Consider the following 55,284-nt stretch of genomic DNA (forward strand, 5'->3'; position numbering starts at 1 on the left):
CGGCTTGCCCATAGTCCACTATGGGCTGCGCCGCGCTTCGCGCATCCATCCGCATGCCGGGGCCAGCGCGGGGGTGAAATGAACGATGACACGCCCTAGGAAACCCGCCTGCGCCGAAATCCGGCGGGGAGTCTGGGGTACAACCGGGGCTGCCCCCACCCCACAGACCACCCCATGATCCTGGAAATCGCCCAACTCACCATCCGAGCCGGCCAAGCCAGCGCCTTCGAGCAGGCCTTTGCAAAGGCACAGCGCATCATTGCCTCGATGCCCGGCTACCAGTCGCACGAACTGCAGCACTGCATCGAGCGCCCGGACGACTATGTGCTGCTGGTGCGCTGGGACACCCTGAAGGACCATGAGGTGGGCTTTCGCCAGTCCGCGCAGTACCAGGAGTGGAAGGCGCTGCTGCACCATTTCTATGACCCTTTCCCCACCGTGCTGCACTACGGCCCGGTGGCGGGCCTGTAGCACAATGACCGGGCACAAGGAGCCCGCGCGCACCGCCCCTGCCAATTTGTAACAGCGGCGCCAGCAGTGTCTCGGCGCCGCGACGTTGGGGGGCGGGCAGACCCCATTCGGGTACGCCCTGACAATTTATCGTGCTGCGCACACCGTTCTGATCCTAGAATTTGTAAACGCGCGTATCTGCGCAAAGGACACTTCCATGAAAGCAGTGCAGCAGGACATCGACGAGCGGACCAACCTCACCAGCACCAACAAGTTCGAGTTGCTGCTGTTCCGCCTGGGCACAGACACCGCCTTGAACAAGTCCGAGCTTTTCGGCATCAACGTGTTCAAGATCCGCGAGATCGTGGCCATGCCCAGCATCACGCCCATCGCGGGCACCACGCCGCATTCGCTGGGCGTGGTCAACCTGCGCGGCCAGGTGATCCCGGTGCTGGACCTGCCCTCCATCGTGGGCTGCAAACCCCAGACGGGCCTGAACATCATGCTGGTCACGGAGTACGCGCGCACCACGCAGGCGTTCGCCGTGGAGTCTGTGGAAGACATCGTGCGCCTGGACTGGAAGCAGGTGCTCTCGGCCGAAACCAGCGGTGCCAAGGGCAAGCTCGTCACCAGCATCGCCCGCCTGGACGGCAACACCGACGAATCGCGCCTGGCCCAGGTGTTGGACGTGGAAGCCATTTTGCAGATGGTGTCCCCCTCCGACGGGCACGAAGTCACCGAAGAGAAGGTGGGCGCCAAGCTCAAGCTGCGCCCCGGCTCCATCATCCTGGCGGCCGACGACTCCTTCGTGGCGCGCTCGCTGATCGAGCAGGAGCTCAAGGCCCTCAATGCACCGTTCGAGATGGTCAAGTCGGGCAAGGAAGCCTGGGACCGGCTGAACGCCATTGCCAAAAGCGCCGAAGCCGAAGGCAAGACCGTGCTGGACCGCGTGTCCATGGTGCTGACCGACCTGGAAATGCCCGAGATGGACGGCTTCACGTTGACCCGCAACATCAAGCAGGATGCGCGCTTCCACGGCCTGCCGGTGGTCATCCACTCCTCGCTGTCGGGCTCGGCCAACGAAGACCATGTGCGCAGCGTGGGCGCCGACGGCTACGTGGCCAAGTTCGTGGCAGAAGACCTGGCGGAAACCATCCGCCGCGTGCTGCCCAAATAAAAAAGCCCTTTGCCGGGGCCGGCGCGCTGCCGTGGCGGCGCAGCCAGCGGCAACGCGACCTTTGGGGCGTGAACGATGTCACGCACCTACCCGGCCAATGGCATTTGGCCTACCCGCAAGGGCTATCGTCGCACGCCTGTCTGCGGCAAACTGGTGTCCCCGTCAACCAAATGCGGTGCTCAAACGTCAAGTTGCAAGCGGCCCAGCCGATGCAACACCATGGCGGTGTTGTTTTCCTGGCCTTTACCTGCAACGCGGAACGCGCCCCATGCGCCGGGAGTCTGAATCCATATGACCAATACCTTCGCCCGCGTTCTCTCTGCCACGGTCCTGGGCGCCGTGCTGACGGGCTGTGCCACGGTACCGGGTGACCCGTACTACGCACCCGCCCCCACCTACTACCCGCCGAGCAGCTCGACGATCATCTACGACGCGCCACCGGTCTACCGTTCGCCACCGCCCCCCGTGTATGTGGCACCGCCCCCACCGGTGTACTACGGCAACCGCCGCGACGAACGCGACTGGGCGCGCGAACGGGAACGCGAACGCGCGCAGCAGCAATGGCGCGAACAGGCCGAGCGCGAGCGCCGCGACCGGGAGCGTGACCGCGACCGCGACAACGCCCGCCGTGACCAGGAACGCCGAAACCAGGCCGAGCGCGAGCAGCAGGCCCGCCGCGACCAGGTCGAACGCGACCGCCGGGCTGCGGAAGAGCGCCGCAACCGCGAATCACGCCCAGGGCAGATGGCTCCGGGAAGTTACACGCCCGCTCCGAATGACTGGCGCGCACGCCAGCAATCCAACAGCTCCGACAAGCCCTGAGCACCGGGTGGCAGCACCGCGGGACGCGGCATGATCCTGGCTCGCCATCTTGTCGTCGGCCTTTGCACGGCCTGGTTGTGCCTGGGGGCGCAGGCCCAGGTGACGCGCTGTACCGATGCCCGCACCGGCAAGGTCGCCTACACCGACGGTCTGTGCAGCAGCGGCGAGGCCGCACACGAGGTCAAGATACGCCCCGCGCATGAAGAGTTGCTGCGGCTCCAGCAGGCCCACGCCGAGGCACTGGAGCGCAGCCGGCAGCGGCTGCAGGCGGACCATGGCGCCGCGCAAGCTGATGCGCGGCGCGCAGCGCACCTCCAACGCGCCCTCACCGAGTACGCCCCGCGGCAGTACGACTATGCCCGCTCACCCGGTTGCGCTGACTCCCGGGGTGCCTACGATCTGCTGCGCATCCAGCAGAACCACCGTTCCACGCGGGAATATGCCCCCCTGAAGGAATCCGCCCAGCAGCGCATGGACATGGATTGCATGGGCCCGGAGGCCTATGCCGAACGCGAGCGCCAGCGTGAGCAGGACCGGCGCGAGAAGGAGTACCGCGAAGCCGCCCTGCGCCGGGAGAACGACCTGCGCGACCAGTTGGAACGCGATCACCGCCTCCACCAGGAACGCGAGCGCGAACGGGACAGGGAACGGCAGCGCGAACGAGAGCGGGAGCAAGCCCAGCGCGAGCAGGCGGACCGCGAACGCCGTGACCGCGAACGTGACCACGCCCGGCGCGAGCAGGAGCAGCGGGTGCAGCAGGCGCAGCGGGAACGCGAGCAGGCGCGGCGCGACCAGATCGAGCGTGATCGCCGTGCAGCCGCAGACCGCGAGCGCAACGAGCGCCGGTCGGTCCAGTCCGGACTCAGCCCGGCGCCGACCGGCTGGCGCGGCAGCATACGATCCAGTCCCTGAGTGGCCACAGATTGCAAAACACCCACCATGGCCTGCCTCTTGCGCCCCACCCTCTACGGCCTGCTCCTGGCAGGCCTGTGCCTGGGTGTGCAGGCCCAGGTCATCCGCTGCACCGATGCGCGCACCGGCAAGGTGACCTATACCGACGGGACCTGCAGCAGCGGTGAGGCGGCCCGCGAGGTGGAACCCCGCCGCACACCCGAGGAAATACTGCTGGACCGGCAACTGTCCGCCGAAGCGCTGGAGCGCAAGCAACAGCGGCTGCAAGCCGAGAGTGAGGCCGCACAGGCCGATGCACAGCGCGCGGCAGACCTCCAGCGCGCACGCGCCGCCAATGCCCCCCTGCCCCAGGACTATGCGCGCTCACCCGAGTGCGCGCGTTCGCGCCGCAGCTACGACATGCTGGCCAACGAAGGCCCCCGCTCCACGCAGGAACACGGGCAACGCCTGGAAGCGGCCCAGCGCCAGATGGACCTCGACTGCCTGGGCCCCCAGGGCTATGCCGAAGTGGAGCGCGCCCGTGCTGCGCAGCCACGTGTGGTGGTCGTGCCACCACGCTACGGCGCAGGCTACCCGGCCCCCTACCCTCCGGTGGTGTTTCCACAGCAGCCCCAGAAGCCACCGCCACGGCTCACCCAGTGCTCGGATTACCGGTGCACCGACAACCAGGGCAATACCTACCCGCGCAATGGCCCTGGGCGCTTCCCTGGCCCAGGCGGGGTGTGCCGCTCGAATGGCGGCCAGGCGCCCTGCTGAGCACCGCCCACGGTCGTTGCCGCGCCGCGACCCCAACCTACCAAAAAGCGGATGTCGCTGGCCTGCACCCGCAGCGTCAACCAGATTCCCCCACCGCGCGTCAAAGTCGGACACGGTCACACGACCGGTTGTCCAAGGAGCTACATGACCCCTGCGCTTTTCCGCCTGGCATCTCTTTGCGTGCTGGGTGCCACGATCGCCGGTTGCAGTGCCGGCAGGTACCCACCCCGCCCGCTGGGCCTGCCGTATGTCAACCTGGCAAGCTACCCATCGCCCATCCAGCCCACAGCAGCGGCTGCCCCGCCCCCGGTCGCCATGCCTGCACCGCCGCCGGCCCCCGTGGTGCCTGCGGACCCGGTGGTGCGCCAGGAAACGAATCCCACTGCATCGGCATACCGCCCCTCGGGCCTGCCCGGGCTCCAGCATGTGGACCTGGCGAGCTACCCGTCGCCCATTCCAGCGCAACCTGCAAGGGCGCATGGCGCGCCGAAAACAGCGGCGGGGACCACGCGCACAACCCCATCGCGCCCCGCCGCAGCCACGCCCCCTGAGGCCCCGGCGGCGCGATCGCAGCCGTGGACCCCACCTGCGGCCACGCGCAGCAGCAGCTATGCGCAGGACATGGAGCGCATGCGCCGCATCGAAGAAGACGCCCGGCGCGACAGCGAACTGCGCATGGAAGCCATGGCACGCGAGATGGAGCGCGACCGCCAGGAACGCGAGCGCCAGCGTGAACAGGACCGGCGCGACCAGGAGTACCGCGAGGCCGCCCTGCGCGACCAGATCGAGCGCGACCGCCGCTACCACGAACAACGCGAGCAGGAGCGCGAGCGCGAGCGTGAACGGGACAGGGAACGAGAACGGGAGCGCGACCGGGAGCGCGAGCAATCGCGCAGGGACCAGGAGCGGCGTGACCAGGCCAACCGGGACCAGGCCCGACGCGAGCAGGCCGAACGTGACCGCCGCGCGGAGGAGGAACGCCGCAACAGGGAGACACGCCCAGCGCAGATGGCCCCTGGAAGCTACACGCCCGACCCCAAGGACTGGCGCGCACGCCAGCAGTCGAACAGCTCCGACAGGCCCTGAACGACCTGCTGCGGCAGAACCGCAAGAAGCGCCATGGCAGGGCACGGCCTCCTTGCCGGGTGCTGCATGGGGACGCTGGCAGGGGCAGGGGCAGGGCGCAAGCTCAGGCGCGAAGCCCTTCAGCCACGCTGGGGTAGCGCAGCCGCAGCCCCAGTTCGTGCAGCATGCGCCCGTTGTCGAGAAGGCGCGACTCGCTCATGAAGCTCAGCAGCACCAGCGGCAGCTCGGTCTGTGCCGTGCTGCGCGGCAGCCGCGGCGGGCGCGGCAGGCCGTAGAGGTCGGCCGCCAGGTCGAAGTAGTCGCCCATCTTCAGGTGGCTGTGGTCGCTCACGTTGTAGATGCGCTGGGCGCGGCCCTGCCACAGCGCGCGCAGGCAGGCGCGGGCCAGATCGTCGGCATGGATGTGGTTGGTGTACACGTCGTCCTCGGCCACCAGCACCGGCGTGCCCTTGCGCAGCCGTGCCTCGGGCGTGCCGCCCTCGCGGTCGGGTGCATAGATGCCGGGGATGCGCAGGATGCTCGCGCGCACACCCGAGCGCCCCAGATGGCGCACCGCGCGCTCGGCATTCACACGGCGCTGGGCGCGGGGCGTGGCGGGGGCCAGGGTGCGGGTCTCGGGCACCAGGGCACCCTGGCAGTCGCCATACACGCCGCTGGTCGAGGCGTACACCAGCGAGGCCGGCTGGCTGCGCAGGCGCAGCGCGCGTGCCAGCGCCACGGTGCGCGGGTCGCGCCACCAGGCCTCGCCACCGTCGCCCGGGGGCGGTGCCAGGTGCATCACCCGGGTGGCCAGGCCAGCCAGGCGCCGCAGGCTGGCGGCATGGTCCAGGTTGCCTGCCAGGGGCGTGATGCCCCGCACCCGCAGGTCCGCCACCCGGCCCGGGCTGGAAGTGAGCGCCATCACCCGCAGGCGCGGGGTCGCGCGGTCGGGCACCTGCAACTGGCGCACCACGCGCTGGCCGACGTCGCCGCAGCCCACGATCAGCAGGCGTTCACGGCGAAAACGCGCCGGCAGGGCGCCGAGGGGGTTTTGGTTTGAAGGCAAAATCGGGTCCGCGAAGAAGATAGTAGATCGTCCCAAGGATACCCACAACATGACCAGCGCCGAGGCGGCCCCCACTTCCACGTTCCAGATTTCCGTGCAGCCCAGCGGCCGCGCCTTTGCCGCCCAGGGCGACGAGTCCATCCTGGCTGCGGCCATCCGCAGCGGCGTGGGCCTGCCCTATGGCTGCAAGGACGGCGCCTGCGGCTCCTGCAAGTGCAAGAAGCTCAGTGGCGCGGTGTTCCACGCCAACCACCAGTCCAAGGCCCTGAGCGCCGACGAAGAGGCCGCCGGCTACGTGCTGACCTGCTGCGCCAAGCCCCTGTCGGACGTGGTGCTCGAATCGCGCCAGGTGACGGACGAAAGCGCCTACCCGGTCAAGAAGATGCCGGTGCGCGTCTCCACCCTCACGAAGCAGTCGCACGACGTGATGCAGGTGCGCCTGCAGCTGCCCGCGGCCGACACCTTCCGCTACCACGCGGGGCAGTACATCGAGTTCATCCTGCGCGACGGTGCACGCCGCGCGTACTCCATGGCCAATGCGCCGCACACCCAGGGCGATGCGCCGGGGGTGGAGCTGCATATCCGCCACATGGCGGGCGGGCGCTTCACCGACCATGTGTTCGGCGCCATGAAGGAAAAGGAGATCCTGCGCGTGGAGGGGCCGTTCGGCAGCTTCTTCCTGCGCGAGGATTCGGACAAGCCCATCGTGCTGCTGGCCTCGGGCACGGGCTTTGCCCCCACCAAGGCGCTGATCGAGCACATCCAGTTCAAGGGCATCACGCGCCCCACCGTGCTCTACTGGGGCGGCCGCCGCCCGGGTGACCTGTACATGGCCGACTGGGTGCAGGCGCGCGTGGCCGAGATGCCCAACCTCCGCTACGTGCCCGTGGTCTCCGACGCCCTGCCTGAAGACGGCTGGACCGGCCGCACGGGCTTTGTGCACCAGGCGGTGCTGGACGATTTTGCCGACCTCTCGGGCCACCAGGTGTATGCCTGCGGCGCGCCCATCGTGGTCGAGTCGGCGCGCGACGCCTACAGCGCCCAGCGCGGCCTGCCCCCCGAGGAATTCTTCGCCGATGCCTTCACTTCCGAGGCGGACAAGCACGGCTGAGGCGAAGGGCCCCAGCCTTGGCGATGGGGGTATTTCCCGATGCCGGCCCCTCTTTTTTGTAGTGGCCGCTCCATTTTTTGCACAATGGCACCATGAACCGCAGAAACCTCACCACCCTCCTCGCCGGCGCCGCCCTCGTGGCCGCAGCCCTTCCCCATGCAGCGATGGCCCAGGATTCGGGGCAGCCGATCCGCCTGATCGTGCCCTACGCGCCGGGCGGCCCCATCGACGTGACGGCGCGTGCGCTGGCCGAGCGCGTGCGCGACTCGCTGGGCACGGTGATCATCGACAACAAGGGCGGCGCGGGCGGCAACATCGGTGCCGACGCCATCGCCAAGGCCGCGCCGGACGGCCTGACCATCGGCATCTCGGCCACGGCCACGCACGCCGTGAACCCCTGGCTCTACACCCGCATGCCCTATGACGCAGGCAAGGACTTCGCCGGCATCACGCAGATGGTGCGCGTGCCCAATGTGCTGGTGATCAACGCCGCCAAGGCCGAGCAGCTCAAGATCAACACCCTGGCCGACCTGATCGCCTATGCCAAAGCCAACCCCGCCAAGCTCAACTACGGCAGCGGCGGCAATGGCAGCGCCGGCCACCTGGCGGGCGAGATGTTCAAGCAGCGCGCCGGCATCTTCGCGCTGCATATCCCTTACCGCGGCGCCAACCCGGCGCAACTGGCCCTGCTGGCCGGCGAGGTGGACTTCAACATCGACAACCTGGCCGCCGCCGCGCCCAACATCCGCGCCGGCAAGCTCAAGGCCCTGGCCGTGACCTCGCTGGCCGCCAGCCCCAACCTGCCGGGCGTGCCCCCGCTGTCGGCCACGTTCAAGGACTTCTCCATCGACACCTGGTGGGGCCTGGTGGCCCCTGCGGCCACGCCCAAGCCGGTGATCGACAAGCTCAACAAGGCGTTCGTGGCAGCGCTGAACGCGCCCGAGACCAAGACCCGCTTCGGCCTGCTGCTGGCCGAACCGGTGGCGACCACGCCTGCGCAGTTCGACAGCTTCATGGCCAGCGAACGCGCCAAGTACCAGCAGGTCGTGAAGGCGTCTGGTGCAAAGGTCGACTGAGCGCCAACCGCACTGAGCAAGGGCCCCTTCCGGGGCCCTTTTTCATGCCCGTGCCGGCAACACGGCGTGGTGGCGCGCCACCACGGCATCGAGCGCGGCCACCAGGGCGTCGCATTCGGCATCGCCCACGGGCAGCGAGAGCGCGATCAGCCCGCGCCGCGCCATGAACACGCCCTCTTCGAGCAGGGCGAAGAACAGCAGGTCCTTGGCCCGGCCGTCCGTGCCCTGCAGGTCGGCGGGCGAGCGCACCGGTCCTGCGGTGGCGTGCAGGGTCATGAGCGAGCCGATGCCGGTGAAGCCCATGTCCACGCCATGCTGCGCGAAGACGGCATTGAAGCGCGCGCGCAGCGCCTCACCACGTGCATTGAGGGCCTGCACCACCTCGGCCGTGAGCACTTGGCTCAGCCCCGCATGGCCCGCGGCCATGGAGAGCACGTTGTTGTTGAAGGTGCCGGCATGGGCCAGCGCATCGGGGCGGCGCGGGTCGAAGCGCTCCATCACTTCGCGCCGGCCACCGAACACGCCGAAGGACATGCCGCCCCCCAGGTACTTGCCGGCCGTGGTGAGGTCCGGGCGGATGGACAGCAGTGCCTGGCGCCCGCCGAAGGACAGGCGCGAGGTCATCACCTCGTCGAACACCAGCATCGCGCCGCAGCCGTCGGCCAGATCGCGCAGCGCCTGCAGAAAGGCCGGCTCGCCGGGGATACAGCCCCCGGCGCCCAGCATGGGCTCCACCAGGATGGCGGCGATGTCCGGGCCATGCTCCGCCACCAGGGCGCGCACGCTGTCCACATCGTTGTAGCGCGCCAGCACAAAGGCGTGCGGCACGTTCATGGGCGAACCGCCACCCGCGAAGGTGAGCACGCCGCCGTGGTAGGCCCCGTCAAACACGACGACCTTGCTGCGCCCGGTGTGGGCCTTGGCGGCGGCCAGGGCCAGCAGGTTGGCCTCGGTGCCCGAATTGGCAAAGCGCAGCAGCTCCATGGACGGGAAACGCCGCCGGATCTCCTCTGCCAGCCTTGCCTCGCGCGCCGTATGGGAGGACAGATTGATGCCGCCGGCGAGCGCCTCCTGGAGGGCGGCCAGGATCACCGGGTGCGAGTGGCCGTAGAGCCCCGCCGTGAACTCACCGAGGGCGTCGATGTAGGCGTGCCCGTCGGCATCCCACACGCGGCAGCCTTCGCCACGCGCCATGCTCAACGGGAAGGGGCCGTGGAACAGCACGCTGCGCGTGTTGCCGCCGGGCAGCGATTGCTCGGCCTCGGCCAACAGAGCAGCGCTGCGCGGGTTGCGTGCGCGGTAGTTCTCCACGGCTTGGAAAAGGGCCTGGTCCAGGTGGGTTGGGGTGGCGTTCATGGGATTTCCTGTACGGTGTACAAGAAATTATGGACCGAGGCTTGCAGGCTGGCAAGAGGGGCCTGTGCGGCAATGCCCGACAATCCGCGCTGACCGCCGTCCTGCCCTCCCCTCTTTTCACCCATGCCACGCGCCGCCAAGCCCTCCCCTGTTGCCAAGCCCTCCCCGGACACCCCGGCGCCCCAGCTGTCGCGGGACAGCGTGCTGGCGGCCGCGCTGGCGCTGATCGACCAGCGCGGGGTGGAGGCTTTCAGCGTGCGCGACCTGGCGCGCACCCTGGGCGTCTACCCCACGGCGCTGTACTGGCATGTGCCCGGGGGCCGCAACGCGCTGATCGCCGGCGCGGTGACGGCAGCAGTGGGCGAGCTGGCGCCGCCCGACCCGGCCGGCGACTGGCAGGCCGAACTGCGCGCGCTCTTTGCGCGCTACCGCCGCGCGGTGCAGCAGCACCCGCGCATCGCACCGGTGCTGGGGGCGCAGCTGGTGTCCAACACCAGCCTGAACCCGCTGTTGCTGGACCGCATCCTGGCGCTGCTCGAGTCGGCCGGCTTCGCGGAACAGGGCCTGTTCGATGCCTACAACGTGGTGATTGCCGCCATGGTCAGCTTCGTGACGATGGAGCTGGCGCCCCAGCCCGAAGACGACCCCGCGGGCTGGGCCACGGGCCACCAGGAGCGGCTGGCACAGATCGACGCCACGGCCTGCCCCACACTGGCGCGCCACCTGCCGCAGATGGCCAACCGGGCCTTTGTGGTGCGCTGGAGCAGTGGCAGCACGCACCCGCTGGATGCGGGATTCCAGGCCTGGAGCGAGGTCGTGGTGCAGGGCCTTGCGGCCCGCCTGCCGGGCAAGCCGCAGAGCGGCTGATCAGTTGCTGGCCACCACGGGCCAGAGGGGCGAATCCATGCGCTCGATGCGCTGCGCAGCGACCGCATCGAGCTGGCCGGGTGCGACGCACGCAGGCGCGATCTCCGACAGGGGCAGCAGCACGAAGGCGCGCTCGCCCAAGCGCGGGTGCGGCACGGTCAGGTCGGGGGTGGCGATGCTTGCATCGCCATAGAGCAGGATATCGAGGTCCAGCGTGCGCGGGGCGTTGCGGTACGAGCGCTCCCGGCCCGCCGCCGCCTCGATGGCCTGCAGGGACTGCAGCAGTTCTTCGGGCGGCAGCCCGGTGGCCAGTTCGGCCACGGCGTTCAGGTAGTCAGGGCCGTCGGCATCCACCGGCGCGCTGCGGTAGAGCGAGGAGACCCGGCGCACCTGGGTCTGCGGCAGGGCCGCCAGGGAGGCCAGCGCCTGCTGCAGGGCCGCCCCCCGGTCACCCAGGTTGGCCCCCAGGCCGATGAAGGCCGTGACGACCATGCCAGAGCCTGTGCTCACTGGGCCGCAGGCGCAGCCGAGCCTTCGCCCCCGCCGCCACCGCCCGTGGGCTTGCGGCGACGGCGGCGGCGTTTCTTGGGAGCGCTGCCGTCCGGCGGCACGGCATCGCTGCCCTCGTGTTCGGGGGCGAAGTCCTCCCCTTCCGCGTCCGCAGGCACGGCGCGGGGAGCTGCTGCTCGGGGCTTGGGCTGGGCGGCCTGGGCCTGGCCCTCGCCGGCGGGCGCCGCCTTGGGCACGCGGCGCGCCGTGGGCTGGCTTACGCGCTGGCGTGCCTTCTGTTCCTCGCGCGCCTGGTCCATCAGGTCCTCGCGGCGGTCGTCGTCGGCGGCCTGGAAGTCCTGCCACCATTCGGCCAGGGCCTCGCCGACCTCGCCCACATCGGCGCGCAGGCGCAGGAAGTCGAAGCCGGCGCGAAAGCGCGGCTGCATGACCATGCCGAAGGGCGTGCTGCCCACGCGCTTTTCAAAGCGCGGCTGCATGACCCAGATCTCGCGCATGTCGGCGGCCAGCTTGCCGCGGCCCGAGACATCGCCGATGCGCTTGTCGAACACCTCGTCGATGGCCTCTTGCAGCGCAGGCAGCGGGTGCTGGCGGGGGTTCTTCAGGCGGTCTTCCCAGCCGGTGCGCACGTCTTCCCAGAGCACGCAGGCCAGCAGGAAGCTGGGCGCCACGGGCTTGCCCTCGCCCACGCGGCGGTCGGTGTCGGCCAGGGCGGCGCTCACGAAAGGCGAGTCGGCGCGCTCCACCGCCACATCGAGCAGCGGGTAGATGCCCTTGGCCATGCCCAGCTTCTTGAGCTGAGCGATGGTGGCGATGGCGTGGCCGGTCTGCAAGAGCTTGAGCATCTCGTCGAACATGCGGCTTTGCGGCACGTCGGCCAGCAGGGCCTGCGATTGCACCAGCGGCTCGGCCGTCTTGGCCTCGATGGTGAAGCCCAGGGCGCTGAGCTTGGCGGCAAAGCGCACGGCGCGGATGATGCGCACCGGGTCTTCGCGGTAGCGCGTGGCCGGGTCGCCGATCATGCGCAGCGTTTTCTTCTTCGCGTCCTGGATGCCCTTGTGGTAATCCACCACGACCTGGCTCACCGGGTCGTAGTACATGGCGTTGACGGTGAAGTCGCGGCGCGTGGCGTCCTCGTCCTGCGGTCCCCAGACGTTGTCGCGCAAAACGCGGCCGCTCGCGTCCACCGCATGCTGCATGTTGGACAGCTGCTGCTTGCTGGTCTTCTCGTTGCCACTGACCTGGCCCGCGGCGGCGTTGTCCAGGTAGGCGCGGAAGGTGGAGACCTCGATCACCTCGTGCTCGCGGCCCCGGCCATGCACCACGTGCACGATGCGAAAGCGCTTGCCGATGATGAAGGCGCGGCGGAACAGGCCCTTGACCTGCTCGGGCGTGGCGTTGGTGGCCACGTCGAAGTCCTTGGGGCGCAGGCCCAGCAGCAGGTCGCGCACGGCGCCGCCGACGATGTAGGCCTCGAAGCCGGCCTGCTTGAGCGTGGCCACGACCTCGGCTGCCCGGCGGTCCACCAGCTCGGGGTTGATGCCATGCACAGTGGCGGGCACCTCCTCGCGCTTGCCGAAGCGCGGCTTGCCGCGCGTGCTGCCGGGGACGGCCTTGGCCAGCAGTTTGTCGATGAACTTCTTGATCATGGATGTGCAGTAAACAGGTCCAGTATGCGCCATCCGCGTTCCTGGGCCAGCGCCCGCAGGCGCGGGTCGGGGTTGGTGGCGACGGGGTGGTCGACCTTTTCGAGCAGGGGCACGTCGTTCATCGAGTCGCTGTAGAAGGTGCTCTCGACGTCGCCCCAGGTGAGCTTGCGCTCGGCCAGCCACTGCTCCATGCGCGTGACCTTGCCCTCGCGCATGGTGGGCACGCCGTCGATCTCGCCGGTGTACCAGCCGCCGGCATCGCGCACCAACTGCACGGAGAGCAGTTGCGGCACGCCCAGGGCCCGGGCGATGGGCGTGGTGACGAACTCGTTGGTGGCCGTGACGATCAGCACCTCGTCGCCGGCCTCCTGGTGCTGGCGCAGCAGCGCCACGGCCTGGGGCTGGATGGCCGGGCCGATGACCTCGCGCATGAACTGCTCGTGCGCGGCAGCGGCCGCCTCGGGGCCGCGCAGGCGCACCGCCTCGGTGGCAAAGCGCACGTAGTCGTGCACATTGAGCGTGCCGGCCTGGTAGTGGGCATAGAACTCGCCGTTGCGGCGCGCGAACTCGACCGGGTCGTTCCAGCCGATGCGGATGGTGAACTCCCCCCACTCGTAGTCGGAGTCGAGCGGCAGCAGCGTGTGGTCCAGATCGAACAGCGCGAGCCGGGGGCGGGTCGCCGGGGTAACAGGAGTGGTCATTCGGTCAGTCAGGCGCCGGCGGCTGCCGGCAGAGGAAGGCGCGGGCTCATTCGGACTCGAGCATCGCCTTGAGCAGCGGAATGGTGATGGCGCGCTGGGCGCGCAGCGCATAGGCGTCGAGCTGGTCGAGCAGCTGCATGAGGCTGCCCAGGTCGCGCGAGAAGCGGTTGAGCATGTAGTCCATGACGTCATCGCTCAGGAACACGCCGCGCGCGTCGGCCTCCTGGCGCAGCACGGCGCGGCGCTCGGGCTCGCCCAGGAGCTGCAGCTGGAACACATGGCCCCAGCCCAGGCGGCTGCGCAGGTCGTCGCGCAGCGGCAGGTCGGCGGGCGGCAGCTCGCCCGCGGCCAGCACCCAGCGCTGGCTGCCGCTGGCCGGGCTGATGGCGTTCACGAACCAGTTGAAGGCCATGGCCTGCTGGGCCGTGCTGTACAGGTGCACATCGTCCATGAGCACGGCGGACCAGGCTTCGTCGAACTCGGGCGGCTCGGCCATGGACGGGTCGAGCCAGCCCACGTGGCCGCCTTCGTCGCGCAGTGCCTGGCGCACGGCATGGAGCAGGTGCGACTTGCCGCTGCCCGACTCGCCCCAGAGGTAGGTCGGCACGGGCGAGCGGGTGGCCGGATTGCTGCCGACACCGGCGGCAAGGCGCACGTGTTGCAGGGCCGCCTCGTTCGGGCCGGCAAAGAAGCGGGAAAGCGTAGGCCCCGTGGCCAGGCCGATGTCGAGCGCCAGTTGCTTCATGCGCGGCACCCGGGCAGCAGGGGCCGGCCCGTGGCGGTGGGTGCAGGAGCGGCGGGCAGGGAAAGGATCAGCAGCGGCATCACAGGTGGCATTGAAAGGGGTCCGGCCGTAGGTGACTGCGGCGGGACGCGGCGAAAAGGGATGGCAAAGGGCCTGTCGCGCAGTGCCACAGGGCAGGTTGCGGAAAGTCCCGGCAGCGACAATATGGCCGATTTTAGTCTCCTGTCGGCACCCTGCCGGCACATCCACCGCACCGCAGAGTCCAGGGTCCCGCCATGCCCCCTTCGCCACCCCACCCGCCACGCCTGCCCGCCAGCATCTGGGCCCTGGGATTCGTGAGCCTGCTCATGGACATTTCCTCGGAAATGATCCACAGCCTGCTGCCCGTCTTCATGGTCGCGGCCCTGGGGGTGAGCATGCTCACGGTGGGCATCATCGAGGGGATTGCCGAGGCCACGGCCCAGATCCTCAAGGTGTTTTCGGGGGCGCTGAGCGACTGGTGGGGCAAGCGCAAGCCCCTGGCCGTCTTCGGCTACGGGCTGGGGGCAGTCTCCAAGCCGCTGTTTGCCATCGCCAGCACGGTGGAATGGGTGGTGTCAGCTCGGCTCCTGGACCGCATCGGCAAGGGCATCCGCGGTGCGCCACGCGACGCTCTGGTGGCAGACCTGGCGCCGCCCGGCATGCGCGGCGCCGCTTTCGGGCTGCGCCAGTCGCTCGATACCGTGGGGGCCTTCCTGGGGCCGCTGCTGGCCATGGGCCTGATGTTGCTCTGGGCCAACGACTTCCGGGCCGTGTTCTGGGTGGCCGTGCTGCCCGCCATGCTCTGTATGGTGGTGCTGCTAGCGGGCGTGCGCGAACCCGAACGCCCCCCCGGGGCGCCGCGCACCAACCCCATCCGCCGCGAGAACCTGCGCCGCCTGGGGCCGAACTACTGGGGCGTGGTGGCCCTGGGCGCGGTGTTCACGCTGGCGCGCTTCAGCGAGGCCTTCTTGCTGCTGCGCATGCAGCAGGACGGGCTGCCGCTGGCCTTCACGCCCTTGGTGCTGGTCCTCATGAACCTGGTGTTCGCACTGGGCGCCTACCCCCTGGGCAAGCTGTCGGACCGGGTGAGCCACCGCGCGCTGCTGGCCGGGGGGCTGGTGGTGCTGATTGCGGCGGACGCCTTGCTGGCCTGTAGCGGCCGGGGCGCCGTGGCCTGGCTGGGAGTGGCCCTGTGGGGCCTGCACATGGCCATGACCCAGGGGCTGCTGGCCACCATGGTGGCCGATACGGCCCCCGAAGACCTGCGCGGCACGGCCTTCGGCATGTTCAACCTGGTCAGCGGCGTGGCCCTGCTGCTGGCCAGCGCGCTGGCCGGCCTGCTGTGGGACCAGTGGGGTGCAGGCGCCACCTTCGTGGCCGGAATGCTGTTTGCCGGCCTGGCGCTTGCGGGCGTGCTGCTGCAGCCCCGCCCGGGCCCGCTCGCCACAAAGCCCCCGTCGCAGCAAGGCTGAGGGGCGCACGCGGGGATGCCCCTTAAAATCCCGGGATTCCAGCCCGCCCTGCGGGCCTACCTGCACACACCCTCCATGAGCTCTTCCGCGACCCCCACCCCCCTTTCCTACAAAGACGCCGGCGTTGACATCGACGCGGGCGACGCGCTGGTCGAACGCATCAAGCCCCTGGCCAGGAAGACCATGCGCGAAGGCGTGCTGGCGGGCATCGGCGGCTTTGGCGCCCTGTTCGAGGTGCCCAAGCGCTACCAGGAACCCGTGCTGGTCTCGGGCACCGATGGCGTGGGCACCAAGCTCAAGCTGGCGTTCGAATGGAACATGCACGACACCGTGGGCATCGACCTGGTGGCCATGAGCGTCAACGACGTGCTGGTGCAGGGCGCCGAGCCGCTGTTCTTCCTCGACTACTTCGCCTGCGGCAAGCTCGACGTGGACACGGCCGCGGCCGTGGTCGGCGGCATTGCCCGGGGCTGCGAATTGAGCGGCTGCGCCCTGATCGGCGGCGAAACGGCCGAGATGCCCGGCATGTACCCCGCGGGTGAGTACGACCTGGCCGGCTTTGCCGTGGGCGCGGTCGAGAAGTCCAAGATCCTCACGGGCCAGAACGTGCGGGCCGGCGACGTGGTGCTGGGCCTGGCCAGCCACGGCGTGCACTCCAACGGTTTCAGCCTGGTGCGCAAGTGCATCGAGCGCGCCGGCGCCGACACCCCCGCAACGCTGGACGGCAAGCCCTTCAAGCAGGCCATCATGGAGCCCACGCGCCTGTACGTGAAAAACGTGCTGGCCGCGCTGGCGGCCCACCCCATCAAGGCCCTGGCCCACATCACCGGCGGCGGCCTGCTGGAGAACATTCCGCGCGTGCTGCCCGAAGGCACGGCGGCCCACCTGCAAAAGGGCAGCTGGCCCCAGACCGAGCTGTTCGCCTGGCTGCAGAAGACGGCGGGCATCGACGACATCGAGATGAACCGCACCTTCAATAACGGCATTGGCATGGTGGTGGTGGTGGATGCCGCCAACGCTGCCGCCACGGCCGCCACGCTGGCCGCTGCCGGCGAAAAGGTCTACACCATCGGCGCGATCGCACCACGCGGTGACGGCGCGGCCGTGGTCGTGGCCTGAGGCCGCCCAGCGCCATGGCGCAGCCACCGCTGGAACCACCGGAAGCGGGATCGAACATCGTCCCGGCCTCCTTGACCGAGACCCCCGTCGTTGCGGCCCCCTTGTCCGGGGCCGATGGTCCGTTGCCCTTCGGCCCGCTGCCACGCGGCGTGGCGCTGGCCAGCTACCTGCTGATGGCCGGCGCGCTGCTGCTGGTGATGTGGCGCAACCTGCTGCCCGGCCTGCTCTGCGTGTGCCTGGGTTTTCTGGCCACGCGCGCGCTGGCACGCTGGCTGGCGCGGCTGGTGCAGCGCCGCGGAGGGCTGCAGCCCACGGTGCTACCACGCATGGCCGAGCTGGCGGCCGCGGCCGTGGTGATGCTCTCGCCCCTGGTGTTGCTGGCCATCGGCGTCACCCATTCACGCGGCTACCTGGTCGAAGCCCCCCAGCAGTACCGCGAGCTGCTCGACTACATGGCGCGCACGGTGCTAGAGCTGCGCCTGAAGCTGCCGGCCGACATGGCCAGCCACCTGCCTGAAGGTGCGGCCGAGATCCAGCGCATCATCGCCAACTACCTCGGTGCCAAGGCCGGTGCCCTGGCCATGGCCGGCCGTGCCTGGCTGGCCGGCCTGCTGTTCGCCTATGTGGGCCTGCTGATCGGTGCACTCGCAGCCGTACGGCCACCGGCACCGCCGCGTGGGCCACTGGCCGTGGCGCTGCAGCAGCGCATCACACTGATGGGCGAGGCCTTTCGCCAGATCGTGGCAGCGCAGTTCTGGATCGCCAGCTTCAACACTTTGCTCACGGCGCTGTTCCTGCTGTTCGTGCTGCCCATCTGGAAGCTGGAGCTGCCCTACACCCCCGTGCTGATCACCCTGACCTTCGTGGCCGGCCTGGTACCCATTGTGGGCAACCTGCTGTGCAATGCGGTGATCACCATCGTGGGCCTGTCGGTGTCACCGCTGGCGGCCGCGGCCTGCCTGGGCTTTCTGATCCTGATCCACAAGGCCGAGTACGTGATCAACGCCAAGGTCGTGGGCCGGCGCACGCACATGGGCGTGTGGGAGCTGCTCAGCGTGATGTTCGTGGCCGAGGCGGTGTTCGGCCCCGCTGGCTTGGTGGCCGCGCCGCTGTTCTATGCCTACCTCAAGAAGGAACTGGCCGCCGCCCGGCTGGTGTAGGGGCTGGGCCTGCGCTCCTCATCTGCGCAGGAATTGCCGCGAGACGAAGGCCCACACCAGGGCCGAGGCATCCGGCCCGGCCGGATCGCTGTAGGGCAGGCCGGCCATGCCCCCACTCCAGGCATGGCCCAGGCCCAGGATCTCGCGCACCACCACCACCGGGCGTGAGCGCAGCCGGTATTCCGTCACCCGCATCGCATGGCGCTTGCCGCGCTGCAGCGTGCGTGCCATGCCCTCGCGCGCGCCCAGCGAGCCGGCCCACAGGGCGGCCGTGGCCGTGGCATTGCGCAGGGAGACCACGTGGTCCACATCGCCGTGCAGGATCATCAGCGGGGGCAGGGGCGGCAGCGGCGTGCCGTCGATGCGCAGGCCCGGCACCAGGGCGCTAGCGCCCGGCGGCTCGGGCAGGTGGGCCTCGCGCTTGCCGTGCATGGCGGCCATGGCCGTGGCGGCCGATTCGGCCGTGCCGGGCGCCACGCCGGAATGCATGACCACGGCGCAAAAGCGTTCCGGATAGGTGGCGCCCAGCAGGGCCGCCATGCTGGCCCCGGCCGACAGGCCAGCCACCGCCACGCGGTCCAGGTCCACCGGGTGGCGGCGCGCCACCTGGTCCACCGCGGCGAGCAGGGTGGCAGCCTCGGCCTGGGCCTTGCCGCTGCGCCGGTCGAACCAGTTCCAGCAGCCATGGGCGTTGGCCACGCGCTCCTGCTCAGGGTAGAGCACCAGAAAGCGCCTGCGCGCGGCCAGCCGGTTCATGCGCGAGCTGGCCGCCAGGTCGCGCCCGGTCTGGCCGCAGCCATGCAACATGACCAGCAGGGGCAGGGTCTCACCCCTGCCGAGTGCCAGGCCGGGGGGAATGTAGAGGTGAAAGCGCCGCGCACCGGCAGGCCCGGGTGCAATGCCGGCCAGCCACTCACCGGCCACCGGCCGGGGCTTGCGCGGGCGGGGCGCCACTGTGCGCAGGCGCGGCAGTGGCTGGGCCGCAGTGGCCAGCCTGGGCACGGCCCGGAGGGCCTTGGCGGCCTGCTTGCGCATGGGCTTGGCCGCCTTCTCGAAGGCCTTGAGGTTGCGCTGGTAGGCGCGGGTGAGCGCAGACAGCGAGAAGAGGCGAGAGCGGCGGGCCATGGGCAGATGTGCGGGTGCTATCCATATACAGGGAAAACCCTATGCACCATAGCAGCTTATGGCTTCACCCGCCTGATGCTATTCAATCAATAGCAAGCAGGCCTTTAACCTGAAGGCGTTTGCCCAAAAAATCGGGGTATTCGGCAAATGGACGCCCTCCACCATCTCCGTTGGCCCCTGTTTCATGGCGGAAATTGATCGATACATGTCCCTACCTGCAGGGACGGGATCGGCCTTCAGACGGAAGATATGCGCATTGCAACCCGAAGCCAAGAGCCACATCCATGAAAACCTGTCTGATTGTGATCGATGTCCAGGAATCCTTTCGCCAGCGCCCCTATTTCACGGAGCACGATCTGCCCGCCTACCTGGCGGCACAGAACGCGCTGATCGAAGGCTGCGTGGCGCAGGGCGTGCCTGTGGTGCGCATCTTCCACAGCGAGGGTCCGGCCGAGGCCGGCAATGCCTTCGCGATCGAATCCGGCCATGTGCGGCCGCTCGACGGGCTGACCGCCTTCGACGCGGCCGCCAGCTTCACCAAGTCGCGCCACAGCGCGCTGGTGGGCACGGGCCTGGATGTCTGGCTGACCCGCCAGGGCATCCAGCGCCTGATCGTGAGCGGCATCCGCACCGAGCAGTGCTGCGAGACCACCACGCGCCACGCGTCCGACCTGGGCTGGGAGGTGGACTATGTGGTGGACGCCACGCTGACCTGGGACATGGTGCAGCCCGATGGCCGCGCCCTGCCCGCCGCCGACATCAAGGCCCGCACCGCCACGGTGCTGGCAGGCCGCTTTGCCACGCTGCGCACCGTGGACGAGGCCCTGGCGGCCGCCGCGGCCGCGCGCTGAACGGGAAAACGCCATGCGCGCCACCGTCTGCGAACTGCCCTACCAACCCGCCTTGCTCGAACCGGCCTGGGAGGCCCTGGCCGCACATGTGCTCCGCGAACACTCCGAGCTGGTGCTTCTGCCCGAATTCGCCTTCGTGGAGCCGGTCTGGGAATCCACACCGTTCGACCCGGCGCGCTGGGCCGCCGCCGTCGCTCGGAGCGACGCCTGGACCGCGCGGCTGCACGAATTGGGCGCCGCGCGGGTGGTGGGCGCCCGCCCGGTCTCCGTGGGCGGGCGGCACTTCAACGAGGGCTTTGCCTGGACCGCGCAGGGCGGCTACCAGCCGCTTCGGCGCAAGTTCCACCTGCCCGAGGAGCCGGGTGGCTGGGAGGCCCACTGGTTCGAGCGCGGCGACGCCGAATTCGCGCGCTTTGCCGCCGGCGCCCTGGGCTTCGGCCTGAGCATCTGCACCGAGCTCTGGGCACTCGAAACCTATGCCGGGTACGCGGCCCTGGGCGTGGAGGCCATCCTCACGCCGCGCGCCACCGCCGCGGCCACCACCGCCAAGTGGCTGGCCATGGGCACCGTGGCCGCCGTGCGCACCGGCGCCTACAGCCTCTCGTCGAACCGGGTCGACAGCGCTGCCGGCACCTACGGCGGCGCGGGCTGGGTGATCAGCCCCGACGGCGCCCTGCTCGCGCGCACCACCACCGACCAGCCTTTCTGCACGGTGGATGTGGACCCGGCGCTGGCTGCAGCCGCCCGGAGCACCTACCCCCGCTATGTCTTCGCCCCGGCAGCGCCACCGCGCTGAGGCCCCCTTCTTTCGGTTGACCGCCACTACACAAGCCATGAGCACCTCTTCCCCCGACCCGCGCCCTTTGCAGGTTGCCATCCTGGTCTTCGACGATGTCGAAGCCCTGGACCTGGGCGGCCCCTACGAAGTCTTCACCACCGCCTGCCGCATGCAGCAGCGCCTGCAGCCCGGCGCGCCCGCGCCCTTTGCCGTGCAGTGCGTGGCGCGCAGCATGGCACCCGTGCGCGCCCGGGCGGGCCTGCGCCTGCTGCCCGATGCCGACTTCGCCACGGCCGCCGCACCGGACCTGCTGGTCGTGCCCGGCGGCGTGGTCGATGCGGCCGCCGCCTGCGCCGAGACACGCGCCTGGGTGGCGCAAGCCGCCGCGGGCGCGCAGATCACGGCCTCGGTCTGCACAGGGGCCTTCATCCTTGCGGCGGCCGGGGTGCTGACCGAGGGACCCGCCACCACGCACTGGGAGGACATCACCGACCTGCGCGCGCAGTTCCCGGCACTCGACGTGCAGGAGAATGTGCGCTGGGTGGACCGCGGTGCGCTGGTCACGTCGGCCGGCATCAGTGCCGGCATCGACATGTCCCTGCACCTGGTCACGCGCCTGGCGGGCCGGGCGCTGTCGGAGCGCACCGCCCGCCAGATGGACACGCCATGGAACCCCGAGCCCTGAACGCACCCGCCTCTCCCATCCACGTCTACTTCGCCCTGCTGCCCGGCAGCCTCGTGCTGGACTGGGCGGGCCCGGCCGAGGCGCTGCGCATCGCCAACCAGTTGCTGCGCGCCCAGGGCCTGCCCGAGCGCTTCGTGCAGCACTTCACGGCGCCCACGCCGCAGGCGGTGACGTCGGTGGGGGCCATGCTGACAGGCCTGGAGCCCCTGCCCACCCCCCTGCCCCAACCGGCCTGGGTGGTGCTGGTGGGCCTGCCGGGCAAGACCATCGCGGTGGACAACAGCGAGGCGCGCGACCTGCTGCACTGGCTGCGCGGCATGCGCCTGGCTGCAGGCCGGCTGGAGCTGGTCACGATCTGCGCGGGCGCCGTGCTGGCGGCCCATGCCGGCCTGCTGGCCGGCCGTCGCGCCACCACCCACCACCAGCACCTGAACGAGCTGGCCCAGGCGGACCCGCACTGCGATGTGGTGGCCAACCGCGTCTTCGTGCACGACGGGGCCCTGCACAGCAGCGCGGGCGTGACCACCGGCATCGACCTGATGCTTTACCGCATTGCCGATGCCTGCGGCCCGGCCATCGCCGCCCAGGTGGCCCAGACCATGGTGGTGGCGCTGCGCCGCGGCCCGCAGGACCCGGAGCTGTCGCCCTTTCTGCACCACCGCAACCACCTGCACGGGGCCCTGCACCGCGTGCAGGATGCCGTAGGCCAGCAGCCCCAGGCGCCCTGGAACGTGGGCGCCATGGCCGAGGTGGCGCACACCTCGCCGCGCCACCTGAACCGGCTGTTTCTGGAGCATGCGGGCATCGCGCCGCTGGAGTACCTGCGCCGCATCCGCCTGGCCGCCGCCGAGGCGGCGCTGCAATCGGGCCACAACGTGACGCAGGCGGCGGCGCTGGCAGGCTTCAGCTCGGACACCCAGCTGCGCCGCGCCTGGCACCAGTTCGGCCGCCCCGGAACACCGGCAAGGGAGGCGGCCGTCCGGCATTGAGCACGGGCCTGGCAATTTCCTTGTCGCGCCAGGCCGCAGTCCGTCCCATAATGCCTTTTCGTGCGTTTTGGAATGCCCCGACCGACATGCAAGAACCTGCTCTCCCCGCCAATGAAGACGAGCGCCTGCAGGCCCTGCGCCAGCTGCTGATCCTGGACACCCCGCCCGAGGAGCGCTTCGACCGCATCGTGGCCTTTGCCGCCCAGGAGTTCGACATGCCCATCGCGTTGATCTCGCTGGTCGATGCGCAGCGCCAGTGGTTCAAGGCGCGCGTGGGCCTGGATGCCAAGGAGACGGGGCGCGATGTGTCGTTCTGTGCGCACGCCATCCTCACGGACGAGACCATGGTGGTGCCCGACACCGCGCACGACCAGCGCTTTGCCGACAACCCGCTGGTGACCGGCGGCCCGGGCATCCAGTTCTATGCGGGCGCCCCGCTCAAGCTGCCCGACGGCCAGAACATCGGCACCCTGTGCATCATCGACCAGCAGCCGCGCAACCTGGACCGGGTGGACCTGGCCATCCTGGCCTCGCTGCGCGACCTGGCGGTGGAAGAGCTGGTGCGGCGCGAAAGTGCCGAAACACCCGCCGAAGACACGAAAGGAGACACCGCATGAGCGCGCGCGACATCCTGCTGGTGGAACCCAGCATGCTCACGGGCAGCATCATCGTCTCGACCGCACGCCAGCTGTCCCTGCCCGAGGTGCGCCAGGTGGCCAGCGTGCGCACGGCGGAGCAGCATCTGGCCCAGCGCGACTATGCGGGCGTGATCGTCTCGCTCGAAGAGCAAAAGGAGGCCATGGAGCTGCTCGAGCAGGTGCGCAGTTCGCGCCTGGCGGTCGCCGCCTCGGTGCCCGTGGCGGTCACCACCGCGCAGGTCGACGCCCAGACCGCCGACCAGATGAAAGCCCTGCGCGTGCGCCGCGTCCTGCTCAAGCCCTTCAAGGTCAAGGACGTGATCACCACCATCGAACTTTTGAAGAACACCTGAGCGACAGCGCTCAAACGCGAGCGCAGCCGTCGATCGCGCGCAGCCCAAGCCAGTGCTCCCGTGCAAGGGCCGCCCCGCCGCACTGGGAGCGTCCCCCTCCCAGATTGCGAAGCAATATGAGAGAGGGGTGAAGACGCGCAGCGTCTCAGGGGGTGCTCAATATCTATCAGGGACGTACATGCTGGCCGGCACGGGCTGGCGCAGGTACTCGGGGTTGCGCACGCGGTCCGGCAGCACCACGGGGGGGTGGGGCACATCCTGGTAGGGAAACTGCGACAGCAGGTGCGCAATGCAGTTCAGCCGGGCTTTTTTCTTGTCCACGGCCTGCACCACCCACCAGGGGGCTTCGGGGATATGGGTGCGCTCGAGCATGGTTTCCTTGGCCTTGGTGTAGGCCTCCCAGCGGATGCGGCTTTGCAGGTCCATGGGGCTGAGCTTCCACTGCTTGAGCGGATCGTGGATGCGGCCCAGAAAGCGCAGGTGCTGCTCTTCGTCGGTGATGGAAAACCAGTACTTGACCAGCGTGATGCCCGAGCGCACGAGCATCTTCTCGAACTCGGGCACGGTGCGGAAGAACTCCTCGTACTCGTCGTCGGAGCAAAAGCCCATGACGCGCTCGACCCCGGCGCGGTTGTACCAGCTGCGATCGAACAGCACGATCTCGCCCGCGGCCGGCAGGTGCGCCACATAGCGCTGGAAGTACCACTGCGTGCGCTCACGGTCGTTGGGCGCAGGCAACGCGGCCACGCGGGCCACGCGCGGGTTCAGGCGCTGGGTGATGCGCTTGATCACGCCGCCCTTGCCGGCTGCATCACGCCCCTCGAACAGGATCACCACCTTCTGGCGGCTGTGCTGCACCCAGTCCTGCAGCTTGACCAGTTCGCCCTGCAGGCGGAACAGCTCCTTGAAATACTGCTGGCGCGCATGGCGGTCGGTGGGCATGGGATCGCCGATCTCGTCCACGTTGCGGTCCTCGATCTCTAGCTCCAGTTCTTCGTCGTAGCTGTCGATCAGGTCGTTGGCGATGCGCTGCATCAGATCCTGTGCATCGATGGGGGCGTTCTGGAACATGGGTTCTAAGGGGCAGATGAGGGGTTTCCCATGATGCGCCCACCCAGTGACAAATGCATGACATGCACATGAAGTGTCACACCGTTGTCATGCGGTAACAGCAACATCGGCAGCCATGCGCTGGCACGTCCCGCCGCTGTGGCGGCCTTTCCGTTCCTTTTTCCGTCGTCCATGAATGCACCCGCCGCCAGTACCGCAGGCCAGAACTATGGGGGCGATGCCGCTGGCCTGATCTGTGGCTACCGCATGGGCTCCCCGGGTGCGCCGCAGGCCATCGACTCGGTGGAAGCCGCCCGGTGGCTGCAGTCGCTCGGCCAGCCACCCGCCACCCCTGCCGAGGACGGCGACGCCCTGCCCTTCGTCTGGCTGCACTTCAACCTCAGCCACACCCAGGCGGTGCGCTGGATGGAACGCCATGCCGGGCTGCCTGACGCCTTTTTCGAGGCGCTCAAGGATGGCTCGCACTCCACCCGCATCGAGCGCGACGACGACACCCTGATCGCCGTGCTCAACGACGCGCATTTCGACTTCGCCTTCGAGCCCTTCGACATCGCCACGCTGTGGATCAGCGTGGCGCCGCAACTGGTGGTGACCGCCCGGGCCCACCCGCTGCGCTCGGTGGACGCGCTGCGCACCGCCGTGCGCAACGGCCATTCGCCCCGCTCCAGCGTAGCGCTGCTCGAGCAGCTCATGCGCACCCAGGCCGGGGGGCTGGTGGACATCGTGCGCGGCGTCACGCAGCGCATCGACCGCATCGAGGACGAACTGCTGGCCGGGCGCCTGGACCACAAGCGCGCCCGCCTGGGGGTGCTGCGCCGGCTGCTGGTGCGGCTGCAGCGCCTGCTGGCACCCGAGCCAGCGGCCCTGTTCCGCCTGCTGCAGAACCCGCCCGCCTGGATGGGTGCCGAGGATGCGCAGGAGCTGCGCGACTCGACCGAGGAGTTCTCGGTGGTGCTGCGCGACATGCAGGGCCTGCAGGAGCGCATCAAGCTGCTGCAGGAAGAAGTGGCCGCCAACGTACAGGAGGCCAACAGCCGCAGCCTGTTCGTGCTGACCGTGGTGACGGTGCTGGCCCTGCCGATCAACATCCTGACCGGCCTGCTGGGCATGAACGTGGGAGGCGTGCCGCTGGCGGACAGCCCGCACGGCTTCTGGATCATCGTGGGCCTGCTCGTGGTGTTCATGCCCGTGGCGGCCTGGATCGCCCTGCGCGGCCCCAGGGACCGGTAAGAACCTGCAGGAGGCGGCCCATTACAATGCCGCCCCTTGTCCTGCCGCTCCCGTTTTCCCGCGCCACCATGAACATCGTCGTCAACGAAGAACTCAAAGCCTATATCGATCCCCTGACCCGCGACGAGCACGACGCCCTGGAGCGCAGCCTGCTGGCCGAGGGCTGCCGCGATGCCCTGGTGCTGTGGGGCGATGTGCTGGTGGACGGCCACAACCGCTACGGCATCTGCCAGAAGCACGGCCTGCCCTTCCAGACGGTGCAGAACACGCATTTCCAGAGCATGGAAGACGTGCACCTGTGGATGATCGACCAGCACCTGGGCCGGCGCAGCGTCTCGGACTTCCAGCGCGGCGTGCTGGCGCTGCGCAAGCGCGAGATCGTGGCCGCGCGCAAGGCCCGCGCCGCGGCCACGCCGCCGGAACCCGTGGACGAGGCCGACCTGCCCTGGTCGTCGGACGGCCCCGTGGCCGCACCACCGCCGCCCGCCCCGGCGCCGGACGTGCCCTCCGAATCCCTGAGCAGCCGCGAGGCGATTGCCCGCGCCGCCCGCCTGAGCAGCAGCCAGGTGGTGGCGATCGAGAGGATCCAGAAACAGGCCGCCCCCGAGCTGGTGGCAGCCGTCAAGTCCGGCACCATCTCGCTGGCCACAGCGGCCACCGTGGCCACCCTGCCCGCCGAGGAACAGGTGGCCGCCGCCAAGGGTGGCAAGGACGAACTCAAGCAGGCCGCCAAGCGTGTGCGCGACGCCAAGCAGCGCAAGCCGCGCGAGGACAAGGAAGCCGCGGACGAAGCCTCCGTGCAGGAATCGACGGAGGCAGGCGGCGAACTGCAGGCCCTGCGCCTGCGTGTGGCCGAGTTGACGGCCGAGAACGAGGCGCTGCGCGCTGAACTGGCCCGGCTGCAGGGCTGAGCCCGGCAGCCAGCCCGGCGCGAAAAACGTTTCGCGCCTATTCGTTCGCGCTGCGCAGGGCGCCGAGCCGTTCCGTGACGTGGTCGATGTCCAGGCCGTCCTCCACGTGGTGGAGGTAGGTCTCCAGATCGAAGATGGCCTCGGTGAGGTTGCCGCGCTCGGCGTGCGCGAGCCCGCGATCGCGCCACTCGCCCCAGGCCTCGGGCTGCAGCACGATCAGGCGGTCGAGCACGGCGATCAGGCGCTGCCAGTCCTGCTGGGTGCGGTGCACCTCCTTGAGGTTGCGCAGCATGCGCGCGATGATGTCGCGCGGCGTGGCGGCCTGCAGGTACAGGCCCAGCGGCACGTCGTAGTCGTCGATGAGGCCGTTGCGGCGCTTGTAGGGCTCCAGCCGCTCGCCCAGCTCTTCGCGGCTCAGCGACTGGCCGGTGATCGGGTCCAGCACCACCTGCCCCTTGGGCAACAGCACCTTGACCATGAAATGCCCCGGGAAGGCGATGCCACGCGCATGCAGGCCCAGGCCCTGGGCCAGCTCCATCCAGAGCACGGCCAGGCTGATGGGAATGCCCCGGCGCGTGCGCAGCACGGCATTGAGGTAGCTGTTCTCGGGGTCGTAGTAGTTGTTGACGTTGCCGCCAAAACCCATGTCGGCAAAGAAGAACTGGTTGAGCGTGCGCAGGCGCTGCAGCGCGGGGGCATCGGCCGGCAGCCGGCGCTTGATGCGCGCCTGCAGCTGGTCCATGTCGCCCAGCAGCAACTGCACGTCGAATTCGGGGTACTCGTCCTGCGCCAGGCTTGCGGCCGCCTCCAGCAGGGGAAAATGGTCGTCGCTCTGGACCAGCGATGCAAAGTACTCCAGCGAGGTGGGTACGGTCAGACTCAGTGGCATGCCATGGTTGTACGGTTCTGCCCCCGCCGCGTCAAGCGGCAAAAGTCACGATGTACGGGCTTGTTCGGCGGACCGCCTCAGCGCCTGAGCATTTTGCGCAGCTTGAGCCCTGCGGCCCACAGGGCGCCGAAGTACAGCGCGGCCGAGGCCGCCATGAGCCCTGCCAGCAGGCCGATGCGCTGCCATTTGGCACTGCGCATGGCCACCCAGTCGAAATGGTGCGAGGCCCAGACCAGCAGCAATGCCAGCAGGGCCGTGGCCGCCACCACCTGCAGGATGAAGCGGCCCCAGCCCGGTTGCGGCTGGTAACTGCCGCGGCGCAGCAGGCCGATGAGCAGCCACAGGGCGTTGATCAAGGCCCCGAGGCCGATGGACAGGGCCAGCCCGGCATGGGCGATGAAGGGCACGAGCGCGATATTGAGCAGTTGCGTGATGACCAGCACCGCAATGGCGATCTTCACGGGCGTGCGCACGTCCTGGCTGGCGTAGTAGCCCGGCGCCAGCACCTTGATGGCCACCAGGCCCAGCAGGCCCGCGCCATAGCCCGACAGGGCCAGCGCGATCTGGCCCACGTCGCTGTCGGCCAGCTTGCCGTAGTGGAACAGCGTGGCCACCAGGGGCTGGGAGAAAGTCAACAGGGCCACGGCGCAGGGCACGGCCAGCAGCACCACGATGCGCAGGCCCCAGTCGAGCATGGCCGAATACTTTTCGGCGTCGCCCGCGGCCTTGGCGGCCGTGAGCTGCGGCGTGAGCACCACGCCCAGGGCCACGCCCAGCAGCGCAGTCGGGAACTCCATCAGCCGGTCGGCATAGAACAGCCAGGTCACGCTGCCGGGCGCCAGGTAGGAAGCGATCTGGGTGTTGATCATCAGCGAGATCTGCGCCACACCCACGCCCAGCAAGATGGGCCCCATGAGCGACAGCACCTTGCGCACGCCCGGGTCGGCCCAGGCCGTGCGGATGGCGCGCCAGCCCAGGCCGATGCGCGGCAAGAGGCCCATGCGCGCCAGCACCGGGATCTGCACCGCCAGTTGCAGCACACCGCCCAGCAGCACGCCGCCGGCCATGGAGTAGATGGGCTCGATGCCGCGCGCCTCCAGCTGCGGCGCACCCAGCAGGGCCGCGCCGATCATGGACAGGTTGAGCAGCACCGGCGAGGCCGCGGGCACGGTGAAGTGCTTCCAGGTGTTGAGGATGCCGGCCGACAGCGCCACCAGCGACATGAAGCCGATGTAGGGGAACATCCAGCGCGTCATGAGCACGGCCGCGTCGTAGGCCTCGGGGCTCTGGCGCATGCCGCTGGCCAGGGCCCAGACCAGCACCGGGGCGCCGACCACGCCCAGCACGCAGGTGAGCAGCAGCACCCAGGCCAGCGCCGTGGCCACATGGGCGATGAGCACACGCGTGGCGTCTTCTCCCTGCTGGGCCTTGCTGGTGGCCAGCACCGGGATGAAGGCCTGGCTGAACGCCCCCTCGGCAAAGAAGCGGCGGAACAGGTTGGGAATGCGGAAGGCGACGTTGAAGGCGTCCGTCAGGGCGTTGGCCCCGAAGAAGGAGGCCATCAGAAGGTCGCGCGCCAGGCCCGTCACGCGGGAGGCCAGGGTCAGCAGGGAGACGGTGGAAGCGGCTTTGAGCAATGACACCGCCGGGAGTGTATGCGCTGGCGGGCGCGGGCCGCGGGCGGCTGCAGCGAGCCGACTGAACCAGGGGGACATCGAGACCATCCTTCACGCGAAACAGGGTGCCGGGCAGTCTGGGACGGACCTGTGAGGCGAAGATGAAGTCCGTACAGCGAGGCCCGACTGGCCGGGATCCTTCAACTGGGCTATAATCGCGGGCTTTGCTGGCATCATCCACAGACTCCAAGGAATACACACATGGCATCCGCTAAACCCAAGAAGAAGAACCCGCGCCTGGCGTCGGGCCGCAAGCGCGTCCGTCAGGACACGAAACTCAACGCTGCGAACACCTCGCTGCGCTCCAAATACCGTACCGCCGTGAAGAATGTCGAAAAGGCCGTCGTGGCCGGCGACAAGACCAAGGCGACCGAACTGTTCGCCAAGATGCAAGCCGTGGTTGACTCCGTGGCCGACAAGGGCATCTTCCACAAGAACAAGGCTGCTCGCGACAAGAGCCGTCTGTCTGCCAAGGTGAAAGCCCTGGCCCTGGCCGCCTGACCCTCTTCAGGCAAACAGCCCGGACGGCCCGCGCCGTTCGCCGTTTGTAACGGGTGCGCTGCCAGCAAAAAAAGCAAAAAACCGCCTCCGGGCGGTTTTTTCGTTTCTGCGGATTTGGCTTCGACCGGCTGGCGTCGTTGGGTCGCCTTGCCGTGCTACAGCACTGTCTGCGGCTCCCCGCCTAGCCATCCGGCCGAAGACAAATCCGCGCCGCCCCTATTCTTCAGACAGAAAAAAAGCCCCGAGGGGCCTTCATGCATATGGGACAAGGCCCGTTCAGGGCTTGGCAGGCGGCGGCAGCACCGGCGCATCCGGCACCAGGCAGGCTTCGGCCACCTGCAGGTTGTTGTCGCGCGCGAAGTTGACGACAAAATCCCAGGCCATGGGCTCGTGGTCGCGCAGGTCGCGGTGCACCACCACGCATTTGATGCCATTGAGGGTGGTGGGAATGCACCAGGGGGAGTAGCTCAAATGGCTGCCCGGGCGTGCTCCGCCAGGGCGAAAGCTGCTCATCACCCCCGCCAGACGCTCGGCCCAGTCGCTGGGACGGAAGGTTTTCCCGTCCTGGGTGACGCCTTGGATGAAGATCTCTTTGGAGGTGGGGGAAACCATCGGGTCGAAGTGTAATGGACAGTCCGCAACCGCAGGATCACTGCATGCTGCACTGCAACCATGGATTCTAACTCTTATATAAGAGCTGCCCCTCTAAACCTGACTGGAGGACATGGCATCCGGCCGGCATTGCAGTGATGCGCAATCGTCAATAGCGGGTCATCGCATGGCCCCTAGAATCGTGCTTCGTTTTTCGGGTGGACACTCCACCCACCTTTCACCGCACCGCCAGGAGATTTCTGCATGACCGCTTTCATTGAGGCCGCCTCGCCCCACGTGATGAACACCTATGGCCGCGTACCCATCGCGCTGGCCCGCGGTCAGGGCTGCCGAGTGTGGGACGTGAATGGCAAGGAATACCTCGATGGCCTGGGCGGCATTGCCGTGAACACGCTGGGCCACAACCACCCCGAGCTGGCGCCCGCGCTGCAGCACCAGATCAGCCAGATCATGCACTCGTCCAACTACTACCACGTGCCCGGCCAGGAAGCCCTGGCCGCCAAGCTGGTGGAGCTGTCGAGCATGACCAACGTGTTCTTCTGCAACTCGGGCCTGGAAGCCAACGAGGCAGCGCTCAAGATCGCGCGCAAGTTCGGCGTGGACAAGGGCATCGCCAAGCCCGAGATCGTGGTCTACGAAAAGGCCTTCCATGGCCGCTCCATCGCCACCATGTCGGCCACCGGCAACCCCAAGATCCACAACGGCTTCGGGCCGCTGGTGGAGGGCTTCATCCGCGTGCCGCTCAACGACATCGAGGCGATCAAGCAGGCCACCGAGGGCAATCCCAACGTGGTGGCCGTGTTCTTCGAGACCATCCAGGGCGAAGGCGGCATCAACCCGATGCGCATCGAGTACCTGCAGCAGTTGCGCAAGCTGTGCGACGAGCGCGGCTGGCTCATGATGATCGACGAGGTGCAGTGCGGCATGGGCCGCACCGGCAAGTGGTTTGCCCACCAGTGGGCCGGCATCGTGCCGGACGTGATGCCCCTGGCCAAGGGCCTGGGCTCGGGCGTGCCGATCGGCGCCGTGGTGGCGGGCCCCAAGGCCGCCAACGTGCTGCAGCCGGGCAACCATGGCACGACCTTTGGCGGCAACCCGCTGGCCATGCGCGCCGGGGTGGAAACCATCCGCATCATGGAGAAGGACGGACTGCTGCACAATGCAGCCACCGTGGGGGACCACCTGAAGGCGGCACTCGTGCGCGAACTGGGCAGCCTGCCTGGCGTGAAGGAAGTGCGGGGCCAGGGCCTGATGCTGGGCGTGGAGCTGGACAAGCCCTGCGGCGTGCTGGTGGCCCAGGCGGCCGAGGCCGGCCTGCTGCTGAGCGTGACGGCCGACAAGGTGATCCGCCTGGTGCCCGCGCTGATCCTGTCCACCGCCGAGGCCGACGAGATCGTCGCCAAGCTGGTCCCGCTGGTCAAAGCCCTGCTGGCCGAATGAAACCCAAGGCGCGCTGCGAGCGCGCCGCCGCAATGCCATGAAACACTACCTGCAGTTCAACGATCTCAGTGCCGACGAGTACAGCTACCTGTTCGAGCGTGCCGCGCTCATCAAGAAGAAGTTCAAGGCCTACGAAAAGCACCACCCCCTGGTGGACCGCACGCTGGCCATGATCTTCGAGAAGGCGAGCACCCGAACACGCGTGAGCTTCGAAGCCGGCATGTACCAGTTGGGCGGCAGCGTCGTGCACCTGACCACGGGTGACAGCCAGCTCGGCCGTGCCGAGCCCATCGAGGACAGCGCCAAGGTCATCAGCCGCATGGTGGACCTGGTGATGATCCGCACCTACGAGCAGAGCAAGATCGAGAGCTTTGCCGCCAACTCGCGCGTGCCGGTGATCAACGGCCTGACCAACGAGTACCACCCCTGCCAGATCCTGGCGGACATCTTCACCTTCATCGAGCACCGCGGCTCGATCGCCGGCAAGACGGTGGCCTGGGTGGGCGATGGCAACAACATGGCCAACACCTGGCTGCAGGCGGCGGCGCTGCTGGGCTTCAAGGTGCATGTGAGCACGCCGCGCGGCTACGAAGTCGACCAGAAGCTAGCCGCCAGTGCCGACGGCAGCTACCAGTTCTTCAGCGACCCGCTGGAAGCCTGCAAGGGCGCCGACCTGGTGACCACCGACGTGTGGACCAGCATGGGCTACGAGGCCGAGAACGAAGCGCGCAAGAAGGCCTTTGCCGACTGGTGCGTGGATGCCGAGATGATGGCTGCCGCCAAGCCCGATGCGCTGTTCATGCACTGCCTGCCAGCGCACCGGGGTGAGGAAGTCGAGGCGGATGTCATCGACGGTCCTCAGTCGGTGGTCTGGGACGAAGCAGAAAACAGAATGCACGTGCAAAAGGCACTCATGGAGTACCTGCTTCTGGGCAAGATCGCCTGAGTCTCTTGCCCATGCCCTGGCGCCGCCAGCCCGTCCATTGCGCCGAACTGCTGGCGCACTGGCAGGCCTTGGGCCAGGCACTGGGCCGCGATACGCCTGCCTGGCGCAGCGAAGGGCGGCGCCTGGTGCTGGCCTGGGCGCGCTGGCCGCGCGCCTACCACGACACCACGCACCTGTGGGCCTGCCTGCGCCACCTGCAGCAGCTGCAGGCCCAACAGCCCGGTGCGCTGCAGCAGCCGCATGCGGTGGCGCTGGCCCTGTGGTTCCACGACGCGGTCTACCGGCCCTGGGGCCGCATGAACGAGGAAAAGAGCGCCGACTGGGCCAGCCGCTTCCTGGGTGCACAGGATCTCCCCCCCTCGCTGGTGCAGGCCGTGCACCAGTTCATCCTGGACACGCGCCACAACCCCGGCCCCCTCGCTGGCGATGCGCAATGGGTCGTCGATATCGACCTGGCGGTGCTGGGGCAAAGCGATGCGGTGTACCGCCTGTTCGAGCGCAATGTGCGGCGCGAGTATTTCTTCGTGCGCTGGCCGCGCTATGTGGCAGGCCGCAGCGCGGTGCTGCGGGGCTTTCTGGAACGGCCACGCATCTATGGCACCGAATGGTTCCATGGGCGGTTCGAGGCCCAGGCACGCAGCAATCTGGGGCACGCGCTGCAAGCGCTGGCCCAAGGCAGGATCTACGGCTGAATGCCCTCGCGGGCCGGGTGTGCCTTACCATTCGAGCCCCCCGATCCGTCTCCCAAGCCGAAAAAGGCGCGCCTTCGTATGTCCAACTCCGCCCACCCCTGTCTGACCTGTGGCGCCTGCTGTGCCAGTTTTCGCGTGGACTTCGCCGTCTACGAGATGCAGGAGATGGGCGGCACCGTGCCCAATGGTCTTGCCATGGAGGTCAATGGCAGCACCTGCCGCATGCGCGGCACCGACCACGTGCCCATCCGCTGCGCGGCGCTGACCGGCAAGGTGGGCGAGAAGGTGGCCTGCGGCATCTACGAGTGGCGGCCCTCGCCCTGCCGCGAGTTCGAGGCCGGCGACTACGCCTGCAACAAGGCGCGCACGCGCCATGGGCTGCCGCCGCTCCCGGAAGGCCTGGTGTTCTGAAATTAGTTTAGGCTTCAACAAAAAATCCACAAACTGTTGGAAATAACCGACACCACGGGTTTTTCGGGACATGCAAACTTTGTCCCATGCAAGCCAACCCCACCCCTGCCGCGCGCCCGCTCTGGGACATTTCACCGCCCGTGCATGCGGGCAGCCCCGTGTTCCCCGGCGACACGGCCTACAGCCAGCAGTGGTGCGCCACCATCGGGCCCGGCTGCCCGGTGAACGTGAGCGCCATCACCCTCTCGCCCCATGTGGGCGCGCATGCCGATGCGCCGCTGCACTACGACGCACAGGGCGCCACCATCGGTGACGTCTCGCTGGAGGCCTTCCTGGGCCCCTGCCGCGTCATCCACGCCATCGGGCGCGGCCCGCTGATCGAGTGGGAGCACATTGCCCACGCGGTCGATGCCACCCTGCCCCAGCGCGTGCTGGTGCGCACCTACGAAACCATGCCGGTGGACCGCTGGGATGGGGCGCTGGCCGCCTACGCGCCGGCCACCGTCGCGCGCCTGGCCGACCTGGGCGTGCTGCTGGTGGGCATCGACACCGCCAGCATCGACCCGGCCGACAGCAAGACGCTGGACAGCCACCAGGTGATCCGCCAGCGCGGCCTGCGCGTGCTCGAGAACCTGGTGCTCGACGGCGTGCCCGAGGGCGACTACGAGCTGATCGCCCTGCCGCTCAAGCTCACCACGGCCGATGCCTCCCCGGTCCGGGCGGTATTGCGCGCCCTGTCCTGATTCCCAAGATTTTCCCCGCGACTCCCATGACCACACTGCAAGACTGCCGCGCGCTCGACGCGCAAGACCCCCTGGCCCCGCTGCGCGGGCACTTCAGCCTGCCCGAGGGCGTGATCTACCTGGACGGCAATTCCCTGGGCGTGCTGCCCAAGGCCGCCGCGGCCCGTGTGGCCAACGTGGTCACGCGCGAATGGGGCACCGACCTCATCCGCTCGTGGAACACGGCCAGCTGGTTCGACCTGCCCCAGCGCCTGGGCAACCAGCTCGCGCCCTTCATCGGCGCGGGCAAGGACGAGGTGGTCTGCACCGACAGCACCTCGGTCAACCTCTACAAGGTGCTGAGCGCTGCGCTCAACATCGCGCGCGAAGACAGCCCGGCGCGCAAGCGCGTGGTGAGCGAGCGCAGCAACTTCCCGACCGACCTGTACATCGCCGAGGGCCTGTGCAAGGAACGCGGGCTGGAACTGCTGCTGGTGGAGCCCGAGGAGATCGCCAGCGCGCTGACGGCCGATGTCGCCGTGCTCATGCTCACCCACGTGAACTACCGCACCGGCGCCATGCACGACATGGCCGGCATCACGGCGGCCGCGCACGCGGCAGGCATCCTCACCGTGTGGGACCTGGCGCACAGCGCGGGCGCGGTGCCGGTGGACCTGCATGGCGCGGGCGCCGATTTCTCCATCGGCTGCGGCTACAAGTATTTGAACGGCGGCCCCGGTGCCCCGGCCTTCGCCTGGGTGCATCCGCGCCATGCCAACCGCTTCTGGCAACCCCTGTCGGGCTGGTGGGGCCACGCCGCGCCCTTCCAGTTCACGCCGGACTACCGGCCTGCCCCCGGCATCACGCGCTACCTGTGCGGCACGCAGCCCATCATCAGCCTGTCGGCCCTGCAGTGCGGTCTCGATGTGTTCGACGCGGCCCAGCCGCTGGGCGGCATGGCCGCGCTGCGTGCCAAGTCGCTGGCGCTGACCGATCTGTTCATCGCGCTGGTGGAAGAGCGCTGCGCGGGCCACGGCCTGGGCCTGGCCACACCGCGTGCGCATGCCCAGCGTGGCTCGCAGGTGTGCCTGACGCGCGACGAGGGCCAGGGCCTGAACGGCCAGGGCAGCGGCGCCTATGCCATCGTGCAGGCGCTGATCGCGCGCGGCGTGATCGGCGACTTCCGCAAGGGCGATGGCGGCCAGGGCCCGCACAAGGACATCCTGCGCTTCGGCTTCACGCCGCTGTACCTCGGCTACGAGGACGTATGGAACGCCGTCGAGCACCTGCGCGAGGTGCTGGACACCGGCGAGTGGCGACGCCCCGAGTTCAACCAGATCCACGCGGTGACCTGAGCCATGTGCCCCTTCTCCCACACCCCCGCCGAACCCGGTGCGGCCGCCCCCGCCGCCAGCGGCAAGTCTGAATCCATCGTGCACGAGGAGCGCGCCCAGCTCGACTTCAGCAAGTCCATGAGCTATGGCGACTACCTGCAGCTCGACGCCATCCTCACGGCGCAGAAGCCGCTGTCGCCCGCGCACGACGAGATGCTGTTCATCGTGCAGCACCAGACCAGCGAGCTGTGGATGAAGCTCATGCTGCACGAACTGCGCGCGGCCATCGGCCACATCGCGCAGGACGAGCTGCAGATGGCCTTCAAGATGCTGGCGCGGGTCTCCAAGATCATGGAGCAACTGGTGCACGCCTGGGATGTGCTGGCCACCATGACGCCGCCCGAGTACAGCGCCATGCGGCCCTACCTGGGCCAGTCGAGCGGCTTCCAGAGCTACCAGTACCGCAGCATCGAGTTCGCGCTGGGCAACAAGAACCGCGCCATGCTCAAGCCGCACGAGCACCGCGCCGACCTGCTGGCCCAGGTGCAGGCGGCCTACGAAGCGCCTTCGCTGTACGACGAGGCCCTGCGCCTGCTGGCACGCCGCGGCATCCCGGTGCCGGCCAGCCACACCGAACGCGACTGGAGAGAGCCTTACGTGGAAAGCGAGGGCGTGGAGCAGGCCTGGCTCACCGTGTACCGCGCGCCCGACAAGCACTGGGACCTGTACCAGCTGGGTGAGGAGCTGACCGACCTGGAAGACGCCTTCCGCCTGTGGCGCTTTCGCCATGTGACCACGGTGGAGCGCGTGATCGGTTTCAAGCGCGGCACCGGCGGCACGGGCGGCGTGAGCTACCTGCGCAAGATGCTGGACGTGGTGCTGTTCCCGGAGATCTGGAAGCTGCGCACGGACCTCTGAGACATCCTCCGCATGGGGGACAGCCAGTGGTCCGCGCACCGTGTACGCTCGACGGCGGCGGCGCACCGTGCTCGCCCTTCCGGAGACACCCCTTGCCGCCCCAGCCCGCAGAGTCCGCCCACCCCACCCCTCCCCCGCCCCTGCTCGCACCGCGCGCCGCCTGGGTGATGCTGCTGGCCCTGATCTCGGGCTTTGCGCTGAGCCAGGCCTTTCGCACCATCACGGCCATCATCGCCACCGGGCTGCGCGCGGAGTTCGGGCTGTCGGCCCAGGCACTGGGCGCTTTTGCCGGGGCCTTTGCCTTCGCCTTCGGCGGCATGCAGCTGTTCATGGGCGTGGGCATCGACCTGTATGGCGTGCGGCGCACGCTGCTGGTGGCGTTTCCGCTCACCATCGTGGGCGCGCTGCTGTCGGCCCTGGCGCCGGGCTATGGCACGGTGCTGCTCGGGCAGGTGCTGATTGGCGTGGGCTGCGCGCCGGCCTTCCTGGTGTGCACGGTGTTCATCGCGCGCTACTTTCCGCCCGGGCGCTTTGCCATGGTGTCGGGCGTGGCCATGGGCATCGGCGGGCTGGGCATGCTGTTCACGGGCACGCCGCTGGCCTGGCTGGTGCAGCATTCGTCCTGGCGTGCCGGCTTCGGCCTGCTGGCAGGGCTGGCCACGACTGCCTGGCTGCTGATCTGGTGGCAGGTGCACGAGCCGGCCCAGGCCCCGCATGCCGCCCATGCCCCGCGCGAGTCCTGGGGCACCGCCGTGCGCGGCTTTGGCGCGCTGTTCCTGCTGCCCCACACGGCCGGCATCATGCTGCTGGCGCTGACCACCTATGCCGCCTTCCTCACGCTGCGCGGGCTGTGGCTCGGACCGCTCTTGATCGAGCGGCACGGCTATTCGCTGGTGGCCAGCGGCAATGTGGCCTTTCTCACCTCGCTGGTGTCGCTGTTCACCCCCGCATGGTTTGGCCGCCTGGACCCCGGGCCCGCGCACCGCAGGCGCTGGATCATCGGCTTCACGGTGCTGCTGTGCGGCCTGTTCCTGGCCATCGGCGCGCTGCACCAGGAATGGCTGGACGTGGGCGGCGCCATCGCCGTGGGCCTGCTCTCGGGCTACATGGTGCTGCAGTACGCGGACGTGCGCTCGTCCTACCCTGCGGCGATGACCGGGCGCGCCATGGCGGTGTTCACCATGGCGCTGTTCCTGGGCGTGGCGCTGATGCAGTGGATCACGGGGCTGGCCGCCTCGCTGGCCACGGCGCGCGGTGCCGACCCCTACACCGCCGTCATGCTGACCATTGCCGGGCTGCTGGCCGTCGGCGTGGCTTCGTTCAGGCTGTTGCCGGCGCCCGCGCAGTGAGCTTGGCTGGACAGGCGCCAGAGCCCTCGCCCGCCACGCGCCACCACTGCAGCACGCCAAAGAGCAGCTCGAAGGCGGTGAACCCGAGCACGATGGCGCTGGCCCCCTGGGCCACCGCATAGACCTGCCAGGTGGCGAACAGCACGCGCGCCACCCCGTCGAGCCGGCCCAGCAATACGCTGGGCGCCGCGATGCGCGCGATGGACCAGACCACCACCACCGAGCCGAGCAGGTTGGCCAGCAGCATGTGGGTGCCGTCCAGCGGGTGCAGGGTGCCGGGCAGGCCCAGCGTGGCGGAGAGCCAGGCCAGTGCGCCATAGAGCCAGGCAAAGGTCCAGGGCAGGGCAAAAGGCCAGGTGACGAGGAGGTCGTACCAGCCGCTGGCGCGCACGATGGCAAGGTAGCGGGGTGTGGAAAAGGCGGAGAGGGCCATGGCGTGAAAAAGACCGGAGTGAAGAAGTCCCCGAGCTTCCACCTTGAAGTACGCTTCAGGGTCAAGCACTTTTTTTGTGCGCCTCGCCACCAAGGAGCCCTTCGCGCATGCACCTGATCCAACTGGGCGACCTGCTGCCCGCCGACATACGCCACATCTGGTCCCTGGTGGACGCCCCGGTGCCGCGCCTGGCGGGCACGGTGGCCTGGTCGTTCGAAGGCAACGGCATCCGCACGCGCACCACCTTCATCGAGGCCTTCCGGCGCCTGGGGCTGGCGTTCACCGAGCTGCCCCACCTGCTCAAGACCAGCGAGCGCGTGGAGGACCTGGCCGGCTACCTGGACCCGTTCTACCAGCTGTACGTGGTGCGCGAGTCCGACCATGCGCGCCTGTCCGCCTTCGCAGCCGCGACGACACGCCCCGTGGTCAACGCGATGTCGGCCCAGGGCCACCCGTGCGAGGTGCTGACCGATGCCTGGCACATCGAGACACGCATCCAGCCCCTGGGCAAGGCGCGCGTGTGCCTGTGGGGCCCCAGCACCAATGTGTTCCGCTCCTGGCACGAACTGGCCCAGGTGCTGGGCTTCGGCCTGGTGCAGGTGTGCCACCGGCGCTTCCACGAGGTGCTGCCCCACGTGAGCTTCGTGGAGCCCTCGGCCCTGCCCGGCCCGGTGGATGTGGTGGTGACCGACAGCTGGCCGGCCAGCGCCCAGGCCGACGCCACCACGCAGGCCGACCTGGTGCCGCTGACCGAGGAGCACCTGGCGGCCTTGGGGCAGCCGGCCCTGCTGCCCACCCCACCCTTCAGCCTGGGGCGCGAGCTGACCGTGGACCCGGTGGCCTACCCGGGCTTCGTGGGCCATGCCCAGAAGGAATTGTTGCTGCCCATGCAGATGGCCGTCATCCGCTGGGCCCTCGGGGAAGGGGAACGCCATGCGGATCGGTGAACTCGCTGCCGCGGCCGGCCTCTCGCGCGAAGCCCTGCGCTTCTACGAGCAACAGGGCCTGATCCGCGCGCGCCGTCTGCCCAATGGCTACCGCGACTACCCCGAGGAGGTGCTGACGCTGGTGCAGTACATCCGCACCGCGCAGCAACTGGGCTTCACGCTGGCTGAAATCGGCGACCGGCTGCCCGCCATCTGGGATGCACCCGACCCGGCGCCCGCCGTGACCGAGGTGCTGTCGGCCAAGCTGCTCGAAATCGACGCCCGCATCGCCGCGCTGCAGGCGCTGCGCCAGACCCTGGCCGAGCGGGTGCTGGCGGATTGCCCGCTGGTAGCCGCGGGCTAGAGCGAACTGGCGACCGAGCCATCGCCCCGGTACAGCCAGGGCAGGTCCAGCACGCGCTGGCCCAGCAGGCGCAGCGAGGCATCGCGGCCCCAGCGCACCGGGCCCACGGCGTGGAAGATGCGGCCATTGCGCGTGGCACGGGCCTGCACGCGGGCATTGCGCTGCCAGCGGTTGAGTGCGTAGCGGGTCAGGCGCAGCGGCACCTCCAGGTCATGCATGGAGAGGGCCCGCTGCAGTTCGGCCGCATCCTCGATGGCCATGCCGGCGCCCTGGGCCAGGTAGGGCACCATGGGGTGGGCGGCATCGCCCAGCAGCGCCACCAGGCCCTGGGCCATGTCGTTCGGGCCGCGCACGGGCGGGCGGTCGGACAGCGGCCACAGGCGCCAGCCGCCCCCGGCCGCGCCATCGATGGCGTGCCGCAGTGCGGGACAGGCGCCCTGCAGGGCGTCCTCCAGGTCGGCGGCATTGGCCGCATGGTCCCAGGTCTGCAGATCGGCAGGGGCCGGGCCTTCAATGATGACGACCAGGTTCTGCAGCTCGCCCCGGCGCACGGGGTACTGCACCACGTGCAGGCGCGGGCCCAGCCAGGCGGTGATCTGCTGGGTGCGCAAGGCCTTGGGCAGGGCGTCCTGCGCGACCAGGGCGCGGTAGGCCAGGTGGCCCGTGGTGCGTGGCACCGTGCCGCCCAGCAGGTGCAGGCGCGTGGCGCTCCACAGGCCATCAGCACCCACCAGGGCATCGCCCTCCACCTCCTTGCCGCGGCTGGTGCGCACAGTGACGGCGGTCTCGGCCCCGGGGATGGGGCTGGTGGCCCGGCTGCCGTCGGTGAAGCCTTCGATGGCGTGCGACAGGTTGAGCTGGGTGTCGGTGTACTTTTCCACCGCCGCGAGCAGCAGGCCGTGCAGGTCGGCGCGGTGGATGGTGGCATAGGCGGCGCCGTAGCGCTCGATGGCCGTGGCCCCGAGCGGCAGCTCGGCCAGCTCGCGCCCCGACAGTGCGCTGCGCACCTGCAGGCGGGACGGGAATGCGGCCACCGACTGCAGCGGCTTGTGCAGGTCCCAGGCCTGCAGGCGGCGCACCACATTGGGCCCGAGCTGCACGCCCGCCCCCACCTCGCTGAAGGCAGCGGCGCGCTCGAACAGCCGCACATCCCAGCCGGCGCGCGATGCGCCCAGGGCCGCGGCCAGCCCTCCAATGCCCCCACCCGCCACCAGCACCTGTTTCTTCATGCGCCGATTGTCGCGCGCCGCGCAGGCACCCCGTTTGTCATGGCGCAGGAAGCAGGGCGCGCTCCAGCATCCCGGCCGGCATGGGGCGGGCGAACAGGTAGCCCTGGAAGGCCTGGCAGCCGTGGCGTTGCAGGAATTCGAACTGGCCCGGTGTCTCCACCCCCTCGGCCACGACCGACAGGTCCAGGCTGCGCGCCAGGGCCAGGATGGTGCGCACGATGGCGGCATCGTTGGGATCGGTCTGCAGGTCGCGCACAAAGCCCTGGTCGATCTTGAGCTGGTCCAGCGGCAGGCGCTTGAGGTAGCTGAGCGAGGAGTACCCGGTACCGAAGTCGTCCATCGAAAAGCCCACCCCATGGCGGCGCAATTGCTCCATGCGGGCGATGCTGTCCTCCACGTCGGTGAGCAGCAGGCTTTCGGTGAGCTCGAAGCGCAGGCGCTCGGGGTTGGCGCCGCTGGCCTGCAAGGCGCCGAGCACCTGGGTCACGAAATCGGGCTGGCGGAACTGGCGCACGCTCACATTGACCGACAGGAAGAAGGGGCGCGTGAGCGCGCTGCGCGACCACTGCACCAGCTGGGCGCAGGCGGCCTCCAGCACCCACTGGCCCAGCGGCAGGATGAGCCCGGTCTGCTCGGCCAGCGGAATGAACTCGCCGGGCAGCACCAGCCCCCGGCGCGGGTGGTTCCAGCGCACCAGGGCCTCGGCGCCCAGCAGCTTGCCGGTGCTGTCCACCACGGGCTGGCAGTACAGCAGCAGCTCCCGCTGGTTCAGGCCGCGGCGCAGGTCGACTTCCAGCGCTGCGCGCATGCTCACGGCGGCCTGCATGTCGGGGTCGAAGAAGCGCTGGGTATTGCGCCCCGCCGCCTTGGCCTGGTACATGGCCAGGTCGGCATGCTTGAGCAGTTCGTCCGGCGTGGACGAGCGCTGCCCGAACAGCGCGATGCCGATGCTGGGCGTGCTGTGGTGGCTGGTGCCCTCCATGTCGTAGGGCTTGCCCAGCGCCACCAGGATGTTCTGCGCAATGGTGGCGGCTTCGCTACTGGCATGCGCCACGTCATTGTGCAGCCCATCGAGCAGCACCACGAACTCGTCGCCACCGAAGCGGGCCACGGTGTCGCTTTCGCGCACGCAGGCCGACAGGCGCCGGGCCACGCGCACCAGCAGCTGGTCGCCGGTGTCGTGGCCCAGCGTGTCGTTGAGGTCCTTGAAGTTGTCCAGGTCGATGAACAGCAGCGCACCATGCGCATGGCTGCGCCCCACCGCGACGGTGGCACGCTGCAGCCGGTCCATCAGCAGGCGCCGGTTGGGCAGGCCGGTGAGCGCATCGAAGAAAGCCAGCCGCTCGATCTGCAGCTCCGCCTGCTTGCGCTCGCTGATGTCGCGGCCCACGCCGCGGTAGCCGCGCAGCACGCCCTCTGCGTCGAACACGGGCACGCCGCTGACCGAGATCCAGTGCATGCTGCCATCGGGGCGCTGGCGCTGCAGCTCCAGGTCGCGGAACGGCTGCTGGGCCGCGAGCACGGCGCGGTGGGCGTCCCACTCGGCGTCGCCCATGTTGAGCGCACCGATCTCCCAGCGCGTGCGGCCCATCACGCTCGACAGGGGGATGCCGTTGACGCTCAGGTCGCCCGCCAGTTGCACGAAGCGGCCATCGGCATCGTGCTCCCAGTACCAGTCGGACGACAGGTCGCTCAGGCTGCGAAAGCGCGCCTCGCTCTCGCGCAGCTCGTTCTGCACGCGCACATAGTCGCTCACATCCGTGAAGGTGCGCACCAGCCCGCCATCGGGCAGGCGCGTGGTGCGCACCTCGAAGGTGCGGCCATCGCGCGTGGTGCGCCAGTAGACCTCGGGCGAGGGGTCCACCGCAGAGCGCGCGATGTAGTCGCGCCCCCGGTGGTCCACCAGGTTGTAGCTGGCACCGAAGTCGCCGCGGTCGGCCTGCAGCTGGGTCAGCTCGGCCAGCGTCGGGCGCGCGGCCATCAGCGACTCGGGCAGATCCAAGAGCTCCAGCACGCGCTGGTTGTAGATGGTGATGCGCCCGTCCGGCCCGGTGCGGAAAATGCCCTGGCTCATGCTGGCCAGGGTGACCTGCAGGCCCTGGCGCTGCTCCTGCAGCAGGCTCAGGGCCTCGTGCCAGATGCGTGCATCCACTGTGCGCATGGGCTGTGCCGCCCCGGGGCCGGGCGCCGCCCCCTGGCGGCCGACCAGGGCGGACAGGCGGTGCACCAGCTCGGGGAGGTGGCTGCCATCCGCCGCGCGCAGCGCATAGTCCCCCAGGCCGCAGCGAAAACCGCGCGCGGCCAGGGCTTCCTGCGCCGCGTCGAGGCACAGCAGCACGGGACGCCCGGCGCACAGCTCCAGCAGGCTGGGCAGTTCCTGGATCTGCGGGTCCAGGCACAACACCAGCGCATCCCAGGTCTGTGCGGCCAGCAACAGGGAGGCGGCGTCGGCCGATGGGCTGTGCACCACCTGCCAGCCGGGGCAACGCTGGGCCAGCACGGCGATGGCCGCCTGCGCATGCTGCGCGTCGCCATCCACCCACAACACGGTGGCGCCGGAGGCGGAGGGGGGCCGGGTGGTTTCCATCACGGCGCTCATGGGGTTCCAGCGACTGGGGCCGCCAGCGGTGGCTCGGGCAGGTGTTCGCGCTCGAACAGGTCCACCGGCACAGGCCTGCCAAACAGATAGCCCTGAAAGCCCTCGCAGCCATGCAGCCGCAAGAACCCCAACTGCCCCGTCGTCTCCACCCCCTCGGCCACCACCTGCAAATCCAGGCTCTTGGCCAGCGCCAGGATCGTGCGCACGATCGCCGCATCGTTGGGGTCGCTCAGCACGTCCCGCACGAAGCTCTGGTCGATCTTGATCTGGTCCAGCGGTAGCCGCTTCAAGTAGCTCAAGGAGGAGTACCCGGTGCCAAAGTCGTCCAGCGCGAACCCCACCCCCTGGGCCTTGAGCTGTTCCATGCGCACGATGGTGTCTTCGATGTCCCCCAGCAGCAGGCTTTCGGTCAGCTCCAGCTTGAGCCGCTGGGGTTCTGCCCGGTGGGCTTTGAGGGTGTCCAGCACTTCGGCCACGAAGCCGGGCTGGCGAAATTGGCGCGCGCTGACGTTCACCGAGATGGACAGGTGGGCGGTGGCCGTGTCCTGGCCCCAGCGCTGCAGTTGCCTGCAGGCGGTCTCCAGCACGGTCTGGCCCAGCGGCAGGATGAGGCCTGTCTGTTCGGCCAGCGGGATGAAGTCGCCCGGGCTGATCATGCCGCGCTGGGGGTGGCGCCAGCGCACCAGGGCTTCTGCTCCCACCAGGCGCGCCTGGTGGTCCACGACGGGCTGGTAGTGCACGAGCAGTTCGTTCCTCGCCAGGCCCTGGCGCAGGTCGGCTTCCAGGTTGGAGCGGGCGTTGACGGCGGCCTGCATGTCCGGGTCGAAGAAGCGCTGGGTGTTGCGCCCGGCGGCCTTGGCCTGGTACATGGCGAGGTCGGCGCGCTTGAGGAGTTCGTCCACCGACAGGCGTTCGTCGCCGAACAGGGTGATGCCGATGCTGGGGGTGCTGTAGTGCTGTTGGCCCCCGAGGGCGAAGGGCTGGTTCAGGCTGGCCAGGAGTTTTTCGGCGACGGTTTCGGCCTGGGCGGCGGCGTCCTGCAGTTCGGGGTTCAGGTTGTCCAGCATGACGACGAATTCGTCGCCGCCAAAGCGTGCCACGGTGTCGGCTTCGCGCACGCTGCCCACCAGGCGGGTGGCGACCTGGGAGAGCAGTTGGTCGCCCATGTCGTGGCCCAGGGTGTCGTTCAAGTCCTTGAAGTTGTCCAGGTCGATGAACAGCAGGGCCCCCAGGTTCTTGCTGCGTTGGCAGGCGGCGATGGAGCGCTGCAGGCGGTCGAGCAGCAGGCGCCGGTTGGGCAGGCCCGTGAGCGCGTCGTAGAACGCCAGGCGTTCGATCTCCTGCTCTGCGCGCTTGCGGTCGGTGATGTCGCGGCACACCCCGAGAACCCCCGTGACCCGGCCATGCAGGTCGCGGATGGGGGTCTTGATGGTCTCGAAATACCCCTGGTATCCGTCCTCGGCAAAGGTCAGCTGCTCCTCGTAGACCAGCGGCTGCCAGGCCTGCATGGCGCGCCGGTCGTAGGCGCGGAACTGCTCGGCATCCGCGGCGGGAGAAATGTCGTAGTCGGTGCAGCCGATGATCTCGCGCTCGGGCTTGCCGGCAAAGCGTTCGAACACCGGGTTGCAGGAGATGTAGACGCCATCCGCATCCTTGAGGAACACCATGTCCGGTATGGCGTTCACCACGCGCGCCAGGTGGGCCTTCTGCTGGGCCAGCTCCATCTCGATGCGCTTGAGTTCGGTGAGGTCGTAGGCGAACACCACCACGGCCAGCACGCCCTGGTCCGTGATGGACTCGGGCACGAGGGTGGTGTGGCGGTACTGCGCGCCATCGAGGCCATCGATGCGGTTCTCGAACACCGCCGTCTCTCCGGCAAAGGCCTTTTGCAGCTGGGGCCGCATGCGCGCCATGACCGCGGTGGGAATCACGTCCTGCAGCAGTTGCCCCTGCAGCTGATCCGGAGTGCGGTGCAGCCACCGCGCCTGCTGCTCGTTCACATAGAGCACGCGGTAGTCGCGGTCCAGCCGCGCCACGCCGCCAGGCACCTGGCGCAGCATGTTGGCCATCTGCACCTCGTGCGCGTGGGCGGCCTGCTCGGCCTCGCGCTCGGCGGTGATGTCGCTTTGCACGCCGTCCCAGATCACGCGCCCGCCGTCGAGCAGGCGGGGGGAGGAGCTCAGATGGATCCAGCGCACCGCCCCCGAGGACACGCGCATGCGGAAATTGGCCTCCATGGGCCCCATGGTGCGCAGCGAACGGTCGCGGGCCTCCTCCAGCACGGGCATGTCTTCGGGCAGGATCTGCGCGTACAGCACGCCCGGATCGCGCAGGATGTCCTCGGTGCGCAGGCCGTTCAGGCGCTCGATGGCATCGCCCATGTGCACAAAGTGCATGCGGCCGTCGGTCTCGCGCACCACTTGGTAGAGCACGCTGAGCGGCAGGTTGCGGCCCAGCAGCTGCAGGCGCGTTTCGCTCTCGCGCAGCTGGGCTTCGGCCTGGTGCAGCCGCTCGAAGGGCTGGCGCATGCCGGCCACGAACACCGCCTGGTACAGCAGCGCGTAGCCCACGACGCGCACCCCGTCGGCCAGCATGTCGGCCCAGCCGAACTGCGCAAACCCCGAGAGGCCGACCAGGCATTCCGCCACCGCGAACGTGGCCGCGGCCCAGGCCAGCAGGCGGGCGCGGGTGCGGTTGTCGCCGCTGGCGGTGCGGCGCAGCAGCACGGCGGCCACCACCAGGCCCAGGCACAGCACGGCGGCCATCAGCACCGGCAGCACGCCCCCCGATGCCTGGGCAAACCCATGGGCCAGCGGCCCCACGGCGGCCCAGACCAGCAGCAGGGAAAATGCGCCCGCCGCCACCGCCCACAGCCGGGCGGGCCCGGGCAGGGAGGCGTGCAGTGCCGTGAGCAGCAGCGCGGCGCACTCGGCCGCACGCACCCAGGTGCCCAGCCACAGCGCCATGTCCGTGACCAGGGGAGAGGCCGGCTGCGGGGTGGCGTGGGCCAGCACGCCGTGCAGAAAATTGCAGACCGCTGCGACGCCGAAGCCGGCGACCAGCACATTCGCCCGTCCCTGGTCCTGTTCGTCGAGCACGTGCAGGGACACGGACACCACCAGCAATGCCAGCAGGATGGCCACGAGCTCCATGAAGGGCTCCAGCCTGTGCTGGCTGTCCGTGCCCTCTCCCAGGATGCCGCCCAGCGACACCATCACCAGCGCCAGCACCCCCACGGTCAGCACCACCGTGACGGCAGGAGCCTCCGAGACGAGCATGCGCTCTGGACGGTGGACTGGGGAGGTCATAGGAGCTGGTGAGAATGGGGCGTCAGCTGCACCTCACCAGTGTATCGGGCTGTAAGCGCAAACGGCCATCGGGCGAAACACGCGCAGCGTGTGCGCCACAAGTCCCCTCCCAGGGCAGTCCCCGGGGCGGCCGCAGCGCCGCCCCTGCGCGGGGACCTCCTCAACCCTCGAGCAGCTGGCGCAGCACGAAGGGCAAAATGCCGCCCGCCTGGTAGTAATCGACCTCGATGGGGGTGTCGATGCGCAGCGTGACCACCACCTCCTGGCTGGAGCCGTCGGTCCGGCGAATCACCAGGGTGGCATCGCTCTGGGGCGTGAGGGCCGGGTCGGGCAGCACATTGATGGTCTCGTCGCCGGTGAGGCCCAGCGACTCCCACGAATCCGTGCCCTTGAACTGCAGCGGCAGCACGCCCATGCCCACCAGGTTGGAGCGGTGGATGCGCTCGAAGCTGCGTGCCACCACGGCCTTGATGCCCAGCAGTTGCGTACCCTTGGCGGCCCAGTCGCGGCTCGACCCGGTCCCGTACTCCTCGCCGGCAAAGATCACCGTGGGGGTCTTCTGCGCCATGTACTGCATGGCGGCGTCGAAGATGAACATCTTCTCGCCCTGCAGCGGCCCCTCGTTCTGGAACAGCGTGACGCCGCCCTCCTCGCGCGAACCATCGGCGGTGGGTGGGATCATCAGGTTCTTGATGCGCACGTTGGCGAATGTGCCACGCATCATCACATCGTGGTTGCCGCGGCGCGCACCATAGCTGTTGAAGTCGGCCTTCTGCACGCCGTTGAGCTGCAGCCACTGGCCGGCCGGCGAGGTGGCCTTGATGGAACCCGCGGGCGAGATGTGGTCGGTGGTGATGGAGTCACCGAACAGCGCCATGATGCGCGCGCCATGCACCTCGGAGGCCGTTGCGGCCCCCTGCTCCAGCGCGAAGCTGGCAAAGAACGGTGGCTCGGCGATGTAGGTGCTGGCAGGCCAGGTGTAGGCGTTGCCGCTCACGCCCTTGATCTTTTCCCAGAGCTTGCCGGGGTCGGTGCTCACCTTGGCGTAGTTCTCGCGGAAGGCCTTGCCGTTCATCGCGAACTTCATGAGCTGGTGCACCTCTTCGCTGCTCGGCCAGATGTCGCCCAGGTAGATGTCGCGCCCGCCCTTGCCTTTGCCCACGGGTTCGGTCATGAGGTCTTTGAGCACCGTGCCGGCAATGGCATAGGCCACCACCAGCGGCGGGCTGGCCAGGAAATTGGCCTTGAGGTTGGGGTGGATGCGCGCCTCGAAGTTGCGGTTGCCCGAGAGCACGGCAGCGCAGATGAGGTCGTTGCCCGTGATGGCCTCGTTGAGCTCGGGCGTGAGGTCGCCGGCATTGCCGATGCAGGTGGTGCAGCCGTAGCCGGCAAGCGCGAAGCCCAGCTTCTCCAGGTAGGGCAGCAGGCCGGTTTCGGTGAGGTAGTCGGTGACGATGCGCGAGCCCGGGGCCAGCGAGGTCTTGATGTGCGGCTGGACCTTGAGCCCGGCTTCCACGGCCTTCTTGGCCAGCAGGCCGGCGGCCAGCAGCACGCTGGGGTTGGAGGTGTTGGTACAGCTGGTGATGGCGGCGATCAGCACGTCGCCATTGCCCACGGTGGGGTCGGCGCCCTTGGTGGGCATGGTCGCAGCGGCGTCCGCATGGGCGGTGGCCAGGGCGGGCTTGTTGCCTTCCATCTCGGCCACCGAGCGGGGGGCCCCTGCGGGTGCGGGCTTGTCCTGGGGCGCAGCCTCCTGCACCACGTCCTGGCCGCGGTGGATGTGGTGGCGCGTGTGCAGCAGCTCGGCCGGGCGGTTGAAGCCGTTTTCGGCATTGGGCTTGCTGAACAGGTCGATGAACTGGCTGCTGACCTTGCCCAGCTCGATGCGGTCCTGCGGGCGCTTGGGGCCGGCCAGGCTGGGCGTGACGGTGCCCAGGTCGAGCGAGACGACCTTGGTGTAGTCGACCTCGCCCGCCAGGGGCACGCCGAACAGGCCCTGGGCCTTGAAGTAGGCCTCGAAGGCTTCGATCTCGGCCTTGGTGCGGCCCGTGCCCTGGAAGTAGTCGATGGTCTTCTCGTCCACGGGGAAGAAGCCCATGGTGGCGCCGTACTCGGGCGCCATGTTGCCGATGGTGGCGCGGTCGGGCAGGGCCAGGGTGCGCGTGCCCTCGCCGAAGAACTCGACGAACTTGCCCACCACCTTGTGCTGGCGCAGGATCTCGGTCACGGTGAGCACCAGGTCGGTGGCGGTCACGCCCTCGCGCAGCTGGCCCGTGAGCTCGAAGCCCACCACATCGGGCGTGAGGAAGTAGACGGGCTGGCCCAGCATGGCGGCCTCGGCCTCGATGCCGCCCACGCCCCAGCCGACCACGCCGATGCCGTTGATCATGGTGGTGTGGCTGTCGGTGCCGACCAGGGTGTCGGGGTAGTGCACGCCGGCTTTGGTCTTGTGCACGCCGCGCGCCAGGTACTCCAGGTTCACCTGGTGCACGATGCCGAAGCCCGGGGGCACCACACCGAAGGTGCTGAAGGCCTGCATGCCCCACTTCATGAACTCGTAGCGCTCGCGGTTGCGCTGGAATTCGAGCTTCATGTTGAGGTCGAGCGAATTCTTCTTGCCGTAGTAGTCGACCATGATGGAGTGGTCCACCACCAGGTCCACCGGCACCAGGGGTTCGATCTTCTTGGGGTTCTTGCCCAGCTTGGCAGCCACGCTGCGCATGGCGGCCAGGTCGGCGAGCAGCGGCACGCCGGTGAAGTCCTGCAGCACGACGCGCGAGACGACGAAGGGGATCTCGTCCTTGCGCTCGGCATTGGGGCCCCAGTGCGCGAGCTGGCGCACATGTTCGGCCGTGACCTTACGGCCGTCGCAGTTGCGCAGCACCGACTCAAGCACGATGCGGATCGATACCGGCAGGCGCTTCACGCTGGGGTATTGCTGGGCCAGTGCGGGGAGGGAATAGAACTGTCCCGTCTTGCCGGACGCGGTCTTGAAGCTCTTGAGCGTATTGGCAAAGGCGTGGCGGGCGGGCTGGGGCGACGACTTGGTCGATGTGGCCATGGCTGACTCCTGTGATGCGACAGGTCTATTCTGTCAGCCCCGCGTGGCGGATGAAACGGTGGGGGTATGCCGGCACCGGGATGCCGTGGCATCGGCACGCCAAAAGGGGACGATAGCCCCCTCTCCCATGGCACATCACGGCACCGGCCATGCGGCCGATGCGGGTGCAGACCTTCAGGCCACAGCCATCGCAGGCAGGCGGCGCATGCCGAACCATTGCACCTCCGCCAGCAGGCCCACCGAGACCACATGCACGACCAGGTAGGCCTGGCCCCAGACGGTGGGCGCCACGGCAGAGCCCAGCAGCAGCGCCAGGCTGCCCAGGGCCCATGCCGCATTGCCCGCGGCCAGGCAGCCCAGCAGGCCGCGCGGCAGGCTGCGCTGGCTGGCGATGCCGCCGGCCAGCAGCGCATAGGCCAGCAGCGCCACACCGCTGCCCTGGACCAGGCCCGCGGACAGGCCGAACCACTGCGACAGCGCGTCGGTCAGGGCCAGGTGCAAGGTACCGAGGAGCACGCCGGTGGCAGCATCGAACCACACCACGGCACGCAGGAACGAGGGAGAGGACAGGAAGGACATGAGGGACTCCTTGGGTTGAATCGATTGGAAGGGCCTCCATGGTTGCCGTGGGCGCTCACGGCGTCGATGACATCCGAGGTAATGGCCCGCATGCGATATGCCTCTAGGATGCAGGGCATGAGCAGCACACACCACGCCCCACGCCCCACCCTGCCCCACCGGCCCGCGGCCGCGGGCCACCGCAGCAGCACGCCGGGCCCCGCCTCGTTCGGCGACCACCTGCGCACCTGGCGCCAGCAGCGCCACCTGAGCCAGCTGGAACTGGCCGACGAGGCGGACATCTCCACCCGCCACGTGAGCTTCATGGAGACCGGCCGCACCAACCCCAGCCGCGAGATGGTGCTGCGCCTGTGCGAGCGCCTGGCCATCCCGCTGCGCGAGCGCAACGCCCTGCTGGTGGCGGCCGGCTATGCGCCCATGTACCGCGAGCGCGCCCTGGACGACCCGGCCCTGGCCGCCGCGCGCCGGGCCGTGGAACTGGTGCTCAAGGGGCACGAGCCCTGTCCTGCGCTGGCGCTGGACCGCTGCTGGAACGTGGTGGCCACCAACCGCGCCGCCCAGGCGCTGCTGGCCAACCATGTGAGCCCCGAGTTGCTGGAAGGGCCCGTGAACGTGTTCCGCCTGAGCCTGCACCCCAAGGGCCTGGCACCGCACATCGCCAACCTGGCCCAGTGGCGGGCGCATCTGTTCGAGCGCCTGCGCCAGCAAATCCAGGCCACGGCCGACCCGGTGCTGATCGCCTTGCAGGCCGAGCTGCTGGAATACCCGGCGCCCGAGGAGTCGAGCCCCCTGGTGCTCGACGGTGAAATGCTGGGCGTGGTAATGCCCTTCTGCTTTCAAAGTGCGCGCGGCACCCTTTCATTTATCAGTACCACCACCATATTCGGCACCCCGGTGGATGTGACCCTGCAGGAGCTGGCCGTGGAATCATTCTTTCCGGCCGATGAATTCACTGCCCAGGTATTGCGCGAAATGGCCGCCAGCGCCTGACACCGGCAGAGCCGCTGGGCGGGCCGCGCAAGGGACGATCCTGTGTTACAAGCCCGTTATCTGCAGCAAGGCCCGCGGGCACAGCACCGGTCTCAATGCGCATTTATTGTGCACGCCATGCAAAAAGCCCGCAGTTGCGGGCTTTTTCTCTCAAGCGGGCCGACAAACGACCACGCTGCCATGGATGGCAGGGATCAAATGGCGAATTTTTCGCGGTTTTCGTTTTGAATCCACTTGGGGGCCTTGCCCCGGCCCGTCCAGGTCTGGCCAGTGGCCGGATCACGGTACTTGGGTGCCACCTTGGTGCCAGCGCTGGCGCTGCGTGCACGGCCGGTGGGGAACACGTCCTGCGCGGTCAGGCCAAACTCCGCCACCAGAGCACGCACCTGCGACACGGCATCCGACAGCTCGCGCTTGCGCGCCTCACCGATTTGCTGTTCCAGGGCATCGCGTTGCTTGAGGAGTTCTTTGTAGCTGGTTGTCATGGTATGTTGAACTGCTGGGTGGACAAAGGAGGCCCCATTATAGGAATAATGGACAAACTTTGCCGGGTTTGGCAAAAAAATCGTGACAAGCCGTTGAAACAACACCCGATGCGAAAATCAATCCAGATGTCCAGGTAATCAGCCCGACGGATCGGGCTGGTCGATTTGCGCCAATACCCGGTCGATTCTCTTGCCCTCCAGGCCCAGCACCTCGAATATCCACCCGGCGCAGACAATGCGCTCGCCCACCGCCGGCAAATGGCCTGATTCGGCCATGAGCAATCCCGCCAGGGTGTTGTAACGGCCCCGCTCCTCGGCGGGTAACTCGCGAATATCCAGGCGCGCCTTGAGTTCGGTGACCGGCATCAGGCCGTCGAGCAGCCATGCGCCATCCTCGCGCTGCGTGGCCCAGGCGTCGGTGGCCGCACCGGGCTGGAGCTCCCCGGTGATCGCCTCCAGCAGGTCGCGCGGCGTCATGATGCCCTGCACCACGCCATATTCATCGACCACGAAGACCATGCGGCCGGAGCGTGCGCGGAACTGCCCGAGCAGCTCCATGCCGCTCAGGGTTTCGGGCAGGAAGGCCGCCGGCAGCGCATGCTGCTCGATGGGGCCGGGGGTCTGCACGCCCAATTCCAGCAGGCGCGCCACGCTGACCAGGCCCACCACCTCGTCGAGCGAACCGCGGCACACCGGGTACCAGGAATGGGCGCCATGCCCGCCACCGGTGCCCGCCCACTGCAGGGCCTCGGCCACGGAGAGCCGTGCCTCGAGCCACTGCACGTCCGCCCGGGGCACCATCAGCGAGGTCAGCGGCCGGTCATCGAGACGGAACACGTTGCGCACCATCTGGTGCTCATGGTGTTCGATCACGCCGGCATCGCGGCCCTCCTCCAGGCTCGCCACGATCTCTTCTTGCGTCACGGCACGGCCGGCGTTGTTGTCGATGCGCAGCAGGCCCAGCACGCCCTGGGTGGACAGCGCCAGCAGGCGCACGAAGGGCTTGGCCACCCGGGCCACGCCGGCCATGGGCCGCGCGACGAAGCGGGCCACGGTTTCGGGGTACAGCTGGCCGATGCGCTTGGGCACCAGTTCGCCGAAGACAATGGTGATGAAGGTGATGACCGTGACCACGAGCGCCGTGGCACTGATGGCGGCGGCCCGCTCGGGCGCCCCGAGCATCTGCAGCCAGCGCGCCAGGTCGTCGCTGAAGGCGGCCTCGCCGATGATGCCGTTGAGCATGCCGATGGAGGTGATGCCCACCTGCACCGACGACAGGAACTGGGTCGGGTTGTCGAGCAGGTCGAGCGAGGCCTGCGCTCCCTTGTCTCCCTCGGCCGCCAATGCCACCAGGCGCGACCTGCGGCTCGACGCCAGCGCCAGTTCGGACATGGCAAACACGCCGTTGAGCAGCGTGAGCAGCGCAATCAGCAGAAAATCCATGGTTCGACAAATGGGAACACGATGGCACTTTACTGCATAGGCGACATCCAGGGCTGCGACAGCGCCCTCGGACGCCTTCTGGACACGGTCGGTTTTTCCGCCAGCCGCGACACGGTCTACCTGCTCGGCGACCTGGTGAACCGGGGCCCCGAATCGGCGGCCGTGCTGCGCCGCTGCATGGCGGCAGGCGATGCGCTGCGGCCCCTGCTGGGCAACCACGATCTGCACCTGCTGGCGGCAGCATACGGGGCGCGCAAGCCCTCCCGCAAGGACACGCTGGCACCGGTGCTGGAGGCGCAGGACCGCGAGGCCCTGCTCGACTGGCTGCGCCAGCAGCCGCTGATGCGCACGCATGTCCACGCGGGGGAGCGCCTGGCCATGGTCCATGCCGGCCTGCTGCCGGCCTGGACGGTGGACGAGGCGCTGGCCCTGGCAGGCGAAGTGCAGGCCGTGCTGCGCGGCCCCGGGTTGCCGGACTTTCTGCACCAGATGTATGGCAATGGGCCGGACCGCTGGAACCCGGCTCTCACGGGTATGGACCGCCTGCGCACCATCGTCAATGCGATGACCCGGCTGCGCTTTTGCTCGCCCGCCGGGGTGATGGATTTCGAAAGCACCGAGAGCGCGGACACGCCACCCTCCGGCCTGATGCCCTGGTTCGACGTGCCGGGGCGGCAGGCCGCAGGCAACCTGGTGGCCTTTGGCCACTGGTCGACCCTGGGATTGCTGGACCGCAGCGACACCCTGGCGCTGGACACGGGCTGTGTCTGGGGTGGCTGCCTCTCTGCCATGCGCTTTGGCACCACGCTGGCGGACCGCGAACTGCTGCAGGTGCACTGCGAGCAAGCCCAAAAACCAGAGCGATAAAGCACCCCCTGAGTCGCTTCGCGCCTTCACCCCTCTCTCGACTCGCTGTGCGAGTCGGGAGGGGGACGCCCCCAGTGCGGCGGGGCGGCCCTTGCACGGGGGCACTGGCTTGGACCGCGCCGGTTATGTACCACGCGAGCAAAGCAACGCATTGCGCAGGTGAGGCCGGAAGGCCCCGCACAGGCCAGGGTCTCAGGAGGTGGCGGCGGCCTTGAACAGCGCCGCGACCTTGCGCTTGGGCTTGATGTTGGCCGACACGCTGCTGCGTGGGCCAGCCGAGCGCGAGGCCTCCCATGCCGGGGCGTTCTCACCGACGGGGCTGGCTTCGTAGGGTTTCTCGAAGAACGGATCGCGCGAGGCCACGGCGGGGCGGAAGCCCCGGTGCTGCTCGCGCCCTTCGCGGGACTCACGGCCACCGCGGTATTCACGGTCGCGCTCGCGGCGTGGGCCGGAGGGGATGCCGTCGCGGCCATCGCCGGTCTCGCCCGCTTCGCGCCAGGCACGGCGACCGTCGTTGATACGGCCGCGGGGCTGGTCTTCGTCGTACTCGATGGCTTCGAGTTCGATCTTCTTCTTGATCAGCTTCTCGATGTCGGCCACCAGGCGGGCATCGCTGCCCGAGACCAGGGTCACGGCCAGGCCCGAGGCGCCGGCGCGGCCGGTGCGGCCGATGCGGTGCACATAGTCTTCGGCGTTGAAGGGCACGTCGAAGTTGAACACCGCGGGCACGTCCTTGATGTCGAGGCCGCGCGCGGCCACGTCGGTACAGACCAGCAGGTCGACTTCGCCCTTCTTGAAGGCTTCCAGGGCTTTCAGGCGCTCGTCCTGGCTCTTGTCGCCATGC

General features: G+C 68.9%; 53 protein-coding genes (1 of these 53 only partly in view). 33 read left to right on the forward strand and 20 right to left on the reverse strand.

Going from position 1 to position 55,284, the window contains the following annotated elements:
• Positions 1-174 precede the first annotated feature (174 nt).
• From AC3WOH_RS22210 to AC3WOH_RS22235, 6 genes are all read left to right on the forward strand, one after another.
• Complete coding sequence (locus AC3WOH_RS22210; RefSeq protein ID WP_492231498.1) at positions 175-471, forward strand: antibiotic biosynthesis monooxygenase family protein; 297 nt, start codon at positions 175-177, stop codon at positions 469-471.
• 196 nt (positions 472-667) lie between these two features.
• Positions 668-1,627 carry a chemotaxis protein gene (locus AC3WOH_RS22215; RefSeq protein WP_492231499.1) on the forward strand — a complete coding sequence of 320 codons (960 nt, stop codon included), beginning with the start codon at positions 668-670 and terminating at the stop codon, positions 1,625-1,627.
• A 291-nt stretch (positions 1,628-1,918) separates the two neighbouring features.
• Positions 1,919-2,449 carry a hypothetical protein gene (locus AC3WOH_RS22220; RefSeq protein WP_492231500.1) on the forward strand — a complete coding sequence of 177 codons (531 nt, stop codon included), beginning with the start codon at positions 1,919-1,921 and terminating at the stop codon, positions 2,447-2,449.
• Between the two features lie 30 nt (positions 2,450-2,479).
• Positions 2,480-3,361, forward strand: coding sequence for a DUF4124 domain-containing protein (locus AC3WOH_RS22225; protein ID WP_492231501.1), 882 nt, complete (start codon positions 2,480-2,482; stop codon positions 3,359-3,361).
• A gap of 27 nt (positions 3,362-3,388) precedes the next feature.
• Positions 3,389-4,117, forward strand: coding sequence for a DUF4124 domain-containing protein (locus tag AC3WOH_RS22230; protein ID WP_492231502.1), 729 nt, complete (start codon positions 3,389-3,391; stop codon positions 4,115-4,117).
• 144 nt (positions 4,118-4,261) lie between these two features.
• A complete protein-coding gene (locus AC3WOH_RS22235; RefSeq protein ID WP_492231503.1) occupies positions 4,262-5,203 on the forward strand; it encodes a hypothetical protein in 942 nt (313 codons plus the stop codon).
• Positions 5,204-5,306: 103 nt separating this feature from the next.
• Here AC3WOH_RS22235 and AC3WOH_RS22240 read toward each other — a convergent pair whose 3' ends face one another.
• Positions 5,307-6,248 (reverse strand): SDR family oxidoreductase, encoded by a 942-nt coding sequence (locus tag AC3WOH_RS22240; protein ID WP_492231504.1) that lies wholly within the window; start codon positions 6,246-6,248, stop codon positions 5,307-5,309.
• 49 nt (positions 6,249-6,297) lie between these two features.
• Between AC3WOH_RS22240 and AC3WOH_RS22245 the strand changes: the two genes are divergently transcribed.
• The gene (locus AC3WOH_RS22245) at positions 6,298-7,359 is read left to right on the forward strand and encodes a CDP-6-deoxy-delta-3,4-glucoseen reductase (RefSeq protein ID WP_492231505.1); all 1,062 of its coding nucleotides are present in this window, start codon (positions 6,298-6,300) and stop codon (positions 7,357-7,359) included.
• A 92-nt stretch (positions 7,360-7,451) separates the two neighbouring features.
• Complete coding sequence (locus AC3WOH_RS22250; RefSeq protein ID WP_492231506.1) at positions 7,452-8,435, forward strand: tripartite tricarboxylate transporter substrate binding protein; 984 nt, start codon at positions 7,452-7,454, stop codon at positions 8,433-8,435.
• 42 nt (positions 8,436-8,477) lie between these two features.
• Here the strand turns inward: AC3WOH_RS22250 and AC3WOH_RS22255 are convergent, their stop codons facing one another.
• Entirely contained in the window at positions 8,478-9,791 is a 1,314-nt protein-coding gene (locus AC3WOH_RS22255; protein ID WP_492231507.1) for an aspartate aminotransferase family protein, read from the reverse strand.
• Positions 9,792-9,914: 123 nt separating this feature from the next.
• Here AC3WOH_RS22255 and AC3WOH_RS22260 point away from each other — a divergent pair, with 123 nt between their 5' ends.
• Positions 9,915-10,658 carry a TetR/AcrR family transcriptional regulator gene (locus AC3WOH_RS22260; RefSeq protein WP_492231508.1) on the forward strand — a complete coding sequence of 248 codons (744 nt, stop codon included), beginning with the start codon at positions 9,915-9,917 and terminating at the stop codon, positions 10,656-10,658.
• Here the strand turns inward: AC3WOH_RS22260 and folK are convergent, their stop codons facing one another.
• From folK to hda, 4 genes are read right to left on the reverse strand one after another with little or no spacing between them, the layout of a single operon-like run.
• Positions 10,659-11,150: a 2-amino-4-hydroxy-6-hydroxymethyldihydropteridine diphosphokinase gene (gene folK / locus AC3WOH_RS22265; RefSeq protein ID WP_492231608.1), complete on the reverse strand. Its 492-nt coding sequence runs from the start codon at positions 11,148-11,150 to the stop codon at positions 10,659-10,661.
• A gap of 14 nt (positions 11,151-11,164) precedes the next feature.
• Positions 11,165-12,817 carry a polynucleotide adenylyltransferase PcnB gene (pcnB, locus tag AC3WOH_RS22270; protein WP_492231509.1) on the reverse strand — a complete coding sequence of 551 codons (1,653 nt, stop codon included), beginning with the start codon at positions 12,815-12,817 and terminating at the stop codon, positions 11,165-11,167.
• Positions 12,814-13,518: a histidinol-phosphatase gene (locus AC3WOH_RS22275; protein WP_492231510.1), complete on the reverse strand. Its 705-nt coding sequence runs from the start codon at positions 13,516-13,518 to the stop codon at positions 12,814-12,816. Before AC3WOH_RS22275 ends, pcnB begins: the two co-directional genes overlap by 4 nt.
• 46 nt (positions 13,519-13,564) lie before the next feature.
• Positions 13,565-14,263 (reverse strand): DnaA regulatory inactivator Hda, encoded by a 699-nt coding sequence (gene hda / locus AC3WOH_RS22280; RefSeq protein ID WP_184856788.1) that lies wholly within the window; start codon positions 14,261-14,263, stop codon positions 13,565-13,567.
• A gap of 275 nt (positions 14,264-14,538) precedes the next feature.
• Here hda and AC3WOH_RS22285 point away from each other — a divergent pair, with 275 nt between their 5' ends.
• The 3 genes from AC3WOH_RS22285 to AC3WOH_RS22295 all read left to right on the forward strand — a co-directional run bounded on the left by AC3WOH_RS22285 (position 14,539) and on the right by AC3WOH_RS22295 (position 18,035).
• The gene (locus AC3WOH_RS22285) at positions 14,539-15,756 is read left to right on the forward strand and encodes an MFS transporter (RefSeq protein WP_492231511.1); all 1,218 of its coding nucleotides are present in this window, start codon (positions 14,539-14,541) and stop codon (positions 15,754-15,756) included.
• A gap of 75 nt (positions 15,757-15,831) precedes the next feature.
• Positions 15,832-16,875, forward strand: coding sequence for a phosphoribosylformylglycinamidine cyclo-ligase (purM, locus tag AC3WOH_RS22290; protein ID WP_492231512.1), 1,044 nt, complete (start codon positions 15,832-15,834; stop codon positions 16,873-16,875).
• A 14-nt stretch (positions 16,876-16,889) separates the two neighbouring features.
• Positions 16,890-18,035 (forward strand): AI-2E family transporter, encoded by a 1,146-nt coding sequence (locus tag AC3WOH_RS22295; protein WP_492231513.1) that lies wholly within the window; start codon positions 16,890-16,892, stop codon positions 18,033-18,035.
• Between the two features lie 18 nt (positions 18,036-18,053).
• Here AC3WOH_RS22295 and AC3WOH_RS22300 read toward each other — a convergent pair whose 3' ends face one another.
• Positions 18,054-19,160 carry an extracellular catalytic domain type 1 short-chain-length polyhydroxyalkanoate depolymerase gene (locus AC3WOH_RS22300; RefSeq protein WP_492231514.1) on the reverse strand — a complete coding sequence of 369 codons (1,107 nt, stop codon included), beginning with the start codon at positions 19,158-19,160 and terminating at the stop codon, positions 18,054-18,056.
• Positions 19,161-19,444: 284 nt separating this feature from the next.
• Between AC3WOH_RS22300 and AC3WOH_RS22305 the strand changes: the two genes are divergently transcribed.
• The 6 genes from AC3WOH_RS22305 (at position 19,445) to AC3WOH_RS22330 (ending at position 23,454) form a co-directional block, all read left to right on the forward strand.
• Entirely contained in the window at positions 19,445-20,011 is a 567-nt protein-coding gene (locus tag AC3WOH_RS22305; protein ID WP_492231515.1) for a cysteine hydrolase family protein, read from the forward strand.
• 13 nt (positions 20,012-20,024) lie between these two features.
• On the forward strand, positions 20,025-20,807 hold the full coding sequence (locus AC3WOH_RS22310) for a carbon-nitrogen hydrolase family protein (RefSeq protein WP_492231516.1): 783 nt from the start codon (positions 20,025-20,027) through the stop codon (positions 20,805-20,807).
• 37 nt (positions 20,808-20,844) lie between these two features.
• Entirely contained in the window at positions 20,845-21,474 is a 630-nt protein-coding gene (locus AC3WOH_RS22315) for a DJ-1/PfpI family protein (RefSeq protein WP_492231517.1), read from the forward strand.
• A complete protein-coding gene (locus AC3WOH_RS22320) occupies positions 21,456-22,463 on the forward strand; it encodes a GlxA family transcriptional regulator (RefSeq protein WP_492231518.1) in 1,008 nt (335 codons plus the stop codon). Before AC3WOH_RS22315 ends, AC3WOH_RS22320 begins: the two co-directional genes overlap by 19 nt.
• An 86-nt stretch (positions 22,464-22,549) precedes the next feature.
• Positions 22,550-23,080, forward strand: coding sequence for a GAF domain-containing protein (locus AC3WOH_RS22325; RefSeq protein ID WP_492231519.1), 531 nt, complete (start codon positions 22,550-22,552; stop codon positions 23,078-23,080).
• Complete coding sequence (locus tag AC3WOH_RS22330) at positions 23,077-23,454, forward strand: response regulator (protein WP_184856797.1); 378 nt, start codon at positions 23,077-23,079, stop codon at positions 23,452-23,454. Before AC3WOH_RS22325 ends, AC3WOH_RS22330 begins: the two co-directional genes overlap by 4 nt.
• A 156-nt stretch (positions 23,455-23,610) precedes the next feature.
• Here AC3WOH_RS22330 and ppk2 read toward each other — a convergent pair whose 3' ends face one another.
• The gene (gene ppk2 / locus AC3WOH_RS22335) at positions 23,611-24,525 is read right to left on the reverse strand and encodes a polyphosphate kinase 2 (RefSeq protein ID WP_492231520.1); all 915 of its coding nucleotides are present in this window, start codon (positions 24,523-24,525) and stop codon (positions 23,611-23,613) included.
• Between the two features lie 171 nt (positions 24,526-24,696).
• Between ppk2 and AC3WOH_RS22340 the strand changes: the two genes are divergently transcribed.
• Complete coding sequence (locus AC3WOH_RS22340; RefSeq protein ID WP_492231521.1) at positions 24,697-25,755, forward strand: transporter; 1,059 nt, start codon at positions 24,697-24,699, stop codon at positions 25,753-25,755.
• A 68-nt stretch (positions 25,756-25,823) separates the two neighbouring features.
• Complete coding sequence (locus tag AC3WOH_RS22345; protein WP_492231522.1) at positions 25,824-26,666, forward strand: ParB N-terminal domain-containing protein; 843 nt, start codon at positions 25,824-25,826, stop codon at positions 26,664-26,666.
• Between the two features lie 37 nt (positions 26,667-26,703).
• Here AC3WOH_RS22345 and AC3WOH_RS22350 read toward each other — a convergent pair whose 3' ends face one another.
• Entirely contained in the window at positions 26,704-27,555 is an 852-nt protein-coding gene (locus tag AC3WOH_RS22350; RefSeq protein ID WP_492231523.1) for a SirB1 family protein, read from the reverse strand.
• Between the two features lie 77 nt (positions 27,556-27,632).
• A complete protein-coding gene (gene murJ, locus AC3WOH_RS22355) occupies positions 27,633-29,198 on the reverse strand; it encodes a murein biosynthesis integral membrane protein MurJ (RefSeq protein ID WP_492231524.1) in 1,566 nt (521 codons plus the stop codon).
• A 234-nt stretch (positions 29,199-29,432) separates the two neighbouring features.
• Here murJ and rpsT point away from each other — a divergent pair, with 234 nt between their 5' ends.
• Complete coding sequence (gene rpsT / locus AC3WOH_RS22360) at positions 29,433-29,732, forward strand: 30S ribosomal protein S20 (RefSeq protein WP_184856803.1); 300 nt, start codon at positions 29,433-29,435, stop codon at positions 29,730-29,732.
• 276 nt (positions 29,733-30,008) lie between these two features.
• Here the strand turns inward: rpsT and AC3WOH_RS22365 are convergent, their stop codons facing one another.
• A complete protein-coding gene (locus AC3WOH_RS22365; RefSeq protein WP_184856804.1) occupies positions 30,009-30,344 on the reverse strand; it encodes a DUF3579 domain-containing protein in 336 nt (111 codons plus the stop codon).
• Positions 30,345-30,587: 243 nt separating this feature from the next.
• On the opposite strand from AC3WOH_RS22365, the gene AC3WOH_RS22370 reads away from it, so the two are divergent.
• The 8 genes from AC3WOH_RS22370 (at position 30,588) to AC3WOH_RS22405 (ending at position 38,156) form a co-directional block, all read left to right on the forward strand.
• The gene (locus AC3WOH_RS22370; protein ID WP_492231525.1) at positions 30,588-31,784 is read left to right on the forward strand and encodes an aspartate aminotransferase family protein; all 1,197 of its coding nucleotides are present in this window, start codon (positions 30,588-30,590) and stop codon (positions 31,782-31,784) included.
• A 37-nt stretch (positions 31,785-31,821) separates the two neighbouring features.
• Entirely contained in the window at positions 31,822-32,730 is a 909-nt protein-coding gene (gene argF / locus AC3WOH_RS22375) for an ornithine carbamoyltransferase (RefSeq protein WP_492231526.1), read from the forward strand.
• Between the two features lie 11 nt (positions 32,731-32,741).
• Positions 32,742-33,422 (forward strand): HD domain-containing protein, encoded by a 681-nt coding sequence (locus tag AC3WOH_RS22380; RefSeq protein ID WP_492231527.1) that lies wholly within the window; start codon positions 32,742-32,744, stop codon positions 33,420-33,422.
• A 78-nt stretch (positions 33,423-33,500) separates the two neighbouring features.
• Positions 33,501-33,833 (forward strand): YkgJ family cysteine cluster protein, encoded by a 333-nt coding sequence (locus tag AC3WOH_RS22385; RefSeq protein WP_492231528.1) that lies wholly within the window; start codon positions 33,501-33,503, stop codon positions 33,831-33,833.
• Between the two features lie 86 nt (positions 33,834-33,919).
• Positions 33,920-34,576 carry an arylformamidase gene (kynB, locus tag AC3WOH_RS22390; protein WP_492231529.1) on the forward strand — a complete coding sequence of 219 codons (657 nt, stop codon included), beginning with the start codon at positions 33,920-33,922 and terminating at the stop codon, positions 34,574-34,576.
• A gap of 26 nt (positions 34,577-34,602) precedes the next feature.
• Complete coding sequence (gene kynU, locus AC3WOH_RS22395) at positions 34,603-35,910, forward strand: kynureninase (protein WP_492231530.1); 1,308 nt, start codon at positions 34,603-34,605, stop codon at positions 35,908-35,910.
• Positions 35,911-35,913: 3 nt separating this feature from the next.
• Positions 35,914-36,807 (forward strand): tryptophan 2,3-dioxygenase, encoded by an 894-nt coding sequence (gene kynA / locus AC3WOH_RS22400; protein ID WP_492231531.1) that lies wholly within the window; start codon positions 35,914-35,916, stop codon positions 36,805-36,807.
• A 92-nt stretch (positions 36,808-36,899) separates the two neighbouring features.
• A complete protein-coding gene (locus tag AC3WOH_RS22405; RefSeq protein ID WP_492231532.1) occupies positions 36,900-38,156 on the forward strand; it encodes an MFS transporter in 1,257 nt (418 codons plus the stop codon).
• Here the strand turns inward: AC3WOH_RS22405 and AC3WOH_RS22410 are convergent.
• On the reverse strand, positions 38,128-38,589 hold the full coding sequence (locus AC3WOH_RS22410) for a hypothetical protein (protein ID WP_492231533.1): 462 nt from the start codon (positions 38,587-38,589) through the stop codon (positions 38,128-38,130). The genes AC3WOH_RS22405 and AC3WOH_RS22410 overlap by 29 nt on opposite strands.
• Positions 38,590-38,696: 107 nt before the next feature.
• On the opposite strand from AC3WOH_RS22410, the gene AC3WOH_RS22415 reads away from it, so the two are divergent.
• Entirely contained in the window at positions 38,697-39,536 is an 840-nt protein-coding gene (locus tag AC3WOH_RS22415; RefSeq protein WP_492231534.1) for an ornithine carbamoyltransferase, read from the forward strand.
• On the forward strand, positions 39,523-39,879 hold the full coding sequence (locus AC3WOH_RS22420; RefSeq protein WP_492231535.1) for a MerR family DNA-binding protein: 357 nt from the start codon (positions 39,523-39,525) through the stop codon (positions 39,877-39,879). Before AC3WOH_RS22415 ends, AC3WOH_RS22420 begins: the two co-directional genes overlap by 14 nt.
• Here AC3WOH_RS22420 and AC3WOH_RS22425 read toward each other — a convergent pair.
• From AC3WOH_RS22425 to AC3WOH_RS22445, 5 genes are all read right to left on the reverse strand, one after another.
• Positions 39,876-41,108, reverse strand: a complete 1,233-nt coding sequence (locus tag AC3WOH_RS22425; RefSeq protein WP_492231536.1) for an FAD-dependent monooxygenase — start codon at positions 41,106-41,108, stop codon at positions 39,876-39,878. The genes AC3WOH_RS22420 and AC3WOH_RS22425 overlap by 4 nt on opposite strands.
• Positions 41,109-41,145: 37 nt before the next feature.
• Positions 41,146-43,707 carry a putative bifunctional diguanylate cyclase/phosphodiesterase gene (locus AC3WOH_RS22430; RefSeq protein ID WP_492231537.1) on the reverse strand — a complete coding sequence of 854 codons (2,562 nt, stop codon included), beginning with the start codon at positions 43,705-43,707 and terminating at the stop codon, positions 41,146-41,148.
• Positions 43,704-47,015 carry a sensor domain-containing protein gene (locus AC3WOH_RS22435; protein ID WP_492231538.1) on the reverse strand — a complete coding sequence of 1,104 codons (3,312 nt, stop codon included), beginning with the start codon at positions 47,013-47,015 and terminating at the stop codon, positions 43,704-43,706. The genes AC3WOH_RS22430 and AC3WOH_RS22435 overlap by 4 nt, the downstream gene beginning before the upstream one ends.
• A gap of 160 nt (positions 47,016-47,175) precedes the next feature.
• Positions 47,176-50,076: an aconitate hydratase gene (locus AC3WOH_RS22440; protein ID WP_492231539.1), complete on the reverse strand. Its 2,901-nt coding sequence runs from the start codon at positions 50,074-50,076 to the stop codon at positions 47,176-47,178.
• A 174-nt stretch (positions 50,077-50,250) separates the two neighbouring features.
• A complete protein-coding gene (locus tag AC3WOH_RS22445) occupies positions 50,251-50,655 on the reverse strand; it encodes a hypothetical protein (protein WP_492231540.1) in 405 nt (134 codons plus the stop codon).
• A 117-nt stretch (positions 50,656-50,772) separates the two neighbouring features.
• Here AC3WOH_RS22445 and AC3WOH_RS22450 point away from each other — a divergent pair, with 117 nt between their 5' ends.
• Positions 50,773-51,645: a helix-turn-helix domain-containing protein gene (locus AC3WOH_RS22450; protein WP_492231541.1), complete on the forward strand. Its 873-nt coding sequence runs from the start codon at positions 50,773-50,775 to the stop codon at positions 51,643-51,645.
• 194 nt (positions 51,646-51,839) lie between these two features.
• On the opposite strand, the gene AC3WOH_RS22455 is transcribed toward AC3WOH_RS22450, so the two are convergent.
• Both AC3WOH_RS22455 and AC3WOH_RS22460 read right to left on the reverse strand, forming a co-directional pair.
• The gene (locus AC3WOH_RS22455; protein WP_184856821.1) at positions 51,840-52,130 is read right to left on the reverse strand and encodes an H-NS histone family protein; all 291 of its coding nucleotides are present in this window, start codon (positions 52,128-52,130) and stop codon (positions 51,840-51,842) included.
• 138 nt (positions 52,131-52,268) lie between these two features.
• The gene (locus AC3WOH_RS22460) at positions 52,269-53,573 is read right to left on the reverse strand and encodes a hemolysin family protein (RefSeq protein WP_492231542.1); all 1,305 of its coding nucleotides are present in this window, start codon (positions 53,571-53,573) and stop codon (positions 52,269-52,271) included.
• A gap of 21 nt (positions 53,574-53,594) precedes the next feature.
• Between AC3WOH_RS22460 and AC3WOH_RS22465 the strand changes: the two genes are divergently transcribed.
• Positions 53,595-54,440 carry a symmetrical bis(5'-nucleosyl)-tetraphosphatase gene (locus tag AC3WOH_RS22465; RefSeq protein ID WP_492231543.1) on the forward strand — a complete coding sequence of 282 codons (846 nt, stop codon included), beginning with the start codon at positions 53,595-53,597 and terminating at the stop codon, positions 54,438-54,440.
• Positions 54,441-54,632: 192 nt separating this feature from the next.
• Here the strand turns inward: AC3WOH_RS22465 and AC3WOH_RS22470 are convergent, their stop codons facing one another.
• Positions 54,633-55,284, reverse strand: the final stretch of a protein-coding gene (locus AC3WOH_RS22470) for a DEAD/DEAH box helicase (protein ID WP_492231544.1). The gene runs 836 nt beyond the window's last position; only the last 652 of its 1,488 coding nucleotides appear in the window; its start codon lies beyond the right edge, outside the window; its stop codon occupies positions 54,633-54,635.

This window comes from Acidovorax sp. FW305-C-20-28, from assembly GCF_058783375.1.

Coding starts and splice junctions, on each gene's coding strand:
- AC3WOH_RS22455 (WP_184856821.1), bottom strand. CDS start 52,130: ATGACAACCAGCTACAAAGAACTCCTCAAGCAACGCGATGCCCTGGAA.
- AC3WOH_RS22250 (WP_492231506.1), top strand. CDS start 7,452: ATGAACCGCAGAAACCTCACCACCCTCCTCGCCGGCGCCGCCCTCGTG.
- rpsT (WP_184856803.1), top strand. CDS start 29,433: ATGGCATCCGCTAAACCCAAGAAGAAGAACCCGCGCCTGGCGTCGGGC.
- AC3WOH_RS22255 (WP_492231507.1), bottom strand. CDS start 9,791: ATGAACGCCACCCCAACCCACCTGGACCAGGCCCTTTTCCAAGCCGTG.
- AC3WOH_RS22315 (WP_492231517.1), top strand. CDS start 20,845: ATGAGCACCTCTTCCCCCGACCCGCGCCCTTTGCAGGTTGCCATCCTG.
- AC3WOH_RS22465 (WP_492231543.1), top strand. CDS start 53,595: ATGGCACTTTACTGCATAGGCGACATCCAGGGCTGCGACAGCGCCCTC.
- AC3WOH_RS22330 (WP_184856797.1), top strand. CDS start 23,077: ATGAGCGCGCGCGACATCCTGCTGGTGGAACCCAGCATGCTCACGGGC.
- AC3WOH_RS22365 (WP_184856804.1), bottom strand. CDS start 30,344: ATGGTTTCCCCCACCTCCAAAGAGATCTTCATCCAAGGCGTCACCCAG.
- AC3WOH_RS22210 (WP_492231498.1), top strand. CDS start 175: ATGATCCTGGAAATCGCCCAACTCACCATCCGAGCCGGCCAAGCCAGC.
- AC3WOH_RS22260 (WP_492231508.1), top strand. CDS start 9,915: ATGCCACGCGCCGCCAAGCCCTCCCCTGTTGCCAAGCCCTCCCCGGAC.
- kynB (WP_492231529.1), top strand. CDS start 33,920: ATGCAAGCCAACCCCACCCCTGCCGCGCGCCCGCTCTGGGACATTTCA.
- AC3WOH_RS22295 (WP_492231513.1), top strand. CDS start 16,890: ATGGCGCAGCCACCGCTGGAACCACCGGAAGCGGGATCGAACATCGTC.
- AC3WOH_RS22340 (WP_492231521.1), top strand. CDS start 24,697: ATGAATGCACCCGCCGCCAGTACCGCAGGCCAGAACTATGGGGGCGAT.
- AC3WOH_RS22305 (WP_492231515.1), top strand. CDS start 19,445: ATGAAAACCTGTCTGATTGTGATCGATGTCCAGGAATCCTTTCGCCAG.
- AC3WOH_RS22450 (WP_492231541.1), top strand. CDS start 50,773: ATGAGCAGCACACACCACGCCCCACGCCCCACCCTGCCCCACCGGCCC.
- AC3WOH_RS22440 (WP_492231539.1), bottom strand. CDS start 50,076: ATGGCCACATCGACCAAGTCGTCGCCCCAGCCCGCCCGCCACGCCTTT.
- folK (WP_492231608.1), bottom strand. CDS start 11,150: ATGGTCGTCACGGCCTTCATCGGCCTGGGGGCCAACCTGGGTGACCGG.
- AC3WOH_RS22320 (WP_492231518.1), top strand. CDS start 21,456: ATGGAACCCCGAGCCCTGAACGCACCCGCCTCTCCCATCCACGTCTAC.
- argF (WP_492231526.1), top strand. CDS start 31,822: ATGAAACACTACCTGCAGTTCAACGATCTCAGTGCCGACGAGTACAGC.
- AC3WOH_RS22285 (WP_492231511.1), top strand. CDS start 14,539: ATGCCCCCTTCGCCACCCCACCCGCCACGCCTGCCCGCCAGCATCTGG.
- AC3WOH_RS22225 (WP_492231501.1), top strand. CDS start 2,480: ATGATCCTGGCTCGCCATCTTGTCGTCGGCCTTTGCACGGCCTGGTTG.
- AC3WOH_RS22385 (WP_492231528.1), top strand. CDS start 33,501: ATGTCCAACTCCGCCCACCCCTGTCTGACCTGTGGCGCCTGCTGTGCC.
- AC3WOH_RS22230 (WP_492231502.1), top strand. CDS start 3,389: ATGGCCTGCCTCTTGCGCCCCACCCTCTACGGCCTGCTCCTGGCAGGC.
- AC3WOH_RS22310 (WP_492231516.1), top strand. CDS start 20,025: ATGCGCGCCACCGTCTGCGAACTGCCCTACCAACCCGCCTTGCTCGAA.
- AC3WOH_RS22430 (WP_492231537.1), bottom strand. CDS start 43,707: ATGAGCGCCGTGATGGAAACCACCCGGCCCCCCTCCGCCTCCGGCGCC.
- ppk2 (WP_492231520.1), bottom strand. CDS start 24,525: ATGTTCCAGAACGCCCCCATCGATGCACAGGATCTGATGCAGCGCATC.
- AC3WOH_RS22420 (WP_492231535.1), top strand. CDS start 39,523: ATGCGGATCGGTGAACTCGCTGCCGCGGCCGGCCTCTCGCGCGAAGCC.
- AC3WOH_RS22325 (WP_492231519.1), top strand. CDS start 22,550: ATGCAAGAACCTGCTCTCCCCGCCAATGAAGACGAGCGCCTGCAGGCC.
- AC3WOH_RS22300 (WP_492231514.1), bottom strand. CDS start 19,160: ATGGCCCGCCGCTCTCGCCTCTTCTCGCTGTCTGCGCTCACCCGCGCC.
- AC3WOH_RS22345 (WP_492231522.1), top strand. CDS start 25,824: ATGAACATCGTCGTCAACGAAGAACTCAAAGCCTATATCGATCCCCTG.
- AC3WOH_RS22380 (WP_492231527.1), top strand. CDS start 32,742: ATGCCCTGGCGCCGCCAGCCCGTCCATTGCGCCGAACTGCTGGCGCAC.
- AC3WOH_RS22415 (WP_492231534.1), top strand. CDS start 38,697: ATGCACCTGATCCAACTGGGCGACCTGCTGCCCGCCGACATACGCCAC.
- AC3WOH_RS22445 (WP_492231540.1), bottom strand. CDS start 50,655: ATGTCCTTCCTGTCCTCTCCCTCGTTCCTGCGTGCCGTGGTGTGGTTC.
- AC3WOH_RS22275 (WP_492231510.1), bottom strand. CDS start 13,518: ATGACCACTCCTGTTACCCCGGCGACCCGCCCCCGGCTCGCGCTGTTC.
- AC3WOH_RS22410 (WP_492231533.1), bottom strand. CDS start 38,589: ATGGCCCTCTCCGCCTTTTCCACACCCCGCTACCTTGCCATCGTGCGC.
- AC3WOH_RS22370 (WP_492231525.1), top strand. CDS start 30,588: ATGACCGCTTTCATTGAGGCCGCCTCGCCCCACGTGATGAACACCTAT.
- AC3WOH_RS22460 (WP_492231542.1), bottom strand. CDS start 53,573: ATGGATTTTCTGCTGATTGCGCTGCTCACGCTGCTCAACGGCGTGTTT.
- AC3WOH_RS22435 (WP_492231538.1), bottom strand. CDS start 47,015: ATGACCTCCCCAGTCCACCGTCCAGAGCGCATGCTCGTCTCGGAGGCT.
- kynA (WP_492231531.1), top strand. CDS start 35,914: ATGTGCCCCTTCTCCCACACCCCCGCCGAACCCGGTGCGGCCGCCCCC.
- purM (WP_492231512.1), top strand. CDS start 15,832: ATGAGCTCTTCCGCGACCCCCACCCCCCTTTCCTACAAAGACGCCGGC.
- AC3WOH_RS22350 (WP_492231523.1), bottom strand. CDS start 27,555: ATGCCACTGAGTCTGACCGTACCCACCTCGCTGGAGTACTTTGCATCG.
- pcnB (WP_492231509.1), bottom strand. CDS start 12,817: ATGATCAAGAAGTTCATCGACAAACTGCTGGCCAAGGCCGTCCCCGGC.
- AC3WOH_RS22245 (WP_492231505.1), top strand. CDS start 6,298: ATGACCAGCGCCGAGGCGGCCCCCACTTCCACGTTCCAGATTTCCGTG.
- hda (WP_184856788.1), bottom strand. CDS start 14,263: ATGAAGCAACTGGCGCTCGACATCGGCCTGGCCACGGGGCCTACGCTT.
- AC3WOH_RS22215 (WP_492231499.1), top strand. CDS start 668: ATGAAAGCAGTGCAGCAGGACATCGACGAGCGGACCAACCTCACCAGC.
- AC3WOH_RS22220 (WP_492231500.1), top strand. CDS start 1,919: ATGACCAATACCTTCGCCCGCGTTCTCTCTGCCACGGTCCTGGGCGCC.
- AC3WOH_RS22425 (WP_492231536.1), bottom strand. CDS start 41,108: ATGAAGAAACAGGTGCTGGTGGCGGGTGGGGGCATTGGAGGGCTGGCC.
- kynU (WP_492231530.1), top strand. CDS start 34,603: ATGACCACACTGCAAGACTGCCGCGCGCTCGACGCGCAAGACCCCCTG.
- AC3WOH_RS22235 (WP_492231503.1), top strand. CDS start 4,262: ATGACCCCTGCGCTTTTCCGCCTGGCATCTCTTTGCGTGCTGGGTGCC.